This window comes from Methanosarcina sp. UBA411, from assembly GCF_002495725.1.
In the GTDB taxonomy this organism is placed as follows: Archaea; Halobacteriota; Methanosarcinia; order Methanosarcinales; family Methanosarcinaceae; genus Methanosarcina.
In genome coordinates this window covers 245033-302703 of the sequence record NZ_DAGK01000012.1, presented here as the reverse complement: position 1 = coordinate 302703, position 57671 = coordinate 245033, and the positions used below count along the sequence as shown (strand labels likewise).

Sequence of the window (57671 nt, the reverse complement as noted above, 5' to 3'; positions counted from 1 at the left end):
AAGAACCTTCAGTTTCTTTTCAACTCATCAACCCCAAGGGAAGCAAAGTATATTTCCAGGCTTGCGCTTGAGGAGCTCCGTATAGGTGTCGGGGAAGGGGTTGTAAGGGATGCAATTGCAAAAGCTTTTTCCGTGCCTGTGGATGTGGTTGAGCATGCATTTATGGTTACAAACGACCTGGGAATAGTCGCTGCAACTGCCAAGGAAGGCGGGGTGGAAGCCCTGGAACATCTGGGAATTGAAATCAACCGCCCAATAAAGATGATGCTCTCACAGATTAGCCCTGACATAGTTGCCGACATAAAGGAAATGAAGGAGGCTGCAATCGAATGGAAATTCGATGGGGCAAGAGTCCAGGTTCATAAGGCTGGAAATTCAGTTACGCTTTTTTCACGAAAGCTTGAAAATGTTACAAATTCCCTCCCTGACCTTGTAGAGATAATTCGCAAACATGTGAAGGCCGAATCCGCAATCCTTGACGGAGAAGCCGTCGCAGTGGACGAGGATGGTAAGCCCAGGGCATTTCAGGAGATTCTTAAACGTTTCCGGCGCAAGTACGACGTGGAGGAAAAAGCTCTTGGCATCCCTATTCAACTCAACCTTTTTGACATAATGTACTTAAACGGAAAAACGCTGATTGACCTGCCTCTGATTGAGCGGCGAAAAGCGCTTGAATCCTGCGTTGAAAGCTCGGTTGAGGATTCAAAATCCATCTGTGTGGACAAACAGGTGATAACCGGAGATCTCGAGCTTATAGAACAGATCTATAGGGACGCCTTAGAAGCCGGTCATGAGGGCGTTATGGTCAAAAACCCGAATTCGTTTTATTCCCCCGGCAAACGCGGCAAAAACTGGCTGAAGAAAAAGCCTCTTATGGAGACCCTTGACCTTGTAATTGTTGGAGCCGAATGGGGCTTTGGCAGGCGTGCAAATCTCATAGGCTCTTACACAGTTGCCTGTTATGACCCAGAAACCTTGCGTTATCTTCAGGTCGGCAAGGTGGGTACGGGCCTGACCGATGACCAGCTAAAAGAGCTCACAGAGATGCTTTCCGGGCTCATGGAAGGTGGAGAGGCAGGCGGGGTATTTGCAATCCGGCCGAAAATAGTCCTGGAAATCGCCTTTGAGGAAATCCAGAAAAGCCCCAACTATGACTCCGGCTTTGCGCTGCGTTTTCCACGCTTCATCCGTATCCGGGATGATAAAGACCCTGAAGAAGCCGACACAATCCAGCGGATAGGAAAGGTATACAGTCAGCAGTTGAAAAGGCTGTAAAAGTTGGTGGCTGTAATAGATACTATGGATGCCGTTTTTTGCGGTAATCATATAATCTTTTTAATATTATTTTAATACTGTTTAAAGCTTTTATCTTCTCTGTCTGGTAAGTACTTTCTTTTTGGTTAAAAATGAGAATTTGTTTGTCAATATGTATTTTCCGATCATTTTCTATTATCATATATTCGATTGACTGTTCTAAATACGAGATTCAAAACTCAGATTTTGAGTTTCGGGATAGGCTCTACAAATATTTTTTCCCTTCAGCTACTCCAGATGGGAACCCAACAGATATTGCTGGAAACAATATGATGAAATATCGTCAATAAATCTTTCTAAGATATTACAGAATAAAAGGAAGAACTAGATAAGTTTTGAGAAAAATCATACATTTACATACGAAATATAGTATTATTTAAGATGTTGACTATAAATGCTTTTACCAAGAATTAAGGCTATGGTTATAATTGTAATAATTGTCAGTACCGAGCCTTGAAATGGCAATTCTTGAGCTAGACCGTTTATTGTATTGTTTTCTGGATCAACAACATGAATATCTTCTTTACCATTGGAATTCGCAATATTACCAGTTAATATATTGTTTCTACTGGAGTTATTGATATTTATACCATACTCCGCATTATTTGAGACATTATTATAGTCTAATCTGTTATCTCTTGATTCTATCAAAAATATTCCGTTATTGTTGTTAAAATTTACAGTATTACTATCTATAGTGTTCTCTGTACTATTTTCGAGATCTATGCCACTCCAGTCTTCCTTGATGTTAGATGACTTTTTAATATTGTATAATTCTTCCAGAGATGGTTGTTCTTCAACTCCACAAAACGCGATTTCTTCATTTTCGCGTTTCTTTATATCGTCAGAGCTGTAAATAACAAGAATTGGTTTTCCATCTACTGTTTTGTTAGTTAGCTCAATTGCATAGTAAATATTCCCTACCTCGATATGTCCGATAAGAGCCTCATTCGACACAGCAAATCCTGCACTACTATTTTCTTCTCCAATAATTTTTCCACGGTATGTATTAATTTTCGCTGCTGGTATAGTATAAGTTCCAGTTTCGTTTTCTATCAAAACCTTAGCATCATCATTTGCAATGTGAGTATTCTCAAGTTCCAAGTCAAACTCTTTTCCAAGCAATTTCAGCTTTACTTTGCCATCGGCAACGTCCTCTAAAAAGACTTCTGGATTTGCAGTAACTGTTTCAAAATCGTCTAATATTTTGGCAAAACGAAGAGAATTTTTGTCACAGCTTACATTTTCCAAAATATCTGACCTGGAATCAGTTGCCAGTGCTGTTCCTGACAAAACTAAGGTACTCACCAGCAATGCTAAAGTAAGCAAAACATATTTTCTAAACTTTATTCCTATTGTCATTTATTTCACTCCTTGTTATTTTTCTCAAGGAGGCAGGATCCGGCAAACCTTAAGTATTCTTAAAGCTATCATTTCCCTGCCTCAGGGCATGTGGAGTTCCAATCTACTCTGGAAGGTTTGTTTGAGCTCCACATTCAAAATCAGTTTTAATGTTCTTCTATACATTTATTAAGTTGATGAATTTTAACCAATCTGATTAACATTCATTAAACCGACACTTTTTTCATTTAGAATTATGACGTTTCAGGGTTTGAACTGACAAAGTAACTTTTACCTAATTTTTAACAAAAAATCTCAATGTTCATCTCTCACTAAGCAAGAAAGTTCGCAAAATGAATACCAAGGTACGTGCCCCAACAGGAAATAAAAACATATATTGTATTAGAGGAATTCAATAAGAAAGAAGAAATAAGAAATAAGAAAAAATCTGTAGATGCGGAGACGGGAAATGAATAGCTTTGAAATTTATAATGAAATGGAAGATAATCTCCAGGCTATTGAGTGGGGAGAAAGGCTTTTTGGGTATTATAAAAGGGAGGCAGGGTTCACAAAAATATAATAGACTCCAAGTGCGTCAGTGAAAATAGGCAAATATATTATTGATATACAAACTAGTCTAAGAATTCAAAGATATGCTCGTTTCCGTGCCTATCTTATTTTTCCAAAGTAGTCAACACCAAGTGCTGTAACTGCACAAACACTAAATGATCTAGTTTCGGCGCTACAAAGTTACGGCCCATACTAACTTATGAAAAATATCAAGATCTTATATTCCATGTTCACTGATTAGTCAGCAAATTCACAATGCATATCATAATACTCATTATTAACTTTTATATAATTAGTTCCATTATTGGATGAGATTTTTCCAAACTCCGATATATTTTCATGGTAGTTGGAAGGAACCTTAATGTCTTTTCCTGGGTTCATCACCGCTTCTTTAACACCGGGATATTTCTCAAGGTCTTCTAAACTGAACTCTGTATATTTCTCTGGTGGATCCTGAAGTTTATCTGCCCTGACATACATACCTGCTCCAGGCTGATAAATCACTAAAAGGAAAACCAGAAATAGTGCAAGAACTCCAAAAGAAATAATCATTAAAGCTGTTGTTGTTGATTTCATATAATCCTCTTCAAGCACCCATAAAATAAAAATTAAACTGTCAACGTGCAACATAAATAAAATATTCTAAACTGTTTTGGGCTCAAATTAAGAATTTCTACAAAGCCAATAGTTGTGTTTCTATTAAATTTGGAGTCTGTCAATAAAAATAGACTCATTTACTACTAAGATGTGCAAGCTAGTCCAGGGATTCAAAGACATGCTTTCTTCCGTGCTTATATTATTTTCTAAAGTTGCCTTTATCGTATAATTATTTTTATTTAATGGAAAAGTCATCTTGGACAATAACCATAAACTTTTAGATTCTTTTGCTTTTTCGTGAGGAGACAGTTTATAATTCTCTTCAAATATTGGTTTGCTATTTGAATCAACTATTTTAATAAGTACTATGTGATTAGTTTCATCTCCATTCTCGACAGAAAAAAAAGATGTAGGGGGACCCATGAAAACATATGGCAGGAGTATAAAAAATCCTGCTAAAATCAGAAGAGCTATTCCTAAGTAGCGAAGTTTTTTATTGACTTCTTCCATGTTCCCACCTGATTCCTTTATATAGTTATTAATGATCTATTCCATAATCTACGGTGTTACGACAGGAAGTACACCATATATTTGTACCCTGTTGAGCATAAACATAATTCATTATGCATTCTGGATGGAGCGAAGAATTTTGATCATCTGCGTCAAAATTATGAGAGACCTCATGCTGAACTATACTCTCATGAGGCCAGTCAACACCAAGTGCTGTAACTGCACAAACACCAAATGATCTAGTTTCTGTGCTTTGTTTCTGTGTTTTAACATTGCAGTCTATAATTCCGAAATACCAAAATTCTGTATCCCGCTTCATCGATTAGTCAGCAGATTCATAATGGATATCATAATACTCATTATTAATTTTTATATAGTTAGTTCCATTATTGGATGATATTTTCCCAAACTCCGATACATTTTCATGGTAGTTGGAAGGAACTTTAATATTTTTTCCTGGATTCATCACCGCTTCTTTAACACAGGGATATTTCTCAAGATCTTCTAAACTGAACTCTGTATATCTCTTTGGTGGATCCTGAAGTTTATCTGCGCGAACATACATACCTGCTCCAGGCTGATAAATCATTAAAAAGAAAACCAGAAATATTGCAAGAACTGCAAAAGAAATAGCTGCTAAAGCTTTTGTCATTGATTTCATATAGCACTCTCCAAACAATCATAAAAATAAAGTGTAGGATTTTATCCTACATGAAAAATTAAAAATGATTTCTATTGGTTTCAATGGTTTGATCGCAGCTACTGCACCAATTTTCAGTTGTCATCATCTCGCCGTAAGTCATTATACAGGAGGGACCAAAAGTTCCATGATCTGGGCAACCATAGTTGTGTGATGCTTCATGTTGCCCAAGGTGCCAATCCCAGTCTGCAGTGATCTGATGTTTCATTATCCATGCATCTCCTCCATTATGATTCATCGATTCACTCCGACCTCTTTTATCCATACTTTGATCGGTAAAAATAGCAAGCATATCCATGCCTTGATGGTTAGAATTCCACCCTGATTCACTTTGTGCTTCAGCGAGAAGTGCGCTACTACTATCCTCACTGTCAGTACTATCCCATGTTGAGTATTTACCTACCACAAAATTTATATTATGATCATTATAGAATGCATCATCGGCACCTTCAATGGTGTTGTATGCTTTAGTTTGCCAATTACTTCCAAAAGTGCTCCTATATTCTTCATCTGCGATTATCCAAACATTAACTGTATTTGTCGTCGTTGTTTGTGCAATTGATGATTGTAGATTAACAGCTTTTGATGAGATATTTCCTACTATTATTTTCTTTATGTCCTCAGGATAATTAGCAGGAAGATTTTCCAAGTCCTTGGAGTTTTCAATTTTCACAGGTTTAATCTTTAGATCTTCCTCTATCATTTTTCTTACTGTTTCGTTTTTCTCAGCGAGGGCACGACGTTCATCACCACTAAGCCGATTTAATTCGTCACCCTTCTCGAACCAAGGGTCTCCAATAGATTCATTTTGACATCTTTTTGCAGTATTATCTGTTGCACTTACAGCTGGTACAAGTATCACGTTCACCAGCATTATCGCCAAAAGAATTGTCTCTGCTTTGAACTTCTTTATTGTCACTTATTTTTGCCTCTTCTCTTTACTCCCGAGGCAGGATCCGGCAAACCTTAAGTATTCTTAAAGCTATCATTTCCCTGCCTCAGGGCATGTAGGGTTCAAATCTACTCTGGAGGGTTTGTTTGAACTCCACATTCAAAAGTAGCTTTAACTTTCTTCTATACATTTATTACGTCGACGAATTTTCATCGATCTGATTAACATTCATTAAACCGATACTTTTTTCATTGAATATTATGACGTTTCAGGGTTTGAACTGACAAAGTAACTTTTACCTAATTTTTAACAAAAAATCTCAATGTTCATCTCTCACTAAGCAAGAAAATTAGCGAAATGAACACCAAGATACGTGTCCCAACAGGAAGTAAAAACATATATTGTATTAAAGGAATTCAATAAGAAAGACGAAAAAAATCTGTAGATGCGGCGACGGAATTGAATAGCTTTGAAATTTATAATGAAATGGAAGATAATCTCCAGGCTATATATAGGTCAAGACTTCTAACCGAGATACTTCTGTCATTGAACGAAAGCAGCAGAAAACTTCCCCAACTGCGTGAAATTACTGGAAGTACGTCCCAGGCAATAATTCCAAAGCTAAGAAAACTGGAAGAAGATCATCTAATAGAAACAAAAGAACGTGAGTATTGCCTAACTCCTATAGGAAAAATTGTGGCTTCTGGAGTAGCTGACTCTTTTGCAACATTTGGGACAATTAATAAATTCAAATATTTCTGGTCTAAGCATTACATGGAGGGAATTCCCACCTCATTGCTAAAAGAAATTGGATGTCTGTATAATTCTAAAGTTATCTATGACAGAAGAACAAAAATCCTTAATGTTTACAGCAATCAGTTAAAAACAATTAAAGAGGCAGATCATATATACGGCATATCATCCGTAATAACTGAAGGATACGCTGATTCCATCTCGGAAAGAGTGAAAGAAGGAGTTCCTGTTAAGCTTATAGTCCCTCTTCATGTTGCAGAAGAATTAAAACAGTCACCTTATACCGAAAAACTGGAGGTACTGAAAAGTTATAAAAATTTTCAGTTAATATCTAAGAATGAAGGCCTTAAAATGGGGCTAATTGTTACGGATAAATGCCTGGCCTTAAGCCTGCACAAGAAAAGCGGCATTGAGTATGACATAACCACAGGTTTGTTTAGCTCTGATCCAAAGGCTATTGAGTGGGGAGAAAGGCTTTTTGAATATTATAAGGTCCACTCAGAAGCGAAGTTATATGGTAATTATACCTTATGACGAGTTTTTTCAAATCAAACATACTTAAACAGATCATCTCTTTTCATTTCGTGCAGCCTGTCCCGAAGCAGGCCCTTTAACGCTTTCAGGTCTCCTTTTTTGGCGCTAATAGGAGCTATTATATGCTTCCAGTTCTGCCAAGGAGGCTCAAGTTCGAGGCGGGCTGCTATCTCGTCAAGAAGAGGATCATACTCGTTCTCTTTTACTTTATCCATCTTGTTTGCGGCAATAATTGTGTCAATCCCGACTTCCCTGAGGAAATCAAACATCTCAACGTCTATAGGAATCTGGTCCCTTGAGTCCCAACGGTCTACAATCTGCGGGAAAGCCGGCCCGTCTATTACAAGCACTCCTAGCTTGATCTTTTTGGCATTGTCTTCGATATAGTGCACGGTTTTGTCTTTTACAATATCCTGTTTTCGGTCTTTTACTCCACTCATGAAGCCGAAGCCAGGCATATCCGTGATAAGCAAGTCCGAGATCTGGGCGTGTGCAGGGCGCAGGGTAACCCCAGGGCGTTTTCCAACTCTTACTTTCGCCCCGAAGAGTTCTCTTAGCAGGGAAGATTTACCTACGTTTGAGCGGCCTACAAAGATGATCTCAAAACTTACTCCGCCTTCGGCTGCATTCTTACTGATTTCCATTGTTTTTACCTCCAAGCCTTTTAAAAAAACTGCTTGACTGCAAACCTTTTCAAAAAAGATTTGATCGAAAACGTCATTGTCGGCGTGATAAACCGGCGCAACGGTTTTGGCCAAGCGGCGCTCCGGTTGCTGTGTTTCCATTGTTTTTTACCCATGTGCTTTCCCCAGTTTCTTATCAAAAGCCCTGAGGAATGCATTGAGGGAATCTTCGGGAATTCGAGCGCCTGCTGCAAGAGGATGTCCCCCTCCACTCCCTCCAAATTTTGAGGCAACTGAACGGAGAATCTGGTTTACGTCGATCTCTCCTCTGGAGCGGATACTCAGGTCATAAGCTCCATTTTTCTCTCGATATTCGGCTGCAATCCCCACTTCCCGCCTGCCGTAGGAGGCTGCGTAGATCGCTGCCTTTGAGATGGAATTATTTGTATTTACAACATACGCGCTGTTTTCTAGGACTTCCACGTTTTCCTTAACAAAAACTCTGATCTTTTCCTCATTGATTGCGGCTTCCCTGGCAAGCTCAAGAAGCTCTGGGATATTTGAAGGGATGATGTCCTTTGAGAGGGGTTCAAGCAGTTTTCTTTTGAATTCGTACTCTCTTCCTTTATAAAGTATAGCCTGTGTAAGGGTTCCGGCCTGAAAATAAAGATTCCTTTTATCCCAGTCTTTGACCCAGCTCTCTACATGCGGAGTATTGTCGCAAAAATCCCCAATCGCTCCGTAGATTGCTATCCTACGCATATCTCTGTTTAATCGTTTTTCAAAGAACCTGTAGGTCAGTTCGGATGAACAGACTTCGGTATTATGGTAGAACCAGTTTTCTTTTTGACAGCTTTCCGGGAGAGGGTGGTGGTCTATGTAATAAAGGTTGCATTTTTCCGCAAGTTCGTTAAGTTTTGCATGGACTTCAGAGCAGTTCCTTTCATCGATTGCAATATCGCAGATTATAAGGGTTTTCACATTCTCTATAAGACTTAATTTGTCAAGAAGGTTAACCGGATTGGTAAAGTACACATAAGCATCCGGATAAGCAGTTTTTGCAATTGCACCTGAGCAGATCCCATCTGAATCTCCGTGAGTAAAAATTAAAGTCTTAGCTTTAAACCTGTTCTGGAGTTCTTTCATGTTTTGCTTCCTTTTCCCGAAAAGCGATTTTCTTTTCTAACGGCATTACTGAGCCCCTGTTTTGCTTTCAGATTTTTTTCTTTCAAACTTTTATGTTACTTCTAACATCGAGTTTTTCCACATTCGGAAGATCACAGGCATATTAATTTCATGTTTTTTAATTTGTTTTTATTAAAATAAATCTTAAGGTAAAAAGAAGTTCGTATTAATATCTTAATTTTGAAGGATAGCAAGAAAGTTCAGACCTGACTGTGAAAAAAACAATTAGAAGACAGAAAAGTAGCGAAGAAAATCCAGTTATTTTGAGCGTAGCGAAAAGAGCTCCGTCCTCTTGAGACGGAGCTCGGGCGAGTTATTCATCAAGTTTTCAGGTTTTCTTACTTCTTAGAAGGCATGTAACTGCGAGAAGTCCTGCTATGGCAAGGGCAGGGCCAAACCCTGGAGTATCTTCAGAATTTTCATCTTGCACCTGAACTGAGGATTCATTTTTTTCCTGATTGGAGTCCGTTTTTCCCTCTGATTGTTCGCTTCTTCCCTCAAGGGAAATCGGTACTCCTACATAAACAACAGGAGTGTCCGAAATAACCTCTCCTGAGTACTCATCAAGGTCGAGAAAACTTGCTTTGCAGGCAGGCAGTTGGATTTCTCCTTCTTTATGCATCTGCAGGATATAGGTTACTGTTTTTGAATCGCTATTCTTTCCTACAATCTGCTTGAAACTGGTTTCTCCGCTTATTAGTTTAGCTTCCGGAGGTACGGTGTCGGTTACTGTCACACTTGAATCAACATTTCCGGTATTTTTTACAGTGATTGTTACAGTCAGTTCATCTCCGGAATTTAGTTGCTGCTTGTTAATGGTTTTTGTAACTGAAATTTCAGGCCCATAAATTTTCACCTTTTCTGAATTATTGGAACCCGCTTCTCCATCCTGCCCATTAGGAAGGATAAAGGTAGCCGTTGCTTTTGGGAAGGTGAATTCTCCCGGTTTTTCAGGAATCAGGTTGTACTCAAAAACCCTTTCAGCTAATTCTCCGGATTTAAGGGAAAGGGTCTTCTCTAGCACCGCGTCTTTTTGAAGATGTGTTTCGGGAGCGATCGAATCCTTAAATTCGATATCATCTAGGTCGCAGAGCCCTTCATTCCGGACATTGACCAAAACGTGGATAGGCTTTCCCATGTGATTATTTTTTGTAATAAGCTTTGAAATAACAAGGCCCCATTTTTTTTCTATTTTTATGACTTTGAAACCTACGTCTTCGTATTTCTCGTCCCTAACATCCACGCACGTAATTTTTGCAGTTATATTAAGGTCAGTGTCTTCCCATGGTTTAGGAGCTTTTACTGTAATATTCACAGGTTCAAGAGTCTCGTCTTTAAGGACTTCTCCAAGTGTGTATTTCGTTTTTCCTTTTAGGACTTCCATTCCGGCAGTATCGATTGTTAGAACAGCCTTTTCAGCTTTTGCGTCTCCATCGTTTTTAATCTTTATCGAAACATCGATTGCGTTGTCTCCAGTAGATTTTGAATCATATGTATCTTTTTTAGTTTCAATGTCTATGTCAAACTCTGGTTCTCCTTTTATAAGAATATCCAGTTTAGCATAAGGGTTCCAGTTTCCTGTCTTGAACTTCTTTCCATCTCTCTCAATAGTTTCATAATTTGGATCTACTTCCTGGGCGTAAACCTTTATCCTGTCGTCATATACAACTTCCAGGCCTGCTGAAAGCGGAGAGGTCTTCAGTTTCTCCCCATCCTTTGAGATTGAAATAAACATCTGTCCTTCATCGTTGAAATCTTCTGCCTTTATAACATAGTCATTAACTGTTACTGTGTCCCCCCAGTACAGTGTTGTCCCATCCTGTTTCTCTACCCACTCGATGTCTTCTTCCGCAAGAGAGGTTATTGAGAAAGCTGAAACGAAGAAAAAGGCAAGTAATGCAATCAGTGCAAGCTTCTTATCCATGGTTACCTTCCTTTAACTTGATACTTGTAACGGATCTGCGCACTGGAAGCATACATTTTGAGCTGCTGTAATGGCTACGGCTCTTTATATTTCCATATATAACTTATATAATTATTAACCGTTTATTTATGACTGATACAACTGTATGACACCAGCCATATTTAACTATTTGATGCATTGATTTTGCCCCAGTACTCCCCTATGTTTTACATCTTTCAAACTCATTATTATTTATTAAATCTAATTCTATTGTTCATCAGAAATTTGTCTAAACTCTATAAGTTATCTCGGCATAAGATATTTTAATTTTTTGTACTGTTTACAATCTCAAATAAACTTCTTATATCAGAGTCGTTTTCTTTTTAAGGCTGCATGCTCCTTCAAGGGTAAGGAAAGGAAGTCTAGGAAATCTCCAAATCTAATCAAGAAGTAGCAGTCCCTTTCTGGTATCGGAGTTTTTTCCATGGAACTTATAAAAGTTGTAGAAATTCTCAAAGAAATTGCGCCGCCTGAACTTGCTGAAGACTTTGATGAAGGCAGGATAGGGCTAATTCTGAACCTGGAAACTAATATAGAAAGAATTGCAGTCGCCCTCGATGCCAATTCTTATGTGATTAAGAAAGCTGCGGAAATGAGAGCAAATCTTCTGGTTACCCACCACACCCTTATCTTCCACCCGATAAATAAAGTCTCAAAACCCCTAGCTGAATCCCTTAGGTTTGCCCTTGATAACGAGATATCCCTTTACAGCATGCACACAAATTACGATAGGGCCGAAGGAGGCATTAATGATGTGCTTGCTGCAAGGCTTGGGTTAAAGAATATTGAAAATGTGGAATTTGGCAGAATAGGGGAGGTCGAACCCTGTACTTCGGCTGAACTGGCTTCTCATGTCTCGGATACCCTGCAAACTCCTGTCATGTATGCCGGAGAAAAAGAGGGTATAAAGCGGGTAATGGTTGTTGGCGGCAGTGGCTTTGCGACTGAATTCCTTGAAATTGCTAGGATAAATGGAGTTGACGCTTTCATATCTTCCGAACTTAAGCATAACATTCTCCGCGAGTATGAGGACCTATGCCTTATTGACGCCACCCACTATGCCACGGAAAATCCAGGCATGGAGGCTTTATGCTCCAGGTTGCGCGAAATTTCCGGGCTCGAGGTTGAATTCATCGAACAGCCTTCCGGACTCAAGGCAATAGACTTAAGGCAACAGATAAAACCTGAACATCTTTCTGAAACTCTCCAAAATGAAAGGGCCTGAATAAACTCTTATTGGACTAATTGAACAGGAAGTTTACGTGAAAATATAAATTAAGGCAAATGTGTTTCTATATCATGAACGCAGGGATGATTTTAATATGACAGAGGAAAAAGATCAAGATAGAGCAGAGATGATGAAAAAGGATCAAAATATAAAGGAAGAAATTAAGGAGGATTCCCTGGAATCAATGCTTGAAGAACAGTCAAGAAACCAAATTCGTTCGGATTATCGACGTAGTCTGGGCGGTGAAAACCGTAGAAGATATATGGATTGAATTCCGCGGTGAATTTAAACGGGATGAATTCCTGAGTAGATTTCTCTTTCCTAAATAACTATATTTGAAACTTTTATATGTTTTCCTTCTTTTTGTCTCAGTTAATCTAATTTTTGTTTAATGTTTCGGTATACCTAATCCTTACTCTTTCGAGCTTATTGGCTTATCTGGCACTTGTTTTTACGTTTTTATTTCTGGCCTGGTTTCAATTGAATTCTTTAAATAGCTCTTAAGATGTCTGCGTACGATCTGCACTTCTTCGGTTTCGGGCATTGAGTCGAGAATTGTCTCGAGATAGCCACACTCTTTGAGAAGGGAAAAAGCCTCAGGAAAACTAATGTCAAAAACCCAGCTCAGGCGAAGGAGTTTTATATCATTTCTGTTTTTTGTATCTGCAAGCTTTACCATCCTGTTATTCAGGATATCCGCAACTATATTTCTCGAAAAGCCGGGCGTATCTGGCATATTGAATTCGAGAGCTGGGTTCCTGAGTTCTTCCTCTTTCTGGTAATCTTCGCTTATAAACTTCAGGATGTCCAACTTATCAGCATCCCGGATCAATTTTAAATAAAAAAGGAATTCCCTGCTGATTTCTGTGCATTCGGGGACTTCCATGCGATTATGATATTCCACGGCTTTCAGGATTAGAACTTTCTCTCTTGGTGGTAGACGGGAAAGAATTCCAGTATTTTCCAGGATTTTTATCCCAAGCAGGGCGTGATTTTCAGATTCTGAGTCTTTGAACGTCCTATATTTCATAAACTGCTCAAAACGACCCAAATCATGAAATAAAGCTATTACTTCAGCGAGCCTGCAACCTTTCTCCCCTACATTTTCCGCTTTAGCAAGTAAAAGGATGTTCTCACAAACTCTTGCCGTATGTTCGATTTTCAGATTAATGTTTTCTTGGATAAAAGCTTCAGGAGAAGAGAATCGGTCTACATAATCCAGAAACCATTTTTTGAAGAAATCAAGATCTTCCTTCTTCATATTTTGCAATAGGAGTTTAAATGTAAATATTTTTTCATATTTACGGGACTCTAAGGTTATACTTTAATTATTAATCTTATTTTTTATCATTAATTCTATTTTACTGTTTAAACGTTTTTATTTTTCTATTTATTATTTCTATAACAATAATATACTGTTGCGTTAAATATAATTACAATCCTGGGGTTCTTTTTAAACTGCATAAATTTTATATGTAAGAACTCCTAAATTTAAGTTAAAATGAATAAGATTGACTCTTCAAACTATTTAAATTACTTATTGGGGGAGCAAAAAGATTTTATCTAGTTACTTTTATTCTTTAATTATTCGCACTTATGCAGTTACAGAAGCAGTACAGAATAGTGAATGTAATGATAGTAGTTGACTCTCTATGAAATGTTTCAATAAGAACTCATTAGAATAAACCGGGGTATTTAATGAGCTCAGTTAATAAAAATAATTTGATTGTTGGTTCTTTTATTCTCCTTGCTTTGATGTTATATTTCTTTTCAGGTTTTTTACCTATAGCAGGAGCTATTACAGGTCAGGAACTGGTTGTAGAAAATAATGAAAAGACTGAAATTAATGAAAAGACTGAAGTCACTCCTGATCTCTCTGAAATAATGGCACAGTGCCCAGCTTCTGTAGAAGGCCTGATTGATAAGGGAAATACGTTATACTCTCTTAAAGAGTATGAACTTTCTATAACTTGCTATAATGATGCACTTAAGAGTGACAATAATTCCTCATTGGCCTGGTATGGAAAAGGACGTTCTCTGGCCGAATTGGGAAATAACGACGAAGCAATTAACTGTTATGAGACGGCTCTTTCAACTTTTCCTTTTTCTTCCGAAAACTGGTATGATAAGGGTAACAAACAACTTGAGCTAAAAAAATATGTTGAGGCCATCAACTGCTATGACAAAAGTTTTGCTATCGATACCTATCTCTCTACGGTGTGGTACCGAAAAGCTCTTGCTTCTGAGAAGTTGGGACTTGATCAGGAAACCTTGAATTCTTACGAAAAATCTATTGAACTGAATTCCAATTCATCCAGTTCTCTGCAGATGCAGGGAATGGCTTACATCGGACTTGATCAATATCCTGAGGCACTTGAATGCTTTAACAGGGCTCTTAATATTACTCCTGACAATTCTGAACTCTGGTATCAGAAAGGATTAATTCTTGATAAATCTAGTGATTACGAAAATGCATCAGACTGTTACGACAAAGCAATTTCTTTTAATCCGGATATGGTAGACGCCTGGCATAATAAAGGAATCAACCTTGAGAAAATGGGAATTTATGATGAGGCGCTTACTTGCTACGATTTTGTTCTTCTGTCAGAACCTGAAAATCTTGATGTTTTACAGAGAAAGGGAGTATGCCTTGAAAAGCTTGGGAGAAATGACGAAGCTCTTCAGTGCTATGATGAGGTTCTGGTCTACGATCCTGGCAATTCTGAGGCCTGGTACAATAAAGGCTCTCTGCTTAATAAGATCGGCCAATATGATGCTGCAATAGCGTGCTATGATAAGGCACTTAACCCGGACACAGGGATTCAGGTTGAAGAAATGGTAAATGATTCGCTCGAACAGCTAAACGTTTACGATTCTGAACTTCCATCTTATCCCGACCCTGAATTTAAGTCCCCCACAGTTAAAATCTGGTACGAGAAAGCCCTATCTTTTGATAAGCTTGAGAAATACGAATCTGCAATTGAGTGTTATGATAAAGTTCTTGAAACCGAGCCCGAACATCCTGCCGTCTGGTATATGAAAGGCTTGGATCTTGAGAAACTTGGCAGGTATAAAGAAACGATTGAATGCTACGATCGAGCCCTGAAACTGGATTCCAGCTATGCTAAAGTCTGGTATCAGAAAGGCTTTGACTCTTCAAAAATTAAAGACTACGAAGATGCAGTAGAAAGCTATGATAAAGCTCTCGAGCTTGAAGAAAACTATACCCTTGCTTTGTCTGGTAAGGCTTTTGCCCTGGCGAAGCTTGGAGAATACGAAAGCTCGCTCATATGTTACAACAAAGTCCTTGAGGCTATACCCAGCAGTGCTGATGCCTGGTACAATAAAGGACTTGTTCTTGATGAGCTCGGAAAGCATGAAGAAGCTTCAGATTGCTATAACCAGACTCTCCTGATCGATCCCGGATATTCCTCTGCACTCTTTAAGTTAAACAAAGGACAGGGCTCAACAGAAGTTCCAGTGTCAGAGCGCGTTAAAAATAATGGCGTAGATGCCAATCCTGCTCAGGTGCTTTCTGGGAGTTTTTGGTCCTATCTTCTGAACTATGATTATACAAATTCAGAAGACAGTTCCAAGCCTTCTGAAAATCTGAACTTGTTTAGCTCCGAGATAAGTTACGATGCGGCATGGTATGGGAAAGCCTCAACCTACAATAAACTCGGAATGTACAACGATTCCCTTACCTGTTATGATATGGTACTTGCAATTAATCCTGTACGTGCTGAAGCCTGGTATGAAAAAGGCTCCATACTTGAGAGGTTAGACAAAAGCGAGGAAGCTCTGGAATGCTACAAGAAAGCTTTGGATCTTAATCCACAGTCAAGTACGGCTTTATATGGGATAGCCTCTACTGTAGGTGATCTTGGAAAGCTCGAAGAAGCAGTCAGTTATTATGACCAGGTGCTTGCTATAAACTCCAGCAACTCAGAGGCTCTCTTTGGAAAAGGCCTTGCCCTTTCGAATATGAGCAGATATGATGAGGCAATCTCCTGTTACACTACGCTTCTTAATTCTGAGCCTGAAAACCTTGAAGCTCTTAGAAGCCGGGCTCTTGCTCTGTCTAAGTCCAATAAATCCGATGATGCACTTACAGACTACGATAGAATTATCGAGCTTCAGCCTGACAATTCCCAGGTCTTGGTTGAGAAAGCCTCTTTACTTGAGGAGCTTGGCAGGTATGAGGAAACTGCTGAATGTTATGAGAGAATACTTGAAATCTCACCTGACGACAGGGGGATAATTTACAGACAGGGAAAAGCCCTTGAGAAAAGCAGAGACTTTGAGGGAGCAGTAGGCTGTTACGATAGAATTCTTGAGCTAGATCCGAGTAATGTGGATGCTTACAATAACAAAGGCTTTGCGCTCTACAAGTTGGAAAAGTACCAGCAAGCTATTGACTGTTATAATAAGGCTCTGGAATACAATCCAGACAATGCTACAGCCTGGTATTTCCAGGGCTGTACTTATCTCACAATAAGCAGCAATAAAGCAGCCCTTAATTGTTTCAACAAAACGGTAGAGCTTAAACCTGACTGTATCACAGCTTGGTATAACAAGGGATTCATCCACAATATGATGGGAGAAACTGAAGAAGCAATTATGTGTTATGACAATGCCCTTGCGATCAATCCAAACTTGTCTTCGGCCCTTTACAACAAGCGGTTTGCCCTTTATAGTCTAAAGAAATTAGATGAGGCTGCTGTATGCAAGGAAAGACTCGATGAGGTAGATCCCGGTTTTGTGGATGCTCTGCAGAAAAGAGGAACTAAATTTTTCCTTCCTGAATATTATAATAGCACTCTGAATTACTCCCTGCCTTCAAGATGGTACGGAGGAGAAGAAAATGTATCAGGAAATGTGAGTACAAATATAACTGAGTCAATTGAGTCCTCTCAGTCAGGAACGATAATTGAACCCTATGACCGCCTGGAAAGCAATAGCAGTAACTATACTCTAGATCTTGGCGAGGGGCAGGAAAGCCAGGATTCAGGTTACTGGTATGTTCCCGAACCTGATGAAGGAGGAGCAAATAGTAGTGAAGAATGGAGTATTCCGGAGCCCGACTAAAGCTCAAATTCCACGAAAATTTGAAACTCCGGAAAATTGAAACCCAGGGTCGTTTCCGGTATGCATTTACCTGCATACCGTTAAGATTTGCTTTTATCAGTTTTTTCTGCTACTGCCATGGCTCATCAACTTTTTTCTTCCGAATTGTTAACTTTTTTCATCTATCATTATTTTTATTAATTTTTCTTCTAGCTTATTAACTTTTTATTATTTTTCTTCTTCTGGCTTATTAACTTTCTTACTTTTACAACTAAAATTCTTTATCCGGAAAGTTTTAAACTTCATGCCATCCTAACCGTAAGCATCCATGACAGACAATTCCAGTGAGATCGAGGCAAAGCCTAAAGCTGATGCCAATACCTCGAGAGAAAACAAGCATACACTAGAAGATTATATCGAAAATCAAGGTAACCCTGGTTCCGACCCTTCTTCTTTAAGGCCTGAAATTTCGTCTGATGTAGTTATAGTCCGCTATGGCGAACTTGCTCTTAAAAGTACCGGAGTTCGAAACTGGTATGAAAAAATTCTTATAAAAAATATTGCAGCAATGCTGTATTCGAGAGATATCCCATATTCCCAGATACGGCGGGAATGGGGACGGGTATTTATCGAGAGTACGGATCCTCGTGCGGCTGAAGCCGCTGCTGATGTTTTTGGGATTGTCTCAACTTCCCCTGCATTGACAACTGAGCCTACCCTTGAGAATGCAGCCAGTGTCTGTGCTGCCCTGGCTAAAGACCTAATTTTAGAAGGTGAGTCCTTTGCTGTCAAAGCCAGAAGAAGCGGAAATCATTCCTTTTCTTCGGTGGACATAGGAAGAGCCTGCGGAGATGCAATCTGGAGTGCCCTGGAAAAAGAAGGAAAGCATCCCAGAGTTAACCTGAGCTCTCCTGATAAGGAAGTTTTGGTTGAGATGCGGCAAAATCTGGCTTATGTCTATCTGAAAACATTCAAAGGAGTCGGTGGACTTCCTCTTGGCACCCAGGGTAGTATGGTCGTTTTAATGTCCGGCGGCCTTGACTCTCCAGTTGCAGCCTGGCTTATGATGAAGCGCGGAGTAATGATTATTCCTGTATACTGCAATACTTCCCCATATGCCGAGAATGCTGCAAGAGAAAGAGCTTTTGAATGTATTCGCCAGCTCCAAAAGTGGGCTCCAGGACGTCAGTTTACGACTTATGAGATTCCTCACGGTCCGAACTTGAGATCTTTCATCGATGTCTGCAACCGAAAAAATACCTGTCTTCTCTGCAAACGCATGATGTACCGAGAAGCCTACGAGATCATGAAAAAAGAAGGCGCAAGCGGAATTATTACCGGTTCTTCCCTGGGGCAGGTAGCTTCCCAGACTGCTGCGAATATGTATGCTGAAATCTATCAGTTGGCGATTCCCATTTACCATCCTTTGATCGCATTAGACAAAACTGAAATCATGGATATTGCCCGCAAAATTGGAACCTACGATATCTCCAATAGGCCTGCAGGCAGTTGCACTGCTGTCCCTGAGCGGCCAGAAATCGGAGCAAATTACGACCTTATTGTACTTGAGGAACGAAAAATGGATATTGAAACTATGGTTTTCAATGCTATGAAAGCAGCAAAAGTTCTTAAGCTCTGAAAGAGGTGCTGACTCTTCCTTTCTATTAATTTTTATAATTCTTTACTTTTTATACTTTCAACTTGATTTATATTACTTTTAACCTGGACTCTAAAATCCTCTCAGTTTTTCTTTTTTGCCCGGATTTTAAGAAAAAAAGCCTCTATATTCTTACGGAGGTCTCCCTCTTTGAAAGGTTTCGAAATATATCCCTCCGGATCGGTTAGCTTTGCTCGTTCGAGGGTTTCAAAATCCGTACATGCAGTCAGGTAGATTACAGGTATCCCGAAACGTGATTTAATAATCCGAGCTGCTTCAATCCCATCCATATCTCCTTTTAGCATAATATCCATCAAAATCAGGTCAGGGTTTGTAAGTTCAGCTTCTTTTATCGCCTCTTCTCCTGAAATCGCGGTACCCGGAACTATATACCCCAGATTTTTCAGTTGGGTTTTAATATTCATGGCTACAATCGCCTGGTCTTCAACAACCAGAATTTTTTGTTTATCCATTTTTTCATCCATTTTTACGTTTTTAGAGTCACGTCACTACTTTTTATTTACTTACTATTTTTTTCCAGTAATCTCTAAAATTAAGCATTCATAAATCACATTAGATTTCTCGATCTTTTCCCCTCAACAAAGTAATTACAATAGACTGCAAGTCAGAAAGTCCCGGTAATAAAAACTTATACTCTCCCACTCTCAGGCTTGTATATTTTGACCACCAAAAATCATACATTTATTGTAAGCCCTTTTTATTAATCCTTTTTATTAATTTTACTGCTGCCCATGACTTCTGTCTCACTTGAGTATCATCTTGAGAGGAAGGCCAGATTGCGCTTTGGCATCCGATTTCTTTCTTGGGAAGACGTAGCCCTTTTCATTATACTCAAGAAGGCTGAACTAGGGTCAAGAATAATCGTTTTAATTCACTCAAGTGGACTATTCAGAAACGCAGGTATAGTTTTTTCTTGCCGCCGCTGATATGGATAGTATGGAATATTCTGAAGTTAACATAATATTCGAACTATAGGTCTATTCCAATGCCCGCTCTAGAAAATATATTTTTGAGAATGAGTGCTGGCATACTTCCAGCTTTCAGCGAGTTTCAGTGATTAAAAAACGAAAGTATATAATGTGTTTTCAAAACAAATAAAATTTTTTAAAGAGATTACTTACTTAGATCCAATGTTTTAGATTTCTATCTGGAGATAGACATATCTTGATTCTAAACGTCATATATTTCAATAATAAAGTCCGTTTTTGATGTAAAATCCCATCCTGTCTGATATCAAAATAGTGTCTATTTTTTATTGTGAAAGGACTTTAGAGAATTCTTCCATCAATACCTTATAGTATTTCTCTACTCAATTCCACTTTTTCAGTTTTCATATCTCCTGTGTTCAGTAAGGCTTCCTCTAAGGTTTTCACGGAGACATGACATGTTTAGGTATGTAATGAAAAATTTACTCAGTAGTTTTCTCGCTTTCTTTTTCAGCTTCTTTTTCGGCTCTGTGTTTGTGGAGAGCCATTTCTATATTACTGTGCAGATCCTCTTCCTTAAAAGGTTTTGAGATATATCCTGCAGGCTCTGTAGTTTTTGCCCTCTCCAGAGTTTCGTCGTCAGTATAAGCGGTAAGATATAGTACTGGAATTCGAAGCCGATTTTTAATTTCACGGGCAGCCTCAATTCCGTCCATTTCTCCTTTTAACATAATGTCCATCAAAACAAGATCTGCGTTCGTCAACTCAGCTTTTCTTATGGCTTCCTCTCCTGTGGATGCAGTGCCAGGAACAGTATAACCAAGATTTTTCAGTTTATTTCTAATGTTAAGAGCCACGATATTCTGGTCTTCGACAACCAGAATTTTTGCTTTTTTCATTGTATCTCCCCTTTGATATCGGATATACCTCCGAATAATCAGTCGTTTTCCTTAAACAATATTTTAAAGATAGTCTCTGTACCTTTTTGAAGTTCAATTGTACCCTCCAGTTGTTCAACAAGAATGTTTACAAGTTGTAACCCCAGAGAGCTAGTATTCCTGAAATCAAGATTTTCTGGAAAGCCCAACCCATTGTCCGAAATTACCAGCGAATAGTGACTACTTTTGTTAACTGAGCTCTTAGCATCAATATTATTGGTGCTATTACTTATACTTTTATTCTCACTTTTATTATCTTCATTTCCTTCAGTCCTGCAGAGTTTTATCCGGATTTCTCCTTTTCTACCCTCAGGAAATGCATGTTTCAATGAATTGGAGACTAGCTCATTAACAATTATTCCAAGAGGAACTGCCGTGTCCATTCCGATAAAAATCTCTTCAATATCCAGACACATTCGAATATCCTCTTTCCTGACATTGTATGAGCGGAGAAGATCTACGGTCAGCTTTTGAAGGTATTCCGAGAAATCAAGAGTCTCGTTATTTCTTGACCTGTACAGTTCTTCATGGATTATAGCCATGGTGGAAACTCTGTTCTGGCTTTCATGGAAGGCTTCAAGTACTTCTTTTTCGCTGAACCTCTCGGCTTGGAGCTCCAGCAGGCTGGAAATGACCTGAAGGTTATTTTTTATGCGGTGATGGATTTCTTTTTTACGGATTTCTTCTATTTTCTTCAGAGACTCTTCGGCTTCTTTTTGCTCGGTTATATCGTAAACTGCACCTTGCAGGATTCTTTTCGTACCTGTAAGGTCTGAAACATTCTGCATAACCTCGCGGACCCATTTTATTTTTCCATTCCTGTGTCTTATGCGATATTCGTGCTCTAAAAGTAACAGTGGATCATTCCTCAATCTCTCATTATTATTAAAAAGTTTTTTCCGGTCTTCAGGCAGAGCAACCTGAAGCCAGTTTACTTTTCCGGAGATGAAGTCATCTCCACGGTATCCTGTAATTTCCTCTACATTTCCTTCTACAAGAATGGGTGTAAAATCCAGATTTCCCTGGAAAGCTATTCCCCTAAAGTTCTTCATAAAGGATCTGTACCGCTCTTCACTTATTCTAATTTTTTCAGTTGCTTTCTTTCTATCAGTGATGTCTTTAATAACTCCAAGTACCCTGTATATGTCCCTGCTTTCATCTGTGAGGTAAACGCCGCTGTCTTCCACAGAAAAATAACTTCCGTTCTTTCTCCGGAATCGGTATTCTTCAAGGTATTTTTCCCCGCTCTTCATACATCTTTCATGAGCTTTTACAGCTTTTTCCCTGTCTTCTGGATGGATATTGTCAGCCCAGAGGTCAGGGGTAAAACCCTGGAACTCTTCAAAGCTATATCCTGTGAGCTTCTCAATTGCACCTGCCCAAGAAATGTGATTATTTTTTACATCATAATCATAGATGAGTTGTCCTGTCTGTTCTGCAGCTACTCTGTGCCGTTCCTCATTTCTCTCCAGAATTTCCCTGGCAAGCTTTCTTTCCGTTATATCTTTTATTACTCCAAGAGCTCTGTACGGCTGACCTTTTTCATTTAAAAGGTAAATACTACTGTCTTCAGCGTGGAAGTAGCTTCCGTCCTTTTTCTGGAATCGGTATTCTTCAAGGCATTTTCCTCCAGTTCTCATACAGCTCTTATAGGCTTCACATGCTCTTTCCTGATCTTCTTCATGGATATTTGTTATCCAGTCTCCTACCTCTATTTGTTTGAACTCCTCAGGACTGTAACCTGTAAGCTGCAAGATTGCCCCTGTCCAGTCAATATGCCCGGATTCAAGATCATAATCATATACAAGCTGCCCTGTTTGCTCGACAGCGATCCGATATCTTTCTTCACTTATCCTGAAAGTTTTTTCAGCTGCTTTACGCTGGGTTATATCCAGCATTACACCAACAATTCCGGCCACTTTCCCTGAGCTGTCCTGGTAAGTGGCTTTATGGAAAAGGAAATCTCTCTGCACACCGTCGGCACAGACTACTTGGGTTTCATAATAGTTGCTTCCCCCTTTCCTAATAAGGATCCTGTCACCCTTATGATATATATCTGCAAGCTCTTTTGGAACTCTCTTCTGAAACTCCCGGAAAGATCCCCCTATAACCTCATCTTTGGAAAGCCCCATAATCTGCCTGGCAAAACTCTCATTACAGTTTACGTATACTTCATTCAAATCCCTCTGGAATACAGGGCTTGGAATACTATCAAGCAGGGTTTCAAGAAACCGAACATTGTTCTGAAGCTTGTTCTCAATTTTTCTTCTTTCAATTACTTCATGTACAAGTTTCTCATTTGCTTCAATGTACTCCAGGGTCTTTTTTTCGACGAGCTTTTCAAGCTCCTGCTGATGAATCCTGAGCTTTTCTTCAGCTTGCAGGCGTTCTATGATCTCAGATAACAAAAAAGCGGTAGAGTTCAGGAAGTATATATCATCCTCAGTAAATTCTCTCTTTTCTTGACTGTAAACTTCCATTACCCCGAAAGGCTTATTTGTATTCCCTATTAGGACCGTTACTCCGCTGACTATTCTGTATTGCCTGATAAATTCACTGCATTCAAAGCGGGTTTCGGTTTCTATATCTTCCAGGATAATCGGTCTTCTCAAAACAAGGGTATATTCTGCCTGAGACTTCTCTTTTATGCTAACATTGTTTATGACCCCATTTTCCCATCCATATCCTGCCCTCATGATAAAGGTTCCATCAGGCTTGAGTTCCAGAATTCTGGAAAATTCTATGCCAAGACCCTTAGCAATAAGCAGGGCACTTTCTTCCAGAATCGCCTGAAAGTCTTTGCATATTAAGGATACTCTGTATAAGTTTTTCAAAGATAGGTATTGTTTTTTCTTTTCACGAAGCTTTTCTTCGGTAAGAACCCCGAAACTAATGCCATATCCCTCAAGGTTTACATACTCCTTTTCCGGAAAAGGATAAAGTACTGCAGTATACTTTGTTTTTCCTGTTTGAATTTCGAGATTTTTCGGACCTTTCTGTGTGAGGACTGTTTTAATATCATGTCTTAACAACTGAGGAACCTTTTCTCCTTCTTTTATCCCCCAGTATTCGAGAAGAGCATCAGCTGCCTTGTTAGCACAGAGAATTGTTCCTTCTCTTCCTAATCTCAGGAAAACGTTGGGGATTTTTGGAGAAAACTCCTCTGCGATTTTTCCTTTACGTGTTTCTCCTATTTCTTCGGTTTTCTCAGGTAAATCACTATTTTTAATAGTTCCCAGTCCCCTATTTATCTTAAATTACAAATTTACCAATATACAAAAAATGCACATTGCCTTCTCAAAGTCTAAGATTTAAAAATATTTTTTGAGGGCTTTACCCATTTCTCCATTCTTTATTCCTTTGGCTTTATGCTTCCGGATTATTTCGATTTAAATATGTACGTTGATCTATATGCATCCTCTATTTAATAAGTATATGATCTCTGTCAGGATTTTTTAAAGTTTCCCTCTCTATTTAAAATTAGATGGATTAAAGCAGTTTATGAGGGAAAACTAACTTTATGAATATCTATCAGAATTCCTATCAATTTAGAGTTATCTATCAATTTACTTCGAATTTCTCAACCTGCAGGAAGGTATCTTTTATTTTAAGATGTCTTTATTTTAGTGACTGATTCAGTAGAACAAAGATAGCGTTCATTTTATTTCAGTCGAGTATCCCGTAGCTGCAGAGCGGAATATGCCAGTGAAATTTTAATTCACTTCTATTCCTTTTATCTATTTATTGCTTTCAAGCATCTCTTTGCTTTTCTAATAGAATAATTCCTGTAGCTTGTACTAATTTCAACATTACAATTCTTAGTAAGTCATAAGCCACGTAAAATGGAATATGATCAATAGTTATCCAGTGATAATAATCAATAGTTATCCAGTGATAGTTTCTTTCTTAAAGAACGTTGAAAATAAGTAAAATCTTTGTTAAAGATACAGGTTTAGAATTTTACCGGGTCTGGGATTTAACTTTTCTTGACTTTTAAATTACTCTGTGGCTATTTTTCTCAAACATCATATAAAAAGTCAATAATGAAATGTTAAAAGGTACAGTATGTCTATAATATCAAGTACCTGTTAAATTGCGAATATCCACATTGTAAATATTTTCTCGTGTGATGAACCTTTTTATATAGGCTCTTAATCAGATGCTTCAAAAAGGGCAGGATACTTCTCTTTTAATTTTATGAAAAGCTTTTCATCTAATTTTGCATTATAAAGTGTTTTCACTTTAGAAAGCTGCTCAAGTGATAAATGCTGAGCTCCTTCTAGATTTGCCTCCTTAAGTTTAGTTCCCTGAAGATTAGCCTTTCTAAAATTAGCTCTTTGGAGGTCAGCTCCATTAAAGTTAGCTCCATTGAGGTTAGCCCTTTGAAGGTTAGCATCCTCAAGTTTAGCTTTTATAAGGTTTGCTTCTTGAAGGTCAGCTCCTTTAAGGTTAGCTCTTTGAAGTTTGGCCTTTATAAGTTTAGCTTTCATAAGTTTAGCTTCTTGAAGGTCAGCTTTTTTAATTTTTGCCTCTTCAAGGTTAGTCTCCTCAAGTTTGGCTTTTATAAGGTTAGCTTCTTTAAGTTTAGCCTTCTCAAGGTTAGCCTTACCAAGGTCAGCCCCTTCAAGGTTAGCTTCTCTAAGATCAGTTCTTTGGAGATTAGCTTCTTGAAGATTAGCTCCTTGCAGTTCGGCTCCTTGGAGATTAGCTTCTTCAAGATCAGCTCCTTGCAGTTCGGCTTCTTGGAGATTAGCCCTTTTAAGATCCGCTTTTTTAAGTTTAGTCTCTTTAAGATTAGCTCCCTGAAGATTAGCCTTTTCAAGGTCAGCTCCTTGCAGTTCAGCTCCTTGAAGATTAGCTTCTTGAAGATTGGCCTCTTGAAGATCAGCTCCATTAGATATAGCCCCTTGAAGGTTAGCTCTTTCAAGATTTGCTTCTATAAGGTCAGTTCTTTGGAGGTTTGCTTCTTGAAGGTTAGCCTCTTGAAGGTCAGTCCCTTGCAGTTCGGCACCTTGAAGGTCAGCCCCTTGAAGGTTAGCCTCTTGAAGGTCAGCTCCACAAAGTGTAGCCACTTGAAGTTTAGCTCCTTGAAGATTAGCCTTCTCAAGATTAGCTCCTTGAAGGTCGGTTACTTGGAGGTTAGCTTTTCCAAGGTTAGCTCCTTTAAAATTGGCTTCTTTAAGGTTAGAACCTATAAGATTTGCCTTTTCAAGATTAGCTTCTATAAAGTCGGCTCCTTCAAACTTAGTTTTTATCAGGTTGGCTCCTCTAAGATCTTTTTTCTCTTTGTCGTCCATTTACAATCAATCAGATTTAGACTTTAATAAACATTGCTATCTTACAATTAACTTGTTTTCCCAACTCGTTTTTCCTTAAATTATTTTGAACTTTGGGCACTTTGGCGAAGTCACTGTGGTAGGATTTGATTCTTCCCAGCCGAAGCTTGAAGAAGGGAACATAGAAAGGGAAAATTACGGCTAGATAGAGAGTATTCTCTTATTAGATAGCTTCAAAGTTTTTGCCCTGCACCATCACCTTATTTCAATTCCCAGGACTGGTAGGGGATAATTACTTGTAGACACGGGAGATATCCTGAAACTCTTGGACCGCGCAGGTATGAACCTTGTGCTCTGCGGGCACTGGCATATCCCTTGGGTCTGGAGATTAAACAACATGCTTGTCATCAGTGCGGTAACTGTCTGCTCTTCCAAAGTTCGTGGGAAAATGTCTCAGTGTTACAATTTGATTGAGATTGATAAGCCAGAATCCGATTGCATTCACTGACATCTGCAAGTTTACAGAGTCTTTTCATCCGGAGAAAAATAGATGGTTATAAACTGTACAATTTAATATTTAGAATCTGACATGCTAAAGAAATAGCGGATGCTTGAGTAACAGATCTAGCTCGTGAGTTTAGGGCTATTAAATGCTTTTAAATGGACTCGGCGGGATTCGAACCCGCGGCCTTTACGTTGCGAACGTAACGATCTTCCCCTGATCTACGAGCCCTTTTAAAGAAAGGAGAATATGAAATTATAGTTTTCCGGACGCATTGTCCGGATCTCTTCTCCTCTTAAATACGATAGGCTTCTATAACCTGGACGTTTTCAACGCCGGGAATTTTTGTGAAGGCTTCTTCTACAGCTTCAGTTCCGCCTTCCTCATCATTAACGATTAATGTCACAATCAGAGCTTTCAAGCCAAAAGCAATAGGCTCTTCAACAATATCTCCATGAAGTTCTGCTCCTGCTGGAATTACATTCTTGAGCTTCTCTTTCAGCTCTGCAAGGTCAGTATCAACGCTCTCTGGCATAATTTTAATTTTTGCTGCAACGTCACCCATTGTGATTCCTCTTTATATTTTTATTTATCTTTTAAATCGAATTAAGGTACATTTGGCATATTAAATATAATTCGGGTTTTGCCTGAATCAGGGTGCTTGGAACCCGCACTTAGGGCAGGTGTATACATTACCCTGCTGTCTGCAGCTTGAACATCTTCCAATTTCTGATCCGCACTTTGGACAGGGGAACTTTACATAACCCTTTTCCACAAGGCGAATTCCGCATGAAGTACAGTACTCAACTTTTTGTGCTGACATTTTTTCTCTCCTTAATAGTTACTTCAAATAGTATTTTGTAATAGTTGCCGATGAATCAGGCGCCTTCCTTAAGCATCGAGCCTCTGCTTCTCTGGGCACCTTTGTTAACGTTAGCAGATTTAATGAACTGAATTTAATTAATGCTTTTGGACACCTTTGCTTCTGCCCTAGTCATATACGATATACGATTTAAATATTCCCCTTTACCACAGTACCGAGCACAGGCTTCCCATACACTGCCTGAATAACTCTATCCGAATATTTTCCGTTTACAATCTGGCATTCCATTCGGTTTTTTCGAAGAAACTCCGGCAGGGCAAAATCAATACAGCTTGTGTGATTCTCTGTACAAGTGGTAACAGAAATTTCCCTGATTAATTTCCCATTCCTTAACATTCCATCCACATCTGTGGCCTTTATTAAGATTGCCCCGGTCTGCTTTGCAACCCAGGCAGCAATAGTATCTGAGGTCACATCCCAGCTATGAGGCAGAGGATTCTCATTTCTCAGTAGCCTGTATGGGAAAAGAATAGAAACTCCCTGAGGCAGACTAGCTATCGAATCTATTCCCACGGCGCGGCTTTTATCTTGAAGATAGCAGGCATACTGCTCCATACCAAGTATGGCCATCCAGTGAGCCGCATTCTCACTTAGGGAAAAACTCTTGTCGGTCTCCCTTACGGCATCGGTAAAAACGCCTCCTCCGGGTACTATGAGAATGGAATAAGGAAGTCCTTCGGATGAACATACTTCTTCTGGTGTTTTCAGGCCTCCTGAACCAAATTCCTTTACCAGCCTGTCTACAAGTTCGGGAGCCTCTTTGATAAGGCTTCCCCCTACTTTAATCACCACTTTCATAGGTTTCCTTTCAGGTTTTTCATCCACAGATGCTCTCACCTCAATCATTGAACCGCAACCGTTGCGCCGGTTGATCACGCCTTTTTCGGGACTTTCAATTTAGCAAGATTTTTCGCTCAAGCCTTTTTTGAAAAGGCTTGTGATCACGCCTTCATGACGTTTTAGATTTAGCAGTGTTTTTTTGCTCAAGCCTTTTTTAAAAAGGCTTGTTTTTAAAAAGGCTTACAGGCAATCAGTCTCGCAGCCGCATATGCCGGGAAGACTTTTGAGATCTCTTCTCCCCAGCGTCCAGATATCGAAATGCATTCGAAACCAAGCTTCTCGGCAGCTTCCTTTATCAGGAATTCTCCAAGGCCTGCAGCTGCGATTTTTATAAGCCCGTTCCTTTCCGCAACTTCGGAAATTGCCTCAGTGAGGATAGAAACCTGTTTTTCTTTTACCTGGCCCGAAATTTCGTAGATTTCTCTTTCCTGGATTTCGGAAAGGTCGGCACATACCAGTCTTGCAAGCCTGCGCATAGCATCGGTTTTGCTCCTGCCTGCTCCATCAGCGGTCTCACAGGTATACATGCTTTCATCAATTTTCCCCAGCAGGAGATAAGCATCTGCAGTTGTAGCAAAGAGTTCGGAAGCTGTCCTGCACCAGCCCCTCTCAAGTTTTACTTTTTCGAGAAGTGAGGCAAGATTTGTCCGGAGGGTGCCTGCATACACAAGTTCACTTCTTACCAGTCGCTCAAAATCATTAAGCCCAGCTTTATGTTCTCCTGATACGATAGGGATAATGTCGCTTGTGGTACTTCCCACATCCACAAAAATACAATCGCCTATTTCTTTTCCTATCAATCTGGCTGAAGCCGCCCAGTTGGCAGCAGCAAGTTCCCTTACCTCGTCAGTTTCGCTCTGGAACCTTCCCATGCTGTTAATATAAGACACTTTTGAGAGCCCAAAGGCAGAATCAACACAGGACTTTATAAAGTGGATGCCCTGTTCCTTGTCTTCAAAACAGTCTGCAAGTTCACCGGTCATAACAACAGCAACTTTTTCAGGCTGCAGTCGCTGTGAGATTTCCTTTAAGACCTCAGGAAGCCGCGTATTTTTCCAGAGAGGTAAATAATGCAGTTCTACAATCTTTCCATCCGAGGAGGCAAGTTTAGTATTCGCTCCTCCAATATCAAGCCCGATAATCTTCGAATTCATTTTTAAGCCTTTTAATATGTTTTTTTCAAGCTTTCGATTATTCTTTACTTTCGGCTTTTCGACCTATTCCCTATCTCTCAAGCCTTTTCGAAAAGCTCCCCAAGCGCATCCTTTGAAAAGCGGTATTCTCCCCCAATATGTATCGAGTCAGGCAGTTCTCCAAACTTATTTTTCAAAAGCAAGTCTCCAATTTCCTCTCGCATAACGTGGCTAATCCCGAAAAGTGAGGCTGTGGGCCTGGGGTTTACATCCACTACATATGGAAGATCAGCAAGTATAATATCTACACCTACATACCCGAAACAGTTCAGGCATTTAACTGTGGAGATTGCAGTTTCATAGAGTTCGTCTCGCCTTGGAGTCTGGTAAGGGGTAAGGCTTCCATTATATTTTATACCGAAGGCTCCTGTTTTCCCATTTTCTCCAGCTTCAGTTTCTTTTTCGCCAAATTCTATGAACTGGCGGTTCACAGTAAGAGGAAGCGGTTTTTTTCCTGCTATAAGGCTTACGCTCAGGGTTTCTCCTTTAACATACTCGCTTGCAACGAGTTCCTCGTTGTTATCAAACTCTGTGACAAGATATGTTGCCTCTGCGCCGCAGCCGAACCTGGGCTTTGTAACATACTTTTTGCCTTCTTCAGCCTTTTTTACGATTTCAGGGGCTTTAATTCCGGCTTTCTTCAGGATTTCCGTGCACATAAGCTTATCCGCGCAGCAGGTTGCCGATTGAGGGGAACATCCCAGGTTTACGGTATTTTCTTCAAGAACTTCATTCAACTCGGGAATCATGGAATCAGGGGCAATAACCAGCCCTGCATCACAGTCCTTTGCTTTTCTCTCAATTACCTGCCTGAAACTTTCGTCTGTGGATTCAACACGCGTGCCTGCACAGATCTTCGTGCCTGCGGATGGGTAGTAAACCTCATGCCCGAGACGGGTAAAGCTTTCGGCAAGGGTTTCTAGCATAGCTGCTCCCTCAGGGATAAGGGACTTTTCAATGTCCGTGCCGACAGCAAATTCTGCAATCAGGATTTTCATCGGAAAGGAGAAACTCGGTAATTTATATATTACTTTTTGTTCCAAGCCTTTTCAAAAAAGGCTTGAGCGAAAACCCCTGGCAACGTTAGGGTTTAATAAGAACCTTATCCTCAAACCCTATCGGCGTGATCACAAGCCTTTTCAAAAAAGGCTTGAGCGAAAAATCTTGCTAAATCGAAAACCCCTAACAATGGCGTGATCAACCGGCGCAACGGTTGCGACTCAACGGTTGCGGCCCAACGGTTGGATTAAAAACTAAATTCAATATGTAAAAGTTTATATAAATTATACAGTTTATACCATAAAGTTAAACATCCAAAAACATAAGGTGCCTGGTACTATTAACAGCATAAACCCTAACTCTCAGTCGATCTTTGAAAACCCGTTTGTTAAAACTCTTGCGATTTCGGTTTTCATGGGTATATTCCTGGTTGATATGGGGCTCGGGCTCTTTGATATCTTTTCCACAAAAGAAAGTCCGTTGCCTTCCGCAGTCGTACTTTTGATCTTTGCAGTAATGTTTATTGCAGGCATGGTTTTTTATGAAAAACGTGGGCTGGACATCCTAAGTTCCCTTATCGGAGGAGCTCTTGCAGGTTTTGGATTTTCCTTTGTATTTGTGTCGCTTGTAGGCGGCGTGCAGTTTGCACTGGGTGGAGGAATCTCAGCCATAGGGTGGGACCAGGTGATTTCAGCAGTCGCGGCTTCCATGATTGCAAGCGTTGTAATGCTCAAAGTACTCTTTTATAAACTTCAAAACCACTCTTACTGATTTTTCTTTTTCGTTTGTTTTTTAAGTGATAAGTATTCCCAATGCCCGAAAAGTATTTATAGAATTACAAACAATCACAGATCACAGGACGAGCGAAACCGTTGTACTTACTTGATGGGGTTCGATGAATGAGAATATTCAATAAAGATGAAACTAAAGATTCTAAAGAAGATACCCAGGCTGGGGCTAAAAATTCTGAAGCCCAAAACTCTGGTTCTCCGGCGGAAGAGGCTTATGAAGCACTGGAAAAACCCGAAGAGGCTTCTGCCAGTCCGGAAGCTGAAAAAAGCCCTGAAGCTAGGTGCCAGGAGGAGAAACAGCTTCTTATGGATAAGTATTTCCGGCTTGCAGCAGACTTTGATAATTTCAGAAAACGGAACGCCCGCCAGATGGAGGAAAACCGGAAAGCTGTGCTTGAGCAGGTACTTCTTGACTTCCTTGAAGTAACGGATAATTTTGATCGTGCCCTTAAATCTGCAAAAACTGCAGAGGACATGAGCTCGATCGTCAGTGGAATCGAACAGCTTTCAAAGCAGTTTTTCTCGATTCTCGAAAAGTACGGGATTGAGAAGATTGAGAGTGAAAAAGCCAGCGAATTTGACCCTCACAGGCATGAGGCAGTTCAACATATCGAGACCTCTGAAGTCCCGGACAATACTATAGTAGATGTTTATAAAACGGGATACGCTCTTAACTCTAAAGTTATCAGGCCTGCTATGGTTTCAGTGGCCAGAAATCCTGATGATGAAGCCGAGAAGTAAGGAGAAAATCTACTCCTGAATTCAGGTATAACTTACTTTCTGATTATACTGAATAACTTTACTCTAACTTTACCAAATAACTTAATAAATAATTTAACTTAATGATTTGTCTAAAAAAATTTGTCTAACTCTATAATTAAATATAAATTTTAACTGAATAATTAATAATTTAACCAGGTAATTAGTGAGGATAAAACATGGCAAAAATACTTGGTATTGACCTTGGTACTACTAACTCATGCATGGCAGTAATGGAAGGCGGGGAAGCTGTCGTGATCCCTAATGCCGAAGGCGCAAGGACAACCCCGTCAGTGGTCGGATTTTCTAAAAAAGGAGAGAAACTTGTAGGCCAGGTTGCAAAAAGACAGGCTGTTTCGAATCCTGAAAATACTGTTTATTCCATTAAAAGGCATATGGGAGACGCCAATTACAAGGTGACTCTTCAGGGAACGGAGTATAAGCCACAGGAAATCTCCGCGATGATTCTTCAGAAGCTCAAAACCGATGCAGAAGCTTATCTTGGAGAAACTATCAGACAGGCTGTTATCACAGTCCCTGCCTATTTCAACGACGCCCAGAGACAGGCTACAAAGGATGCAGGGGCAATTGCAGGTCTTGAAGTCCTGAGAATTATCAATGAACCCACTGCCGCCTCCCTGGCTTACGGGCTTGACAAGGGAGATATAGAACAAACAATTCTTGTCTACGACCTGGGTGGCGGAACCTTTGATGTATCCATTCTCGAGCTCGGAGGCGGAGTCTTTGAGGTAAAATCCACAAGCGGCGACACTCGCCTCGGAGGAGACGACTTCGACCAGCGTATTGTTAACTACTTACTTGCCGAGTTCAGGAAAACCGAAGGAATTGACCTCTCAAAAGATAAAGCCGTACTCCAGCGCTTAACCGATGCTGCGGAAAAAGCCAAGATCGAGCTGTCCGGAGTTGCAAGTACAAATATCAACCTTCCATTCCTTACAGTTGGTCCGGATGGGGAACCAAAGCACCTCGATGTCGACCTGACCAGAGCCCAGTTCCAGAAGATGACCGAGGACCTTCTTGAAAAGACCCTTGTATCTATGCGCCAGGCTCTCAGTGATGCAAAACTTACTCCAAATGATCTCGATAAAGTGATTCTGGTCGGAGGTGCCACAAGGATGCCTGCAGTAGTCGAGCTTGTGGAGAACTTTACCGGCAAGAAGCCTTACAAGAACATCAATCCTGATGAGGCCGTTGCAATTGGGGCAGCCATCCAGGCCGGTGTGCTAGGAGGCGAAGTTAAAGACATCCTGCTGCTTGATGTTACTCCTCTGACTCTCGGAATCGAAACGCTCGGAGGCATAGCAACCCCGCTGATCCAGAGAAACACGACAATTCCAACGAAGAAAAGTCAGATCTTCTCAACAGCAGCTGATAACCAGCCTTCAGTAGAGATTCATGTCCTTCAGGGAGAAAGGGGAATTGCTTCCGAAAACAAGACTCTCGGCCGCTTTACTCTGGATGGTATTCCACCAGCTCCGAGAGGCATCCCGCAGATTGAAGTTACTTTCGATATTGATGCAAACGGGATCCTGCATGTAGGTGCAAAAGACCTCGGAACCGGTAAGGAGCAGTCCATATCCATCCAGAAGCCGGGCGGACTTTCGGATGACGAAATCGAGCGCATGGTCAAAGATGCGGAAATGCATGCCGAAGAAGATAAAAAGCGCAAAGAAGACGTCGAGACCAGGAACAATGCCGAGGCTCTGATCAATGCTGCGGAAAAGACATTAAAGGAAGCCGGAGATGTGGCCACAGAAGACCAGAAGTCAAAGGTAAATGCCGCAATCGAGGATCTTAAGAAAGCTCTTGAAGGTAAGGACAGCGAAGCCATTAAGACAAAGACTGAAGCTCTTCAGGAAGCCGTATACCCGATCTCCACTGCAATGTACCAGAAAGCCCAGCAGCAGGCTCAGCAGGCTTCAGGCGAAGCAGGAAGCCACGATGCAAAAGGTCCTGAAGAAACGGTCGTTGACGCTGATTATGAGGTAGTTGACGACGAAAAGCGTAAATAAAGTAAAACTAAGTAATAAAAAAGGCCTGGAGATTCTCAGGCCTTACCGGAAACCTGCTGCTGCAGGCTCCGGAGCTTTATCTTTTTTAAAATAACAGGGAATCCTGATGGCCACAACACGTGATTATTACGAAATTCTCGGATTATCCAAAGATGCCTCACCCGAGGATATAAAGAAAACGTATCGAAAACTTGCGCTAAAATATCATCCTGACAGAAATAAGGAACCTGGGGCTGAGGATAAGTTCAAGGAGATCTCCGAGGCTTATGCCGTTCTTTCAGATGATGAGAAACGTGCTCAGTACGACCGCTTCGGACATGCCGGAATAAACGGGCAATACAGCGCAGAAGATATCTTCCGTGGTGCAGATTTCGGCGGCTTCGGGGACATATTCGAAATGTTTTTCGGTGGTGGGGGAAGCAGACGCGGTCCTATGGGGCCGAGGAGAGGATCTGATCTCCAGTATGACATGTACATCACCTTTGAGGAGGCAGCTTTTGGAGTCCGTAAAGATATCGACATTCCGAGAACGGAAAGGTGTTCAAACTGTTCCGGAACCGGGGCCAAACCCGGAACAAGCCCGAAGCGCTGTCCCACATGTGGCGGCACAGGGCAAATCCACACCACTCGTTCCGGATTGGGCATGCAGTTTGTAAGCACCACCACCTGTAACACCTGTCACGGCAAGGGCCAGATTATTGAGTCTCCCTGCCCGGTCTGCAGTGGTACAGGCAGAGTCCGGAATACAAGGAAAATAACAGTAAATGTGCCTGCTGGTGCTGATTCAGGTATGCATCTAAGGCTCAGCGGAGAAGGAGACTCAGGAGAACCTGGTGCTCCATCCGGAGATCTCTATGTCGTGCTTCATGTAATGGAACATCCCTACTTTAAGCGGGTCGATTACGATGTAATTTCCGAACTTCCGATCTCCTTTACTCAGGCTGCACTCGGGACGGATGTAATGGTCGACACCCTCCATGGAAAGGTCAAGATGAACATCCCTTCAGGAACCCAGACCCATTCCGTATTCAGGCTTAAGGATAAAGGAATTCAGCACCTGCACGGGAACAGAAAAGGTGACCAGCTCGTCAGGGTTGTAATCAAGACTCCAACAAAACTTACTCATGAACAAAAGGATCTTCTTCGTCAGTTCGAAGCTCTGAGCAGCGGCAAGAATCCAGAGGGAGATCAAAACGGCAGGAACGAGAAGTCCACTGAGAAATCTAAGAAAAACAAAGGTTTTTTTGAGAAAGTAAAGGATGCCTTTGAAGGTTAAAAGCAGCTTTTAGCCGCAGCCTATTCTCCCTTCTTGAGGCCTTTTTTCATCCCTTTTCTACTTTTTTCTTTTTTACTTTATTTTTCACTTTATTTCCTGAGGACTCGTTAAAGTTTGTAATTTTTTTATTTCTGCAAAATCTAAAAACATTTATATATAGCTGCTTAAGTCTAAATCTTTAGTCTTCAGTTCTAAAAAGATACTGGGTCTTATAAATTCGGTTTGCAAAACACTTAATTTCCAGAGATGGTAACACGCTGCTTAATTTTATCACAAACAATTTATCGGACCGAATTTTACAGCCGTGTCTTATATATGTTCTATTAATTTTCCATGTTTTTTCTTTCAACTTATATCTTGGTTTATCCTATACCTATTGTTTTTTGTCCGCCAGGTTTCACAATATCAGATTAGTTAAAAACAGTTTTTCTGAAGGTGTGCTATGAAGGTTATAATTATCGGCGCAGGAGAAGTAGGTTATCACATCGCAAAGGCTCTCTCCCCAAAAAACGATGTAATAATTATTGAAAAATCTGAAAGAGCATTAAAAAGGGCAGACGAACTTGATGTCCTTGTTATTGAAGGAAACGGAGCAAATGCTGAAATTCTAGCAAAAATTCTTCAAGATACTGATTTGCTTGTGGCTGTGACCGGTCTCGATGAGGTTAACATTGTAGCCTGCATGACCGCCAAGCTAATAGCCCGAAACAAGCCCGGATGGAAGGAAATTAAAACCATTGCAAGGGTCAGCAACCCGGATTACATAGATTCGCCTGTGACCTCAAGGGCTCAGGTTGGAGTCGATCTTATGATCTGTCCTGAACTTGCACTTGCCTCCGAAGTTGCTGAGATCCTGTCAAGCCCTTCAGCGATAAATGCCGAGATGCTTGCCGAGGGAAAAGTCCAGATGACTGAGTTTGCAATAAGTCCCGAAAGCAAGCTTGTAGGAAAACAGATGCAAGACCTCCAGCTTGCTGATTGCTGCATTGTCAGTGCGGTTTTTCGAGATCACGAAATAATTATTCCTAATGGAAGCGACGTAATCAAGGCAAATGACCACATGGTAGTTGTGGGCAAACCTGAGGCTATGGAAAATCTGGGCAATATTTTCGGAAGCCAGGTACCCCACAGGAATAGAGTTCTTATTATAGGCTGCGGCATTGTAGGATTTTATCTGGCTAAACTGATAGACAAAGAGGAGAATGCCGACCTTAAGATTATCGAGCACAGTAAAAGCCGCTGTATAGAAGTGGCCGAGACACTGGAAAATGCCCTTATTTTAAACGGGGATGGCACTGACCTCAATCTGCTCAGGGAAGAGGGCATTGAGAATACGGACGTTGTTATTTCAGTCACAGACAGCGATGAGAAAAATCTTCTGTGTTCACTGCTGGCAAAACAGATGGGGGCAAAGAAAGTGGTTGCCAGGGCTGACCGTTCGGACTACCTGCCTCTCTTTGAAATGGTCGGTATAGATCTGGCAGTCAGTCCCAGGGAAGCAACTGTAAACGAGGTTCTTAAGCTTACCATGGGCAGGGGAATACAAACCCTCACTACCATTGAAGGCGAAAGAGCGGAGATCATAGAATATACGGCTTCTGAAAACTCGAAAATTGTCGGGAAACCTTTAAACAAAGTAAAGTTCCCAAGAGGAGCTCTCATCAATATGGTGGTCAGGGGAAAAGATACTATAGTCCCAAGAGGGGATTTTGTAATTGAAAAACAAGATCGGGTGGTTATCTTTTCTATGGCTTCTGCAATGTTGGAAATCGAAAAGTTTTTTAGATAAATTTCTAAGAGCAGGAGCTTCCTTATAGGCAACAAAACCGTTTTTAATGCTTTAAGGAAAATTCTGCTCCTTCTGGCGTTTATAATTAATTTCTGCATACCTGAAAGCCTGAACAACTACTCAAGGCTTTAAAAAAAGGTTTTTCCTGAAACTTCAGATTTAATTCTTTCTCATAAGACACATTTTAATTCTGTCCCTCTCTTTAATGGCTGGTGGAAAATCCTCTTATTTTTATTAGCTTAGGAAATTAAAGCATTTCTCTCCCGGTAAATAAACTGTTTCTACGTAATCTACTGGATGGCTGAATTTTCGAAGTTATCTACAAATTAAATTTCTTTACCAAGGAGAATAATTATATAATCTTGGTCACCCTACGTTTTTCATTTCTTATCTATATGAAAAGAGGTTCCTGTTTCAACTGAATATAACAGTCGTGAACCATATGATAACACAAAATGTAACCTTGGATGGTTTAATGCTTATCCTCTTTTTGGTTATCGTTACCGGGGTGGCATTACCTTTCAGCAGTTTCTTTATCCGGGTCTTTACCGGATATATGTCCCGAGGAATTCCGGGCCATATTGAAAAAACAATCTACAGATTTTCCGAGATAGATCCTGACCAAGAAGATGGGTGGAAGGGCTACGCCCGGGATATGCTCGCATTCAATGGTATTGGTTTTGTAATTCTCCTTATACTACTTCTTCTTCAAGGTTTTCTTCCTTTCAACCCAGAAAATTTCGGGGCTTTTAATCTTTTTACTGCAATTAACACTGCTACCAGTTTTGTCACTAACACAAACTGGCAGGTCTACAGCGGTGAAACAACAGCAAGCTATCTTACCCAGATGGCTGGTTTTACAGTCCAAAACTTTCTCTCCTCTGCTACAGGCATCTGCATAGCTATTGCAGTAATGCGGGGAATCACCCGCCAGTCTACCGACAGGATAGGGAATTTCTGGGTGGATATCACTCGCTGTACCCTTTACATTCTTCTTCCGATAGCTTTCATTTTCGCCCTAATACTGGCTTCTCAGGGTGTCATCCAGAATCTGGACCCATATGCCCAGGCTATAGGGTACGGCCCGACAGGACAGCAGACAATTGCAATGGGGCCAGTAGCCTCACAGGAAGCAATAAAAGAACTCGGTACCAATGGAGGAGGATTTTTCAATGCAAACGCTGCACATCCTTATGAAAATCCGACATCTTTGACTAACCTGATAGAAGTTTTTCTTATTCTCCTGATACCTGTAACTCTGCCTCTTGTCTTTGGAAGAATGACAGGTAAAATGTGGCAGGGATGGATGATCTATACTGTTATGTTAGTATTATTCTTAGGTGGTTTCTGTACACTTTACGCTGCAGAACTGACAGGCAATCCTCTGGTAAAAGAGCTTGGGGTTTCCGGAATATCCATGGAGGGAAAAGAAGTCAGGCTTGGACTCTTTGGATCGTCACTCTTTGCCACATCTACCACAGCAACATCGTGTGGGGCAGTCAACTCCATGCATGATTCACTCACTCCTCTTGGTGGTCTAGTGACTTTGTTTATGATGCTTCTCGGAGAGGTCGCCTTTGGAGGAGTTGGGTCCGGGTTTTACACCATGATAGGGTTTGTGGTACTTTCAGTCTTTATTGCAGGATTGATGATAGGACGAACCCCTGAATACCTTGGAAAAAAGATAGAGGTACTTGAGATGAGGGCTGCTGTCATAGCTGTCCTTGTTCCTGGCGTCCTTGTTCTCCTGCTTTCGGGTATTGCACTGGTTCTACCAAACGTTGAAGAATTAATGAAGAACCCTGGTCCTCATGGGCTCTCTGAACTGATATACGCTTTTGCTTCCATGTCTCAAAATAACGGTAGCGCCTTTGCCGGATTTGATGCATCAAATCCGTTTTACACACTGATAGGTTCTTTAGCAATGGTAATAGGCAGGTTCGTCCCGGCGGTCTCCATGCTGGCATTGGCGGGATCGCTAGCGCAGAAGAAAAAAGTTCCGCCCAGCTCAGGAACTCTTCCCACTGCCTCAGTTACATTTTCGATCTGGATGATCCTGGTAATCCTGATTATCGGCGCTCTTACATTTTTCCCTCTCTTTGCAATGGGGCCTATCGCCGAGCACCTGACCATGATAGGAGGGATCTGAAGCAATGCCAAGAAAACGATACCCCAGTTTAGGTGCTTTTGAATCGAAACTTCTTCGTGAAGCACTGATCAGTGCGGTACTTAAACTGGATCTGCGCCAGCAGGCTGGGAATCCGGTTATGCTGCTAGTGGAAATAGGAGGTATCCTGACCACTATTAGTTTCATTATCAGTCTTTTTTCTGCTACCGCAAGAGCCTCCTTCTTTACGGGCTTTGTTTCTTTCTGGCTGTGGCTAACAGTGCTTTTTTCCAACTTTGCGGAATCAGTATCTGAAGGACGTGGAAAAGCCAGGGCAGCATCCCTCCGCCAATCAAGAACCAGCGTTCCAGCCCGAAAGCTCAAAGCAGAATCTTTCGACGCTTCTTCCGTCGAGATATCTTCCTCTGACCTCAGGAAAGGCGATCTGGTCCTCGTAAAGGCAAATGAAGTAATCCCTGGAGATGGAGAAGTCGTGAAAGGGGCTGCACTGGTCAACGAAGCCGCAATTACAGGGGAGTCAGCCCCAGTTGTGCGTGAATCTGGGGGTGACCGGAGTGCTGTTACCGGAGGAACTACCATTATTGCAAATGAGATTATTATCAGAATTACTACTGATCCTGGGCAGACTTTCCTCGACCGCATGATTTCAATGGTGGAAGGTGCCGAGAGGCGGAAGACTCCTAACGAAATAGCTCTCGAAATTCTGCTCATTGCGCTTACAGGCGTATTTCTCGCGGTTGTGGTTAGCACCTATTCGGTTTCTGCATACAGCGCTGCCTCAAGCGGAAGGGGTGCCCCTGCCAGCCTCACAGTCCTGATTGCACTTTTCGTCTGTTTAGCGCCCACAACCATTGCAGCCCTGCTTCCAGCAATTGGAATAGCCGGAATGGATCGGTTATTCAGGTTAAATGTCGTTGCTCTTTCAGGAAGGGCGATTGAGGCTGCAGGAGATGTAAATGTCCTGCTGCTGGACAAAACGGGAACTATCACTTTAGGTAACCGACAGGCAGCTGAGTTTTTGCCAGTAAATAATCAGTCACTTGATGACCTGACTGAAGCTGCTCTGCTTTCATCTTTTGCGGATGATACTCCTGAAGGGAAAAGTATTATCGCTTTAATTCAGGAAAAAACAGGAATAGCTCCAGTTTCTCCGGAAAATGTCACTTTCATACCGTTCTCTGCCGCAACAAGAGTTAGTGGTGCACAATGCAAAGATACAACTTATCTGAAAGGTGCTTCAGATGCAATAGCAAAAGCTGTTCTGGAACGCGGGGGTGTCATTCCGTCGGACCTGAAGGCGAAGGTAGATAGAGTCGCGTCTGCAGGCGGGACACCCCTTGTAGTTGCTCGCAACGAGACAATTCTCGGTGTTATCTTCCTCAAGGATATCTTGAAAACAGGTATTAAGGAGAGGTTTGCAGACCTGCGTCGGATAGGGATAAGGACGGTTATGATCACAGGCGATAACTATCTCACTGCTGCCACTATTGCGGCAGAAGCCGGAGTAGACGATTATCTGGCAGAAGCAAAGCCTGACGACAAACTCAAAATGATCAGGGACTATCAGAATGAAGGATACATGGTTGCTATGACCGGGGACGGGACAAATGATGCTCCTGCTCTTGCCCAATCCGATGTGGCTGTGGCAATGAACAACGGCACACAGCCTGCAAGAGAGGCTGCAAATATAATTGATCTGGACAGCGACCCTACAAAATTGCTGGACATTGTCGAGATAGGTAAACAAATCCTGATGACTCGGGGAGCTCTGACAACTTTTTCTATTGCCAATGATATTGCCAAGTACTTTGCAATTATTCCCGCTGCCCTTATAGGAATCTATCCGCAGCTTGAAGTACTGAATATCATGGGCCTTGCAACTCCCCAATCTGCCATCCTTTCGGCAGTCATATTCAATGCTTTGGTAATTCCAATGCTGATCCCGCTTGCACTCGCCGGGGTAAAGTTCAAGACTATGCCGGCATCGAAACTCTTTGCCTACAACCTGACCATCTTTGGCCTTGGAGGAATAATCGCTCCGTTTATTGGAATCAAGGTAATTGATCTGGTATTGGCCGGATTACTACATATCTGAGGAGGTATTGGCATGACATCTTTCAAAAGAGCCACATTACTATTCACAGTGTTATTCCTCATCACAGGATTTGTTTATCCCATGATAGTGACACTTGCTGCCGGATTTCTTTTTCCGAATCAAGCTCACGGAAGCCTTATTGTCGATAATGAAAACAGGATTATAGGTTCAAAACTCATTGGTCAGAATTTCACTGCACCTCAGTACTTCCAGAGCAGGCCATCAGCTAGCGGTTATAATGCAACTTCTTCCGGAGGATCAAACCTTGGCCCGACAAATCCTGTTCTTCTGGAGCTTGTCGACAACCGAACAAATGCACTCCAAAAAGCCGGGGTTGCCAGCCCGATACCTTCGGATCTGGTTATGGCTTCTGCTAGCGGGCTTGATCCGCATATCAGTTTAGAATCCGCACTGATACAGGTGCCTGCCGTGGCAAAGGCACGAAATCTACCGGAAGAAAAGCTCAGATCGCTCGTACTTGCAGAATCTGTCAATTCCCCATTCGCCGGAACTTACGTTAATGTGCTTTCTCTCAACAAGGTGCTTGATGAGATGGATCAGTGAATGAGGGGACTATGGAACGCGATCGATATGATGAGGCTGAAGGCAGACCGCGAGCTGAAGATTTACTCTTCATTGCTCGCCGTGATGAGAAAAAATCAAATGAAGGGACGTTGACAGTTTACCTTGGCTACTCCGCAGGTGTTGGGAAAACATATTCAATGCTCGAAGATGCCCTTCAGCGGAAACGGGAAGGAAAAGATGTCGTAATCGGCTACATAGAGACTCATAATAGACCTGAGACTAATGCCCTGGTAGATAATTTTGAAGTCATTCCTGCAGTCTCCGTCAAATATCAGAATCTCATTCTCAGGGAAATAGATCTCGATGCGGTTATCCGCCGCCACCCCCAAATTGTCCTTGTTGATGAGTTAGCCCATACCAATGCTCCAGGCAGCAGACATGTGAAACGGTATCAGGATGTAGAAGAGCTTCTGCAAGCAGGAATATCAGTTTATACGACTGTCAATATTCAGCATATTGAAAGCCAGAATGATGCCGTTGCCCAGATAACAGGCATCAGAGTGTCTGAAACTGTTCCGGATACTTTCTTTTCTGATGCAGATGAGGTTCGGTTAATTGACATCACTCCGGAAGAACTGAATATTCGTCTCAAAGCCGGGAAGGTCTATGTAAAGGATATGGCTGAAGCCGCTGTCCAGCGTTTCTTCAGAACCGGAAACCTCCTTGCACTCCGCCAGCTTGCTTTGCGATATATGGCGGAATATACCGATAAAAGAATGATAGACTACATGAGGACACGGGCTATCCAGGGACCATGGCCGGCAGCAGAAAGGCTTCTTGCCTGTATCCGTCCAGGTCCGACGGCAGAACATATGGTAAGGGCAGCATCCAGGCTTGCAGCCAGATTCGATGCTGATTTTATTGTATTTTCGGTAGATGTCGGTGGTAATAGGGCTTTATCTTCTCAGGAACGTACCTGGCTGAATCAGGCTCTTGAGACAGGTAGAAGACTTGGTGGGAGGATAGTTCGGTATCGTGGAAGCGATATAGCTGAAGAGATTATACGCTATGCCCGGCGAAGCAATGTCAGCATGATAATGCTCGGAAAACCACATGGACTAGATATATTTTCCTCTCCGGTATACAGGGTGATCCGGCAGTCACACGGCATTGATGTCCATTTGTACGAGCCAAAAGGAAGCAGTGCTCACATATCTCTTAAACGGCAAATCCCACTCTATTTCACAGCGGAATATGTAATCAGTATCATCCTGATCACAGCTGTGGCTGGTGTCAATTTTCTCCTTAGAGAAGTTATCGGGCCTTCAAATCTGCTGATAATCCAGCTTTTTCCAGTCATTGTGTCTGCTTTCTTTTTCAGGCGCAGAGTAGCTCTGTTTACGGCATTCGTAAGCATTCTTGCCTTCGATTTCCTTTTTGTCCATCCTTACTATACGATCTCTGTCCATGACTGGGAATATTTCATCGCTTTTATCGGGTACGTTGCTATTGCCCTCATAATCAGTAGTCTTGCAACCCGACTGCGTCATCTTCTACCTCAGATCTGGCAAAGCGAAGTCGAAGTAGAAGCAACGTCAGGCCTTTCCCGTGGACTTGTGGAGGCAAAAACAAGGCAAGAAGTCTTCGAAACTCTTGCTGATCAAATGCATAATTTTGCACCAGGTATCTTTTCAGTACTTGTACCCGGCCCGTCAGGGCTCCAGATAGGAGCAGGTGACGCTTTGTATCCCTTTGACGACAAAGAAAAGGCAATTGCCCTATGGGCTTACAAAAATGGTCAGCCAGCTGGCCACGGAACAGATAATCTTCCTGCAGGAAAGGGATATTATATACCTCTTAAAACTCAGAGAACAGTTTTTGGGATTATGGCTTTCATCTTTGACAAACCTGATGAGGCTTTAATTCCGGAAAATAAAGAGATATTTGAAACAATGGCGTTCCTTGGGGCTCTTGCACTCGAACGCTTATGATAAGCTGATCCCAAAACTCAAAATTGCTACTCTGAATCTCATATTCCGAACTATTAATAATGTTTATGGTGATGGAAAATAGCTTTAGGAAAATAGTTCTGAAATCTTGCTTGAAAATAAAATTGATTTTAGAATGAGCTCTATAAATAAGCGCAGGCTTTGCATGTCCGATTGTAATAAAAAATAAAAGATTAGTAAAAATAAGTTTAAAGTTTTAGTTCTTTAGCAATTTCCTGAAAAACTTTTCCCTTATCAGTAGTAATGAAAAAACCATTCTCATGCCTTATTAGTTCTTTTTTGTTCAACATTTCCAGATATTTCGAGGCAATATTAAAGTTGACATTTGCCTCGTATACAATGTGAGTTTTATTCGCCCCGTTCATTGCTACTCTTAAAATCTCTTCTGCAATATCAGTCTTGCTTCTTCTCTTAATACTGACTCCTCCCCACAATAGATTATAAAGTTAATCTTTAAAAAGATCTATTTTTCAAAAATATCCCATATTATGTTTTCTAAAGGCAACAATGATTATAGAATGTATTATTTCCTTTCCTATATGAAAATGTCTATTTTATATAAAAGTCAAGTTATCACCTTACTTTGACAATACGCTGGCTGATTCATTATCTGAAGCCCAATTGGTTATTAAGACCACAAGACTCAGAGAAGCAATTTGGGATTTTTGCCTCAGCTCATTAATTGAATTTTGGGAATGGCAGACTTTTAATAAAGGATCAGGATCGAAAAATCAGGTTATTTTACAATTCCATATAATTTCAATTTTTTAGAAAAACTTAGGCATTAAACACTCTGAATACTGAGATATTAATCTACAGAAAGATTTTTCCTTAGTAATATATCCAGCTCAAGTTTTTCTTTTTCCAAATACTACTTAAGCAAGCAGGTCAATTTACCTCAAATCAAGCTTTTTTTGAGGAAATCTTATGAAAGCAATAGTGATAGGGGCAGGCGAGGTTGGATATCATATTGCAAAGTTTCTTTCCCTCACACATGATGTAATCGTTGTCGAGAAAGATGAGGAAGTTGCACGAAGGGCCGATGAACTCGATGTTCAGGTTCTGGAGGGAAATGGTGCAAACGCGGATATTCTCGCCGATATTATTCACGATGTGGATATTCTTGTTGCGGTCACCGGAATTGACGAAGTCAATATTGTTGCCTGCATGACTGCGAAACTTATCATAAAGTCTCATCCCGGCTGGAGAGATACAAAGACAATTGCAAGGGTAAGTAACCCAGATTATATCGATGTGCCTATAACCTCAAGGGCTCAGGTTGGGGTCGATATCATGATTTGTCCTGAACTTGCACTTGCGTCGGAGGTTGCCGAGGTACTTTCAAGCCCGTCAGCCATAGATACGGAAGTCTTTGCCGGAGGAAGAGTTCAGATGATGGAATTTGCCGTCCGTCCTGATAGCAAACTTGTAGGAATGCAGATCCAGGATCTCAAGCTTGATGATTGCTGCATTGTAAGTGCAATCTTTCGAAAGCAAGAGATAGTTATTCCCCATGGGAATGACACTATTAACGCAAATGACCACATGGTAGTTGTAGGCAAGACTAAGGCCCTGGAGGAACTTGACCGTATCTTCGGGAACGTGGAGCCTCACAGAAATAGAATTCTCCTCATAGGTTGCGGCATTGTAGGATTTTATCTGGCTAAACTGATAGACAAAGACGAGAATGCCGACCTTAAGATTATCGAGCACAGGAAAAGTCGCTGCATAGAAGTGGCTGAAATTCTGGAAAATGCCCTTATTTTAAACGGTGATGGCACTGATGTCAACCTTCTGAGGGAAGAAAATATTGAAGACATGGATGTTGTGCTTGCAGTTACGGACAATGACGAAAAAAATCTTCTGTGTTCACTGCTGGCAAAGCAAATGGGAGCAAAAAAAGTGATTGCAAGAGCTGATCGTCCGGACTATATACCTCTTTTTGAAATGATTGGAATTGATATGGCAGTCAGTCCCAGGGAAGCAACAGTAAATGAAGTCCTTAAGCTCACGATGGGAAAAGGTATAGAAAAGCTTACCACGCTGGAAGGCGAAAAGGCAGAAATTATCGAGTATACGACTTCAAGGTACTCAAAAATTATAGGGAAATCTCTCGACAAAGTTAAGTTTCCTAAAGATGCGATCGTTACTACCGTTGTTCATAATGATGATATTATCATACCTAGAGGAGACTCTATAATTCGGGAAGGAGATAGGGTAATAGTTTTTGCACTATCTTCAGCAGTTTCAGCGGTTGAGAAATTTTTTAAGTAAAGTTTAAATACGAAAAATTCAAAGAAGTCTAACAGGCTTTAAAACAGATGATCCTCAATGAATTTTAGAGTTATATTATATGTGCTTGGTGGGATTCTCAGGCTCCTGGGACTGTTCATGGTAATCCCCCTCGGAGTTGCTTATTATTACGGGGAAAGTTTAACTCCTTTTCTGGTTTCGATTCTCATAACCCTCGTAACAGGTCTTCTCCTGCTCTATTATAAAACAGAAGATGAATGGATGCGCAAGGAGGGTATTGCCATTGTTGCTCTGGGCTGGCTTGCAGCTGCTGTTTTCGGAGCAATTCCTTTTATGATGGATGGGATTTCTCCCTTGAATGCTGTTTTTGAATCCATGTCTGGATTTACCACTACAGGTTCAACAATTCTTACTGATATTGAAAGCCATCCTAAAAGTATCCTTTTCTGGAGAGGCATGATTCAGTGGCTTGGTGGCATGGGTATTATTGTGCTTTTCATCGCAATCTTGCCCAAACTTGGGGTTGCAGGCCGCCAGCTTTTCCGGGCTGAAGCGCCTGGGCCTACCGAGGACAAGTTGAAGCCAAGAATAAGGGAAACCGCAAGAATTCTCTGGACGGTTTATTTCTTAATTTCTTTCCTTATGGTTGTCTCTCTCCTGCTTGCGGAAGTCTCCCTTTATGACGCGCTTAACCATATGTTTGCTACAATGGCTTGCGGGGGTTTCTCGAACTACGCGCTGAGTGTTGGAGAGTTTAATAGCCCTCTTGTTGAATACATAATAACTTTCTTTACGTTCGTGGCCGGTGCAAACTTTGCTCTCTACTATCGAGCAATATACGTAGACAAAAATCTCCTTTTTAAAGACGAAGAGTTTCGATTCTATACTTTTCTTGTCCTTGCAGCAAGCGGGCTTCTTACCTTCCTGCTCTGGAGGGATATTGGCACAAGCCTTCCTGATTCTTTCAGATTTGCAATCTTTCAGGTAGTTACAATCATAACAAGTACAGGGTTTGCGACAACAGATTTTAATCTCTGGTCCCAATCTGCGAAAATGATACTTATCATAGTGATGTTTATTGGAGCATGCGCCGGTTCTACCGGTGGAGGTATCAAGGTTGTGCGCATTCTTATCCTTCTCAGACACAGCCGGGTAGAGCTGTTCAAAGCCCTTCATCCCAAAGCCATTAAAGGCGTCAAATTTAACAATAAGAAAGTGCCCGAGGAGATTGTCAACTCGATTGTTTCATTTGTTGTCATCTATCTGCTTGTCTTTCTCTCAAGCTCCCTGGTTCTTTCGTTTCTGGGTATGGACATCATAACTTCATTTACTGCATCCATAGCTACGCTCGGTAATATCGGGCCAGGTCTGAATGTCGTAGGCCCGATGGGCAGTTTTGATCCAATTCCTGCTCTCGGAAAAGTAGTCCTGATTGCAAATATGTGGATTGGTAGGCTTGAAGTCTACACTGTAATTCTTCTCTTTACGCCTGAGTTCTGGAAAAAGTAATCGTCCTAGTTCCATCACCCTAGTTCCATCACCCGAGTCCCGTCTCGGGAGGACGGAGCCCTTTTCGCGCACTTCGTTCGCTCAAGAGGGCTGAACTATAATGAAGATACTAAGCTGAGCCAAAAGAGCTGATCTATGGGATAGATTTCTACGGATTTTTATTTGTAGATAGGTGCCAGTTTTTTCGTATTTTCCATACTTTCCGCGGTCGTATAGTTCGGATTGAGTTTTCAGTGCCCTTGGCGGTTGTTTTTAGGTTCAAAAAAGTAAAATGAGATTAATTCCGGCAGTTTACCAAAGATAAGGGCTAGGTTGCCAAGGAAAATGTTGGATGGCTTCGGATGGGGGAAGTTTCTGTAAGGTAGGCTAAAAAGGAAGTTTAATAAATGGAAGATGCCTGGATTTCCAGGCATTATATCTTACTCTGGGTTACATCTTACTTGACGTTACATTTTATTCTTTACCACTTCTTTTGCGGCGTCTTTGAAAAGTACTCGAAGATCCCAGAGAAGTTTTTTATTGGCTTTAAAGAGAGCCTGTAGCAGGTCAAGAAGGCTCATTCTCTCAAATTTTACATCCTTCAGAGAATGTGCAAGCGAATTCAGGTTTTCATCGCTTAGATTGATAAAGCAATTCTTCACGACGAGACTCATGTCGATTTCATGCCCTATGGTTGCCCTCCACGGCTTCTCATAAATTTCTTCGAGTTTTTCAAAGGAAACATCCCCTGCGGATATAGCTGCATGCGCAGCTTCTCCTGCCAGCTTTCCGGCATCCATTGCGTTGAGAATTCCGCCACCGGTGATCGGGTCAGACTGGCGGGCAGCGTCTCCGATTAGCATCAACCCGTTAGTGGAAGTTTTCTCAATGCTTCCCGAAACCGGAACTCCTCCGAAGACCATCTCGACTATCCTGGCATCGGGGAATTTTTTTTCCATAAACCTGTTAAGATAATCTACAGGTCTTGGCTTGAATTTTCCAGTCTTGCTCCCGAGAATTCCAATACCTACATTGGCTTTGCCTGCACCTTTCGGAAAGATCCATATATAGCCCCCCGGTGCGATCTCATTTCCTATGTAAAATTCGCAATGATCTTGCTCTATATTCGCTCCAGCTATAAGGTACTGGGCGCAGGTTTCTACATCTATCGGCTTTAAGGAAGTATCGATGCCTGCCCATCTGCCTACCTTTGATTCGACCCCATCAGCACCTATCACTATCTTGGCCCGCACATCATATTCTTTTCCGAGATGCATGAGCCTAGCTCCTTTGACATAATCGTCTTCGATGATCAGACCAGTTGCTCTGGTTTTTACTCTCACTTCTGCCCCTGCTTCGGCAGCCTGTTCTGCAAGGGTCCGATCAAATACTTTTCTCTCAAGGACGTAACCTACTTCCCCACCAGAGATTTCCTCTGCCATTACTATCCTTGTTCCGTCCGGTGCGTGAATATAGGAAGCTTTAACGTCAGCGCAAATCCATTTCTTGTCAATTTCCACGTGTTTTTTGAGATATTCTTTGCCCACCCCTTCGGCACAGCGTACAGGATCACCTATTTCCTGACGTTTCTCGATTAAAAGTACATCCAGCCCTTTCTCGGCTGCGGTTCTGGCAGCAATGGAACCTGCAGGACCGGCACCTATCACTAAAACATCATACATGTCCTTCATTTTATTACCTCAATTGCTCCCACAGGGCAGATGCGATCGCATATCCCACATGATATGCACGTATTTCCATCTACTTCAACCCAGGTCTCTACAAGTTCAAGTGCTCCCTTAGGGCAGACTCCCACACAGGCACCACAGTATCCACATTTATATTTGTTTATTTGAATGCTCACCAGCTCACCTGTAACTCTTAAACGTAAATTATGATATTCAATCAGTAGGTACCCACATTCTTGCAAATGCTTTCATATATATAGTAAATTATGATTATATAATGCCACATTATTACATTATTTTCTACTGATAACTTCAATAGAGTCCTGAAAATTCTTTTTAATCGTTCTATTTTTAAAGTTTTATTTTTCGGTCAATGAACAGATTTTTTGACTTTCCGAGGTCTAATCTTCATCTATAAATTTTTTCCTCAGGAAGATCCGGCCCGAGTTCACATTTGTGCATTGATATGGTTACCTTTCGAATAGTTTCCACAATTAATGTATTCATCCAATTAAAGGTTACTAGCTCTATTGGAGCAATGTATTAGATAGCATAAAAATTTCTTCCAGTTAATTTTCTCTCTAATATAAATATTTTGTATTACACCATCATTAATTATATTTTTGCTTTTATGAAAAGTTGTTACATTTCACTTTTTATACTGAAACGAGATAAAACCTGCCTGAAGTCTCAAGTAGCAGCCCTAAGTTTATAGCATAAGGAAAGAAGAAATCAAGCTGCTTCTCTTTCCTTAACATCTAGGGTTTCTCCCTCAAATTCCATATTTTTCCTATACTGTTTTGAATACCTTGCTTCTTCTCCTTCTCTGTGAAAATTGTTATAAGTGCAGAAGGGAATTACCCTGCCATCAGGGGTAGCATAGTGAATTCCGCAGTATTTGATCCTTTCCAGATCCAGGTTGTAGAGGTCCTGAAAGTGCATAGCTCCGAGGAAGAGGGATTTTCGATGGAACTGGGCAGCATGTTCTCTTGTGCCGTTTTTTAGAAAATTACTTATCAGGGAAACTATCTTAAGATCCTTTGGGCTTCTTGCCTCATCGATATAGCGCGAAATATGATAAAGAACTTTTGTAAGTTTCATTACGTTAGAACCTTGCCCCTCAAATTCTGGAGTAACGCTCTCAAGGAACTCAAGGAACCCATCCACGTCTACAAACTCACTTATAGGAATTAGCCTTCCCTCGCTCTCATAAATATAAGTAGCAGCTCCACAGAGAGGATGCACCGTGAACTCGGGAAGCGGAGCCTTTCGCACCGCACTCACGAATCTGATGATGGGGACTGCAGCAGATGCAGGATACCAGGCTGAACTGGGAATTTCTCCTTCTGTTTGTTCTTCCAGGAGTGCTACTAAATCGGGAATTGTTATTCTTTGTTCTTTGCGCAGGGTCTGGTCAATGCGACCTGCAAACGCTACTGGCTGGAAGTTTACCCCTCTCACTACGTCCCCATTCTTGGCCGCAAAGCGGACAATATCTCCAACTTGATGATCATTAACTCTTTTTATCAGGGTGGGCACGAGCACAACACTGTTCAGGCTGGTCTGCCTACAGTTTTCAAGAGCTTTTTGTTTTAGAGGAAAGGCATTGAATCCACGGGTTGCTCTGTATGGTTCCTCGGAGACTCCGTCAAAGGATAAATATACAGTATGGAGCCCTGCGGTCTTCAAAGCTTCACAGTATTCCTGGCTTTTTGCGAGCCTGACACCATTAGTTGCAATCTGTACCTGTGAAAAACCGAGTTTTCGAGCTGTTTCAATAATTTCCGGAAGGTCTTCTCGGACCGTAGGCTCTCCTCCAGCAAATTGGACGGCATAGCAGGGAACAGGTTCTTGATTTCGGAGAGTCAGCATCATTTCTCTGATCTGTTCAAAGTCTGGTTCATATACAAAGCCATTTTCTTTAGCATTAGCGAAGCACACCGGACAATTGAGATTACAACGATTGGTAACATCGATGTTTGCAAGCAAAGTCCCTGTTTTGTGCTTGGAGCAAATTCCGCAGTCCCAGGGACAGCCACCGGAAAAAAGAGTAGACTTGCTGGAAACTCCATTGCCGACATAAGAATAGCATCTGAACCTATCATAGAGTTTGCTGTCCGACCAGTAAATGTCCATAAATGTTCCATGTTCGGGACAAATTTTTTTCAACATCATCTTGCCGTTTTCTTCAAACAAAGTGGAATCAATAACTTTTTTGCACTCTGGACAAACAGATAAAATGTGTTTCATTCAAACACCTTATACATATTATTGATAGTAATCATGTTTTTTTTCAAAAAGTCTGTTCCTCCTTAAGGAGATTCTCCTCATAGCTTTATTTAGCTCTAAATGTCTTTTTTTACAATATTTTCTGCCAGGAGATCAATAAAAAAATCCATAATCTCCGGAAAATCTTCATCTCTAACTTCATTCCTGAATCGTGTGAGTGAAAAAACCGCGCATGTGGCTTCGGCAAGAAGTCTGGCATTTTTGTCTATCAGGAGACCAGCATCTGCCCACTCTTCAAAAAAAGGCAAAATTATTTCCACGTTTTCTCTATGGATATTTCTAATTTTTTCTTCAGAAGACAGGAAGATTGTCAGCTCAGCACACTCTTTCTCTATGAAAACTTTTTTCCAGATTGGATGGTTATTCACAATATTCAGCAAGTAATGAAGGTAAGCCCTTACGGCTTTATCAGGTTCTGTCCTGTATTTCAGGAAGGAATTTTCGAGTAAGCTATCCATTAGGGCTTCTCGCTCGTCTTTAAATATCTGTAGAAAAAGATCCTCCTTACTGCTAAAAAAAGAATAAAAAGAACTCTTTGCAATTCCCAGGTCTTTGGTAAGATCTTCAATGCTAGTTTTCTTGACTCCATATCTTGCAAAGCAACCTTTGCCCTGGTCTATAATTTTCCTTCTTATAATCTCTCTTTCTTCATCTGTAAAAGATCTCATAGGTCTCCTCTGAAAATAGCTCTCTCAGATTTTACTGACTCTGTAATATCTTAACTTCTCTATTCAATGGTTAAACTATTAATCTCAATGAATCATTGAGTTTTCTATTCGTAGCTTAATCTGAATATTGTTTATTTAAAGTTTTTGGATAGATAAATTAGTTATTAATTTTACAGACAAATGTATGGGTGGTGCATTAGTAGCTGGTTGATATTTTGTCTTTGAGTGTTTTTGTTTAGTTACATCTGTTTTCTAAGCTTACCTGTGTATCTCAAGTCCATACATCGAAGGACTGAGAGTATCGATTTTTTTGGCTCTGTAGAAATCCTATCTAAACTCGTTTCCACTAGATTCATTTAACCTAGAAACTTGACGCTACAAGCCCATTTCAAAATATTTGGCATACTATAAATGTAAGATTGCTACAGAGCCTACTTTAGTAACTTTTTGTAATATATTTGTAATTATCTTCATGAGTTTAAAAGCCAAAGACTGTGATTTAGCAGCATTGCGAAACTTACCCACAAGATATAAGGAAGTAATAGGTAAGAAGCTGTTTTTGAGATCTTTCTAAACTGAATTATTGTTAATAAAATAGCAAACCAGAGCAGAATTATCTCAATAAAAGCATAGTATGGAGACCTTAGACCAAAGAACAGATAGGACCAGATGATGTTAAGACCTAATTGTATACCAAAAATGAGTAATCCAATTTTCACTTCTCTTTGCTGTACTCCTTTCTCCCAGACAATATAAAGGGAAATTCCCATAAGCGTATAAAGAAGAATCCAGACAGGAGAAAAGACCCATGATGGAGGGCTGAAAAACGGCTTCTCAAGTAAAGGAAACCAGTTTTCAACTGAAGAGGCTGTAAATACCGCGCCAATTGCTCCTGCAAGCTGGCAAAGCAATATCGAGGCCAAAAGCTTAAAGAAGTTTATCTTCTGAGACATGTCAGACACAGAAATATTTAGTACTTCACTATATTAACTTCGAGGTCAAAAAGAAGCTTAAGTTTCAATAATTTATAGCTATTTTGTAAATTTTAGGTAAAAGGAATAAAATCTGGCTTTGTAAAAACTCATTAATGATATGCCTAAATCTGAAACGGGCTGGCAGTTTCACTTTTCGAATTTAGATTGAAGTTAGTGGAAATAAGTTTGTTGAGGATTTCTACAGAGCCATTTTTTCTATACCGGCTTCCTTAAGGGTGTCTATTACCTGATTCAACATAAGTTCTACGAACTCTCCTCTTTCTTCTCTAGTCATGACAGGGGATAATCTGGATCTTGCACTGGATTTTTTATAGGGGATTACGGCTTTCACTGGAATCCTAAAGATCTAAGCCCTGTCACAGAATAAACTATGCATATTTCCGATTGGATGTTTTTATTTTTACTATCAAGGCCGCCAATTAAGGTTACAATAATTATATGTTGCATAGGTTATTTCATTGCGGGCACTTATTGTAGAGTTGCATTACCAACTTCTATAGCTATGACATCAAGAAACCATGACATCAAGAAACCTCATTTTACAAAAAGTATTGGTACTGAGGTTTAAACGAAACCAATAAGAGGCAAGAGTTCACTTCATCCCCAACCTAAACAGGCTGTCCGACAATTCAATTTTAGGGCAAATACATGTAAAAAAGTCATCTAAATTCCCTATATCGAAAAAGAAGAAACTCAGTTATTACTATTAGTAATCATCGGACAGCCTGTCAAGGACAGGGTATTCGTAACTCTCTGCGCTCCAGATGTAATAAACATTAATATCAATGAATCAATGATTTTTGTTCGCAGCTTAGTAAACACATTACATATTTAGATTATTGAATAAAAATAATGGCTCTTCACTGTTGCCCGTATCTCATAACAGATTATAAAGACATCAAAAATAGGATATAAAATTTTGAATTTTCCAGAGGAATCTGAAGCATTGAGCTCGTTTGTGCAAAATAATATTATACTTCTTTCATTTTTCAAGTAAAAGAAGTCAATTACTCACGACCCATGGCTGAAAAAATGATTTGCTGGTTATAGAGGGTATTCTCACGGCACTTTTTGAGTGCCGCTAAATACCCAAGTATTTATTTTACTTCAGGAATTCTACGTAGCTCACGATTTATCTATACCATTTCGACTGTTAAGTTTATATGCCTCAGTGAAAGAAAGGCTCTGTCCTTGAATTCCATTATCAGCTTCTGGCTTAATCCGCCAGCTAGTTACAATTTTGTATGTGGAACCACTTGTTACTGGCTCAGCAGCTAATTGAAGAGAATCAGTAAGGAGAACATAAGTATCCTCTGACCCTGCCACATACTTTATTAGACCATCGTTGTTGTCTGTCAGCTTGATATTAACTTCAAAATTATTGCTCAATAGAGAAGTATGCGGCTCAGGAGCGGTATCATTAGCAGCGGGGGGGAACACCACATTGTCAACATCTATTGTTAGAAGTCCATCGAGATTTCCACCAATGGTAACTGTTTGTGTCTCTGTGCCGTAATCACCAGGAGCTACTTTATCTATAGTAACAGGGCTAATCGCAGTTTCATCTAAAGTAAGTGTTCCAGCTGTAATCTGGTCATTACTTATCGAAGTGTCTTCTAAAGTTGCCCATGTTGCGGCACCTGCCGTAGCGACAACCGCGCCGATGATAAGTATACTCAAAAGAACTTTTTTGTTAAGCATGCTTTATCCTCTTTCTAAATGAGTTATTGCTATTCCAGTTTCTGTCAGTAATACTCACTTGCCTTTCCAGAGTGTCACTGGAGATGAGAATCCTAACCTGAAGTATCAAACCATTAAGGGTTCCAGTGAGACTCCCTAAACTTAGCAAATATGAGCTAATCCTCCCTTGGATTCGTTTTAATATAGTTATTGGCGGATTAACTGAAATTCAATGTGGTAATAAAAGATTAACGTCATCAGGAGAGGTTGTGGTTTTGGAGGTGATAACAGGCCGTTAATGAGATGTAATGAGAATAAGGTTATCGGAAAATGACCTATAATGATAAATTTTTGAGTTTTTCAAAGAGATTCTATTGATTTTCATCCAGGAATCAAATTCCTATATATTATTCCTGAGAGAAGGATGGGGTTATAAGAGGCGGAGTGAAGGCTGACTGCCGCAGGAAGTACAGAGTTTGAGTAAGACAATGGGAAAGAGGTTTTATTCGTTTAATGGGAGATTACCGCTATCGAAAGACGTTGGCAAATTCGTGGGAAAAAAGAGGAAAGTCCAAGCGAAATAAGAGTTTATTCAAATTTGCGAACGTAGTGCATGTGGGCTATTGAGGAGAAGAGGAAGAGCATATCTGTAAAGAGCATCCACTTAGAGCTTGTAACCCATTTGAAGAGCCCTATATAGATTGTGACACTGCCGACAACAGAGAGAATGCTTAGGCCTAAATAGAAATGGCTCCAAGGTATATCGCCTTTCTCGACAGTTTCCATGTAGATATCAAAGTCGTGGGCTATAGGGAGAAGTTCTACTTTGTCTTGTTTCCTGTCATGGGTGATGACTCCAAGTTTTTCCATTTTAGGAATATGGGTCTGGATCAGTGAAACGTATATGCTTTTTCGAAGGTTACTTTCAGGGTCATCTGTCCCAGACTCTAGGCGGGCTATTTCTTCCGAAAGAGAGCGTACGCTCTGACTGCCCTGCTCACGGAGAATTTCCAGGACACTTCTTCGCCTATCGTTCTGAAGAATTCCAAAAATATCGCTTTTCGATAATTGTGCTTGATAACTCTGGGGATTTGCTTCGATTTCCAGAAAGTCGCTTTCTGCTTTGGCCATTATATCTCTCTAAAACATTATTCTTGTTCAAACAAATAATCAAAGATATAGTAGTTGTCTTGCTGTTTTTACAAAAAATTCAAGACAGTTATCTTGAAGTCTTCAGTCATATTTAGTTTCAGATATTGCAGGTTGTTGTGAAGTCCTCCTCAAAAGTTAAGGTGTTCACGCAAAACTCTATTCATAAATATTATAATTATAGTCCTGTTAAAATTCCTTAACTTTGGACTGTGAGACTCTTAATGAAATCCCTATTTGTCTTACTTATTCTATTTACTTTTATAGTAAAACCTACTAATTAATTATAAACTTCGAAATAAATTTCTAAAAATTAATTATATATAATTAATACATCCTCTAGATAATATACTGAGAACTTTTTATGATAATGATTGTGTATTATAAACATAAGAGTTTATTTATAGTTAATCATAAATAATTTATGTAAAGACTGATACTTCAAAAGAATTTAATATACACAGTTAATGTATTCACTTTAAAAATAATATCATGTATTTTAGACATACCTAAAAAATTTAAACTCTGGAATTCTAGCTCGCTTAGTTCATATTAGGAATCACAGTGATGGTCAAAAATGAGAACATCTAATAAAATAATACTCTTGGGGTTAGTGTTAGTTTCTCTCTCCTTCACATGCAGCACTTTCCCCAGCTTTACAGGTACATCTGCTTCTCTCGGTGATATGAAACAAACTAGTGCTGAAATAAACATAGCCGAGCTGATTGGACTATCTGATTTCAGCCTTCTCGGAAACGACGAAGAACTCCAGAAAATCAACGGTAGTATAAGCCGAAATGACTATTCTCCTGACAATGTAAGTTCAGTAGATAATCTAACAAATAATTCCTCTACAGCAGAAACAGGAAATGTTACCCTGAATAAGATCATTAACCTTACTGAAGCCAGCAAAAACAGCATGGCTTCAGGCTCTAGCAGCACAACAAATGATCAAGATAATAGTGAAGATCAAGACAATAGTGATCAAGACAATAGTGATCAAGACAATAGTGAAGATCAAGACAATAGTGAAGATCAAGACAATAGTGATCAAGACAATAGTGAAGATCAAGACAATAGTGAAGATCAAGACAATAGTGAAGATCAAGATAATAGTAATCAAGATAATAGTAATCAAGATAATAGTAATCAAGATAATAGTAATCAAGATAATAGTGAAGACATCATTCCTGCAGCAAACTTTACGACTAACCTCACACTCGGTTTGGCTCCATTGACAGTTCAGTTTATTGATTTCTCCGAAAATGCATCAGAATTGAACTGGGACTTTGGAGATGGATTAACTTCAACTGAGCAAAATCCTGTGCACATTTACTCTACAGCAGGAAATTACACAGTCAGGCTTACAGTAAGCAATGTACTCAATACGAATTCAACTTTCTCCTCAATCACTGTCCTGCCGCCAGCTTCTCCTGTAGCAAACTTTACAACTAACTTCACACTCGGTTCGGCTCCATTGACAGTTCAGTTTATTGATTTCTCCGAAAATGCATCAGAATGGAACTGGGACTTTGGAGATGGAT

45 protein-coding genes, 1 tRNA gene and 1 pseudogene (1 of these 47 cut by a window edge) are annotated in these 57671 nt (G+C 40.6%); 19 read left to right on the top strand and 28 right to left on the bottom strand.

Going from position 1 to position 57671, the window contains the following annotated elements; all coding sequences use genetic code 11:
- Window positions 1-1275, top strand: partial view of an ATP-dependent DNA ligase gene (locus tag BP861_RS05110; RefSeq protein ID WP_292373186.1) — the 3' portion only. It extends 432 nt beyond the left edge of the window; 1275 of the gene's 1707 nt are visible here — the last part of the coding sequence; its start codon lies beyond the left edge, outside the window; it ends in the stop codon at window positions 1273-1275.
- Window positions 1276-1686: 411 nt separating this feature from the next.
- Here the strand turns inward: BP861_RS05110 and BP861_RS05105 are convergent, their stop codons facing one another.
- The 5 genes from BP861_RS05105 to BP861_RS05085 form a co-directional block, all read right to left on the bottom strand.
- Complete coding sequence (locus tag BP861_RS05105) at window positions 1687-2676, bottom strand: NosD domain-containing protein (RefSeq protein ID WP_292373184.1); 990 nt, start codon at window positions 2674-2676, stop codon at window positions 1687-1689.
- A 786-nt stretch (window positions 2677-3462) separates the two neighbouring features.
- Window positions 3463-3801 carry a hypothetical protein gene (locus BP861_RS05100; RefSeq protein WP_292373182.1) on the bottom strand — a complete coding sequence of 113 codons (339 nt, stop codon included), beginning with the start codon at window positions 3799-3801 and terminating at the stop codon, window positions 3463-3465.
- A gap of 123 nt (window positions 3802-3924) precedes the next feature.
- Window positions 3925-4332 (bottom strand): hypothetical protein, encoded by a 408-nt coding sequence (locus BP861_RS05095; protein WP_292373180.1) that lies wholly within the window; start codon window positions 4330-4332, stop codon window positions 3925-3927.
- Between the two features lie 322 nt (window positions 4333-4654).
- Window positions 4655-4993 (bottom strand): DUF948 domain-containing protein, encoded by a 339-nt coding sequence (locus BP861_RS05090; protein WP_292373178.1) that lies wholly within the window; start codon window positions 4991-4993, stop codon window positions 4655-4657.
- Between the two features lie 58 nt (window positions 4994-5051).
- Window positions 5052-5951: a zinc-dependent metalloprotease gene (locus tag BP861_RS05085; protein WP_292373176.1), complete on the bottom strand. Its 900-nt coding sequence runs from the start codon at window positions 5949-5951 to the stop codon at window positions 5052-5054.
- Between the two features lie 432 nt (window positions 5952-6383).
- On the opposite strand from BP861_RS05085, the gene BP861_RS05080 reads away from it, so the two are divergent.
- Window positions 6384-7211, top strand: coding sequence for a helix-turn-helix transcriptional regulator (locus BP861_RS05080; protein ID WP_292373174.1), 828 nt, complete (start codon window positions 6384-6386; stop codon window positions 7209-7211).
- 14 nt (window positions 7212-7225) lie between these two features.
- Here the strand turns inward: BP861_RS05080 and engB are convergent, their stop codons facing one another.
- From engB to BP861_RS05065, 3 genes are all read right to left on the bottom strand, one after another.
- On the bottom strand, window positions 7226-7855 hold the full coding sequence (gene engB, locus BP861_RS05075) for a GTP-binding protein EngB (protein WP_292373300.1): 630 nt from the start codon (window positions 7853-7855) through the stop codon (window positions 7226-7228).
- 147 nt (window positions 7856-8002) lie between these two features.
- The gene (locus BP861_RS05070; protein ID WP_292373172.1) at window positions 8003-8980 is read right to left on the bottom strand and encodes a DHHA1 domain-containing protein; all 978 of its coding nucleotides are present in this window, start codon (window positions 8978-8980) and stop codon (window positions 8003-8005) included.
- Between the two features lie 367 nt (window positions 8981-9347).
- On the bottom strand, window positions 9348-10943 hold the full coding sequence (locus BP861_RS05065; RefSeq protein ID WP_292373171.1) for a BatD family protein: 1596 nt from the start codon (window positions 10941-10943) through the stop codon (window positions 9348-9350).
- A 463-nt stretch (window positions 10944-11406) separates the two neighbouring features.
- On the opposite strand from BP861_RS05065, the gene BP861_RS05060 reads away from it, so the two are divergent.
- Together BP861_RS05060 and BP861_RS05055 are read left to right on the top strand one after the other, a co-directional pair.
- Window positions 11407-12207, top strand: coding sequence for a Nif3-like dinuclear metal center hexameric protein (locus tag BP861_RS05060; protein WP_292373169.1), 801 nt, complete (start codon window positions 11407-11409; stop codon window positions 12205-12207).
- A 97-nt stretch (window positions 12208-12304) separates the two neighbouring features.
- Entirely contained in the window at window positions 12305-12481 is a 177-nt protein-coding gene (locus BP861_RS05055) for a hypothetical protein (protein ID WP_292373167.1), read from the top strand.
- Window positions 12482-12661: 180 nt separating this feature from the next.
- Here BP861_RS05055 and BP861_RS05050 read toward each other — a convergent pair whose 3' ends face one another.
- Window positions 12662-13471 (bottom strand): HD domain-containing protein, encoded by an 810-nt coding sequence (locus BP861_RS05050; protein ID WP_292373165.1) that lies wholly within the window; start codon window positions 13469-13471, stop codon window positions 12662-12664.
- A 437-nt stretch (window positions 13472-13908) separates the two neighbouring features.
- Here BP861_RS05050 and BP861_RS05045 point away from each other — a divergent pair, with 437 nt between their 5' ends.
- Window positions 13909-17298 (top strand): tetratricopeptide repeat protein, encoded by a 3390-nt coding sequence (locus BP861_RS05045; protein WP_292373163.1) that lies wholly within the window; start codon window positions 13909-13911, stop codon window positions 17296-17298.
- A 307-nt stretch (window positions 17299-17605) separates the two neighbouring features.
- A complete protein-coding gene (thiI, locus tag BP861_RS05040; RefSeq protein ID WP_292373161.1) occupies window positions 17606-18916 on the top strand; it encodes a tRNA uracil 4-sulfurtransferase ThiI in 1311 nt (436 codons plus the stop codon).
- A gap of 101 nt (window positions 18917-19017) precedes the next feature.
- Here the strand turns inward: thiI and BP861_RS05035 are convergent, their stop codons facing one another.
- The 4 genes from BP861_RS05035 to BP861_RS05020 all read right to left on the bottom strand — a co-directional run bounded on the left by BP861_RS05035 (window position 19018) and on the right by BP861_RS05020 (window position 26116).
- Window positions 19018-19407: a response regulator gene (locus BP861_RS05035; RefSeq protein WP_292373299.1), complete on the bottom strand. Its 390-nt coding sequence runs from the start codon at window positions 19405-19407 to the stop codon at window positions 19018-19020.
- A 956-nt stretch (window positions 19408-20363) separates the two neighbouring features.
- Window positions 20364-20780 carry a response regulator gene (locus BP861_RS05030; protein WP_292373159.1) on the bottom strand — a complete coding sequence of 139 codons (417 nt, stop codon included), beginning with the start codon at window positions 20778-20780 and terminating at the stop codon, window positions 20364-20366.
- A gap of 38 nt (window positions 20781-20818) precedes the next feature.
- Window positions 20819-23851, bottom strand: a complete 3033-nt coding sequence (locus tag BP861_RS05025) for a PAS domain-containing protein (RefSeq protein ID WP_292373157.1) — start codon at window positions 23849-23851, stop codon at window positions 20819-20821.
- A gap of 1119 nt (window positions 23852-24970) precedes the next feature.
- Window positions 24971-26116, bottom strand: coding sequence for a pentapeptide repeat-containing protein (locus BP861_RS05020; RefSeq protein ID WP_292373155.1), 1146 nt, complete (start codon window positions 26114-26116; stop codon window positions 24971-24973).
- Window positions 26117-26420: 304 nt separating this feature from the next.
- Between BP861_RS05020 and BP861_RS05015 the strand changes: the two genes are divergently transcribed.
- Window positions 26421-26603, top strand: a complete 183-nt coding sequence (locus tag BP861_RS05015; RefSeq protein WP_292373153.1) for a metallophosphoesterase — start codon at window positions 26421-26423, stop codon at window positions 26601-26603.
- A 153-nt stretch (window positions 26604-26756) separates the two neighbouring features.
- Here the strand turns inward: BP861_RS05015 and BP861_RS05010 are convergent.
- From BP861_RS05010 to BP861_RS04985, 6 genes are all read right to left on the bottom strand, one after another.
- A tRNA-Ala gene (locus BP861_RS05010) sits at window positions 26757-26828 on the bottom strand.
- Window positions 26829-26892: 64 nt separating this feature from the next.
- The gene (locus tag BP861_RS05005; protein ID WP_292373152.1) at window positions 26893-27162 is read right to left on the bottom strand and encodes an elongation factor 1-beta; all 270 of its coding nucleotides are present in this window, start codon (window positions 27160-27162) and stop codon (window positions 26893-26895) included.
- Between the two features lie 87 nt (window positions 27163-27249).
- Window positions 27250-27420 (bottom strand): zinc finger domain-containing protein, encoded by a 171-nt coding sequence (locus BP861_RS05000; protein ID WP_292373150.1) that lies wholly within the window; start codon window positions 27418-27420, stop codon window positions 27250-27252.
- Window positions 27421-27609: 189 nt separating this feature from the next.
- On the bottom strand, window positions 27610-28326 hold the full coding sequence (locus BP861_RS04995; protein WP_292373149.1) for an amino acid kinase: 717 nt from the start codon (window positions 28324-28326) through the stop codon (window positions 27610-27612).
- A gap of 164 nt (window positions 28327-28490) precedes the next feature.
- Entirely contained in the window at window positions 28491-29474 is a 984-nt protein-coding gene (locus tag BP861_RS04990) for a hydantoinase/oxoprolinase family protein (protein WP_292373148.1), read from the bottom strand.
- 77 nt (window positions 29475-29551) lie between these two features.
- Window positions 29552-30511 (bottom strand): ATP-grasp domain-containing protein, encoded by a 960-nt coding sequence (locus BP861_RS04985; RefSeq protein ID WP_292373146.1) that lies wholly within the window; start codon window positions 30509-30511, stop codon window positions 29552-29554.
- Between the two features lie 328 nt (window positions 30512-30839).
- Here BP861_RS04985 and BP861_RS04980 point away from each other — a divergent pair, with 328 nt between their 5' ends.
- From BP861_RS04980 to BP861_RS04940, 9 genes are all read left to right on the top strand, one after another.
- Window positions 30840-31283 (top strand): heat-shock protein, encoded by a 444-nt coding sequence (locus tag BP861_RS04980; RefSeq protein WP_292373144.1) that lies wholly within the window; start codon window positions 30840-30842, stop codon window positions 31281-31283.
- Between the two features lie 128 nt (window positions 31284-31411).
- The gene (gene grpE / locus BP861_RS04975) at window positions 31412-32044 is read left to right on the top strand and encodes a nucleotide exchange factor GrpE (RefSeq protein WP_292373143.1); all 633 of its coding nucleotides are present in this window, start codon (window positions 31412-31414) and stop codon (window positions 32042-32044) included.
- 197 nt (window positions 32045-32241) lie between these two features.
- Entirely contained in the window at window positions 32242-34095 is a 1854-nt protein-coding gene (gene dnaK, locus BP861_RS04970; protein WP_292373141.1) for a molecular chaperone DnaK, read from the top strand.
- Between the two features lie 106 nt (window positions 34096-34201).
- Window positions 34202-35371: a molecular chaperone DnaJ gene (gene dnaJ, locus BP861_RS04965; RefSeq protein ID WP_292373139.1), complete on the top strand. Its 1170-nt coding sequence runs from the start codon at window positions 34202-34204 to the stop codon at window positions 35369-35371.
- A 442-nt stretch (window positions 35372-35813) separates the two neighbouring features.
- A complete protein-coding gene (gene trkA / locus BP861_RS04960; protein WP_292373137.1) occupies window positions 35814-37160 on the top strand; it encodes a Trk system potassium transporter TrkA in 1347 nt (448 codons plus the stop codon).
- A gap of 442 nt (window positions 37161-37602) precedes the next feature.
- On the top strand, window positions 37603-39309 hold the full coding sequence (gene kdpA, locus BP861_RS04955) for a potassium-transporting ATPase subunit KdpA (RefSeq protein WP_349680995.1): 1707 nt from the start codon (window positions 37603-37605) through the stop codon (window positions 39307-39309).
- 4 nt (window positions 39310-39313) lie between these two features.
- The gene (gene kdpB / locus BP861_RS04950; protein WP_292373133.1) at window positions 39314-41383 is read left to right on the top strand and encodes a potassium-transporting ATPase subunit KdpB; all 2070 of its coding nucleotides are present in this window, start codon (window positions 39314-39316) and stop codon (window positions 41381-41383) included.
- A gap of 12 nt (window positions 41384-41395) precedes the next feature.
- Window positions 41396-41947, top strand: coding sequence for a potassium-transporting ATPase subunit KdpC (gene kdpC / locus BP861_RS04945; protein WP_292373132.1), 552 nt, complete (start codon window positions 41396-41398; stop codon window positions 41945-41947).
- A gap of 11 nt (window positions 41948-41958) precedes the next feature.
- On the top strand, window positions 41959-43899 hold the full coding sequence (locus BP861_RS04940; RefSeq protein WP_292373130.1) for a DUF4118 domain-containing protein: 1941 nt from the start codon (window positions 41959-41961) through the stop codon (window positions 43897-43899).
- A 206-nt stretch (window positions 43900-44105) separates the two neighbouring features.
- Here the strand turns inward: BP861_RS04940 and BP861_RS04935 are convergent, their stop codons facing one another.
- Complete coding sequence (locus BP861_RS04935) at window positions 44106-44351, bottom strand: winged helix-turn-helix domain-containing protein (RefSeq protein ID WP_292373128.1); 246 nt, start codon at window positions 44349-44351, stop codon at window positions 44106-44108.
- A gap of 493 nt (window positions 44352-44844) precedes the next feature.
- Here BP861_RS04935 and trkA (BP861_RS04930) point away from each other — a divergent pair, with 493 nt between their 5' ends.
- Both trkA (BP861_RS04930) and BP861_RS04925 read left to right on the top strand, forming a co-directional pair.
- On the top strand, window positions 44845-46191 hold the full coding sequence (gene trkA / locus BP861_RS04930) for a Trk system potassium transporter TrkA (protein ID WP_292373126.1): 1347 nt from the start codon (window positions 44845-44847) through the stop codon (window positions 46189-46191).
- A gap of 57 nt (window positions 46192-46248) precedes the next feature.
- Complete coding sequence (locus BP861_RS04925; RefSeq protein ID WP_292373124.1) at window positions 46249-47679, top strand: TrkH family potassium uptake protein; 1431 nt, start codon at window positions 46249-46251, stop codon at window positions 47677-47679.
- A 446-nt stretch (window positions 47680-48125) separates the two neighbouring features.
- Here BP861_RS04925 and BP861_RS04920 read toward each other — a convergent pair whose 3' ends face one another.
- From BP861_RS04920 to BP861_RS04885, 8 genes and pseudogenes are all read right to left on the bottom strand, one after another.
- Window positions 48126-49349, bottom strand: a complete 1224-nt coding sequence (locus BP861_RS04920) for a digeranylgeranylglycerophospholipid reductase (protein ID WP_292373122.1) — start codon at window positions 49347-49349, stop codon at window positions 48126-48128.
- Window positions 49346-49522, bottom strand: coding sequence for a 4Fe-4S binding protein (locus tag BP861_RS04915; protein ID WP_292373120.1), 177 nt, complete (start codon window positions 49520-49522; stop codon window positions 49346-49348). The genes BP861_RS04920 and BP861_RS04915 overlap by 4 nt, the downstream gene beginning before the upstream one ends.
- Before the next feature lie 556 nt (window positions 49523-50078).
- On the bottom strand, window positions 50079-51596 hold the full coding sequence (tes, locus tag BP861_RS04910) for a tetraether lipid synthase Tes (protein WP_292373118.1): 1518 nt from the start codon (window positions 51594-51596) through the stop codon (window positions 50079-50081).
- Window positions 51597-51691: 95 nt separating this feature from the next.
- Window positions 51692-52303 (bottom strand): TetR/AcrR family transcriptional regulator, encoded by a 612-nt coding sequence (locus tag BP861_RS04905; RefSeq protein ID WP_292373116.1) that lies wholly within the window; start codon window positions 52301-52303, stop codon window positions 51692-51694.
- A gap of 470 nt (window positions 52304-52773) precedes the next feature.
- Window positions 52774-53256 (bottom strand): TspO/MBR family protein, encoded by a 483-nt coding sequence (locus tag BP861_RS04900; protein WP_292373113.1) that lies wholly within the window; start codon window positions 53254-53256, stop codon window positions 52774-52776.
- Between the two features lie 229 nt (window positions 53257-53485).
- Window positions 53486-53629, bottom strand: a pseudogene (locus BP861_RS04895) (2-phospho-L-lactate guanylyltransferase); the annotation flags it as partial.
- Between the two features lie 794 nt (window positions 53630-54423).
- The gene (locus BP861_RS04890) at window positions 54424-54999 is read right to left on the bottom strand and encodes a hypothetical protein (protein WP_292373111.1); all 576 of its coding nucleotides are present in this window, start codon (window positions 54997-54999) and stop codon (window positions 54424-54426) included.
- Between the two features lie 567 nt (window positions 55000-55566).
- The gene (locus BP861_RS04885) at window positions 55567-56109 is read right to left on the bottom strand and encodes a DUF7344 domain-containing protein (RefSeq protein WP_292373109.1); all 543 of its coding nucleotides are present in this window, start codon (window positions 56107-56109) and stop codon (window positions 55567-55569) included.
- 595 nt (window positions 56110-56704) lie between these two features.
- On the opposite strand from BP861_RS04885, the gene BP861_RS04880 reads away from it, so the two are divergent.
- Window positions 56705-57671 (top strand): PKD domain-containing protein (locus BP861_RS04880; RefSeq protein WP_292373107.1); only part of this gene is annotated, 967 nt, incomplete at its 3' end.

Bases quoted from the DNA above. Each gene is read 5' to 3' on its own strand.
- BP861_RS05105 (WP_292373184.1), bottom strand. From the start codon at position 2,676: ATGACAATAGGAATAAAGTTTAGAAAATATGTTTTGCTTACTTTAGCA.
- BP861_RS05100 (WP_292373182.1), bottom strand. From the start codon at position 3,801: ATGAAATCAACAACAACAGCTTTAATGATTATTTCTTTTGGAGTTCTT.
- BP861_RS05095 (WP_292373180.1), bottom strand. From the start codon at position 4,332: ATGGAAGAAGTCAATAAAAAACTTCGCTACTTAGGAATAGCTCTTCTG.
- BP861_RS05090 (WP_292373178.1), bottom strand. From the start codon at position 4,993: ATGAAATCAATGACAAAAGCTTTAGCAGCTATTTCTTTTGCAGTTCTT.
- engB (WP_292373300.1), bottom strand. From the start codon at position 7,855: ATGGAAATCAGTAAGAATGCAGCCGAAGGCGGAGTAAGTTTTGAGATC.
- BP861_RS05070 (WP_292373172.1), bottom strand. From the start codon at position 8,980: ATGAAAGAACTCCAGAACAGGTTTAAAGCTAAGACTTTAATTTTTACT.
- BP861_RS05065 (WP_292373171.1), bottom strand. From the start codon at position 10,943: ATGGATAAGAAGCTTGCACTGATTGCATTACTTGCCTTTTTCTTCGTT.
- BP861_RS05060 (WP_292373169.1), top strand. From the start codon at position 11,407: ATGGAACTTATAAAAGTTGTAGAAATTCTCAAAGAAATTGCGCCGCCT.
- BP861_RS05055 (WP_292373167.1), top strand. From the start codon at position 12,305: ATGACAGAGGAAAAAGATCAAGATAGAGCAGAGATGATGAAAAAGGAT.
- BP861_RS05050 (WP_292373165.1), bottom strand. From the start codon at position 13,471: ATGAAGAAGGAAGATCTTGATTTCTTCAAAAAATGGTTTCTGGATTAT.
- BP861_RS05045 (WP_292373163.1), top strand. From the start codon at position 13,909: ATGAGCTCAGTTAATAAAAATAATTTGATTGTTGGTTCTTTTATTCTC.
- thiI (WP_292373161.1), top strand. From the start codon at position 17,606: ATGACAGACAATTCCAGTGAGATCGAGGCAAAGCCTAAAGCTGATGCC.
- BP861_RS05035 (WP_292373299.1), bottom strand. From the start codon at position 19,407: ATGGATAAACAAAAAATTCTGGTTGTTGAAGACCAGGCGATTGTAGCC.
- BP861_RS05030 (WP_292373159.1), bottom strand. From the start codon at position 20,780: ATGAAAAAAGCAAAAATTCTGGTTGTCGAAGACCAGAATATCGTGGCT.
- BP861_RS05020 (WP_292373155.1), bottom strand. From the start codon at position 26,116: ATGGACGACAAAGAGAAAAAAGATCTTAGAGGAGCCAACCTGATAAAA.
- BP861_RS05005 (WP_292373152.1), bottom strand. From the start codon at position 27,162: ATGGGTGACGTTGCAGCAAAAATTAAAATTATGCCAGAGAGCGTTGAT.
- BP861_RS05000 (WP_292373150.1), bottom strand. From the start codon at position 27,420: ATGTCAGCACAAAAAGTTGAGTACTGTACTTCATGCGGAATTCGCCTT.
- BP861_RS04995 (WP_292373149.1), bottom strand. From the start codon at position 28,326: ATGATTGAGGTGAGAGCATCTGTGGATGAAAAACCTGAAAGGAAACCT.
- BP861_RS04990 (WP_292373148.1), bottom strand. From the start codon at position 29,474: ATGAATTCGAAGATTATCGGGCTTGATATTGGAGGAGCGAATACTAAA.
- BP861_RS04985 (WP_292373146.1), bottom strand. From the start codon at position 30,511: ATGAAAATCCTGATTGCAGAATTTGCTGTCGGCACGGACATTGAAAAG.
- grpE (WP_292373143.1), top strand. From the start codon at position 31,412: ATGAGAATATTCAATAAAGATGAAACTAAAGATTCTAAAGAAGATACC.
- dnaK (WP_292373141.1), top strand. From the start codon at position 32,242: ATGGCAAAAATACTTGGTATTGACCTTGGTACTACTAACTCATGCATG.
- dnaJ (WP_292373139.1), top strand. From the start codon at position 34,202: ATGGCCACAACACGTGATTATTACGAAATTCTCGGATTATCCAAAGAT.
- trkA (WP_292373137.1), top strand. From the start codon at position 35,814: ATGAAGGTTATAATTATCGGCGCAGGAGAAGTAGGTTATCACATCGCA.
- kdpA (WP_349680995.1), top strand. From the start codon at position 37,603: ATGATAACACAAAATGTAACCTTGGATGGTTTAATGCTTATCCTCTTT.
- kdpB (WP_292373133.1), top strand. From the start codon at position 39,314: ATGCCAAGAAAACGATACCCCAGTTTAGGTGCTTTTGAATCGAAACTT.
- kdpC (WP_292373132.1), top strand. From the start codon at position 41,396: ATGACATCTTTCAAAAGAGCCACATTACTATTCACAGTGTTATTCCTC.
- BP861_RS04940 (WP_292373130.1), top strand. From the start codon at position 41,959: ATGGAACGCGATCGATATGATGAGGCTGAAGGCAGACCGCGAGCTGAA.
- trkA (WP_292373126.1), top strand. From the start codon at position 44,845: ATGAAAGCAATAGTGATAGGGGCAGGCGAGGTTGGATATCATATTGCA.
- BP861_RS04925 (WP_292373124.1), top strand. From the start codon at position 46,249: ATGAATTTTAGAGTTATATTATATGTGCTTGGTGGGATTCTCAGGCTC.
- BP861_RS04920 (WP_292373122.1), bottom strand. From the start codon at position 49,349: ATGAAGGACATGTATGATGTTTTAGTGATAGGTGCCGGTCCTGCAGGT.
- tes (WP_292373118.1), bottom strand. From the start codon at position 51,596: ATGAAACACATTTTATCTGTTTGTCCAGAGTGCAAAAAAGTTATTGAT.
- BP861_RS04905 (WP_292373116.1), bottom strand. From the start codon at position 52,303: ATGAGATCTTTTACAGATGAAGAAAGAGAGATTATAAGAAGGAAAATT.
- BP861_RS04900 (WP_292373113.1), bottom strand. From the start codon at position 53,256: ATGTCTCAGAAGATAAACTTCTTTAAGCTTTTGGCCTCGATATTGCTT.
- BP861_RS04890 (WP_292373111.1), bottom strand. From the start codon at position 54,999: ATGCTTAACAAAAAAGTTCTTTTGAGTATACTTATCATCGGCGCGGTT.
- BP861_RS04885 (WP_292373109.1), bottom strand. From the start codon at position 56,109: ATGGCCAAAGCAGAAAGCGACTTTCTGGAAATCGAAGCAAATCCCCAG.